Source organism: uncultured Prevotella sp., from assembly GCF_946407605.1.
Taxonomy (GTDB): domain Bacteria; phylum Bacteroidota; class Bacteroidia; order Bacteroidales; family Bacteroidaceae; genus Prevotella.
In genome coordinates this window covers 1-57,276 of the sequence record NZ_CAMJOS010000023.1, presented here as the reverse complement: position 1 = coordinate 57,276, position 57,276 = coordinate 1, and the positions used below count along the sequence as shown (strand labels likewise).

Genomic DNA, 57,276 nt, shown 5'->3' with positions numbered 1-57,276 from the left:
CAACTTGATCTAGTCGAAAGACAGAAAACTGACAACCAAAATCAGCGAACTACAAGTTAGGGAATTATTTTTTCCCAGTTAGGGAATTATTTTTTCCCAGTTAGGGAATTATTTTTTCCCAGTTAGGGAATTATTTTTTTCTAGTTAGGGAGCAAATCGTGTTAAAGCACCTTATTTAATAACTTGTATCTTCCTCTCTTTCCCATCACTTGCACGAACAATGACAATCTGTCCCTTCGGCATGTTTGCAAGGCTGGTAATCCTGCGGCCTGTCAAGTCATCTATTTCCTGGATATTCATTTGAAATCACTCGGCAAAGATAATAATAATTAAGTAATTGTGTACGATAATTCCAAAATAATTTGTAACTTTGCCACACAAAACCTAAAAAGGAAGATGAAACGACTTTTACTAATCTCTATGATACTGGCGTCGACTTGTGGCTTTGCGCTGGAGGTGAAAGACTTCACCTTCTCGCATATCGGCAAGGCTGAAGGGCTGAGCAGTCAACGCATCTTTTCCATCTGTCAAACCAAGAGCGGCGCTATCTGGTGGGCGTCAATGACGGGCGTGGGGCGCTATAACGGCTCGACGGTGCGCAACTACCTGCTGGACGAAGGCACTTCATACAGACATCTTGGGGGACGCGTCATTCATCTGACAACAGACTCGACAAGGATTTTTGCCTACGACAATAGTGGTACTATCTATCTGTTTCGTGCCCTACAGGATAAGTTCGACCTCGTCACTAACCTGTCTGATAAAATGGGACATGAGGTGGGACTCAACGATATCTATGTCGATGGCAACAAGCTGTATCTGGCCATGCACAACGGCGTTTACCTGATGCAAGACACCACGCTGACGCAAATGGTCAAGGGGCCGTATGTGAACCATATCATTTCGATAAAAGACAAGCTGCTGTTCTGCACTCGAGAAGGGGTGTTCGACCAGCAAAGCCGACTGTTGCTGCCCTATAATATCGAGTTCGGCTACTACGACGAACTGTCGGACAAGCTGTGGCTGGGCGGTTATGAAAACGGTTTGCATATTGTGACCCTAAGCGACAACAACACCATTACATCCGATGTGTTCGTTGGTTTGACTGACGACACCAAACCCCAGAACCCCATCCGCAGCATCTGTCCATATGATGACGAGACCATGTTGATAGGCATCGACGGCGAAGGTGTATATCAGATGCGGCGTGACGGTAGAGGAAGTTGTTCGTTGCTGTTCGATGCCAACGAATCGGAGGTAGGCGTGCTGCATGGCAACGGCATCTACAGCATCTTGGTCGATACTTGGAAGAACATTGTCATTGGCTCCTACTCTGGCGGCATAGACATCGCCCGGCCCATAGGTAGCACCGCAGCCATCTACCATCATGTGAGAAACGACATACAGAGCCTGAGAAACGACCATGTGAATACGGTGACACCATTGTCAGACCATCTGCTACTGATGGGTACCGACAATGGTATCAGCATCCTGAACACCGAGACAGGACTATGGCAGCATTGCTGTCAGGGCACGGTAGTGCTGAACGCCACCCAGCAACCTGACGGCGGACTGCTGGTATCGACCTATGGCAAAGGCATCTACGAGATAGACAGGAACGCCCAGATACGTCATATCTATACCACTGCCAACAGTCCCCTGACCGATGATCACGTCTATGCCGCCCTGTATGACAAGGACGGCAACCTCTGGGTGGGCAGTCTGAATGGCAACCTATTGGAAAAAACCACCGATGGTCACACCTATTATTATGATATACACGACGTGCAGGCCATCACCCAGTTGGCTTCCGGACAGATTGCTGTAGGAACGGCGTTTGGCCTGAAGCTGCTGACACCTGGCAGCGAGATTATCAAAGACCTGAATTATGCCCCTTCGGGCGTTACCGATATCAACCCCTTCGTCACCCACTTGCTGGCGTCGGGTCTGGAGCTCTGGATAGGCACAGACGGCGGTGGCGTCTATGTCTATCATCAGGCCAAGCACGAGAGCCATCAGCTGACCACAGCCAACGGACTGCCCTCAAACTATGTCAGAAGTCTGGTGAAAGGTAACGACGGACGCATCTGGATTGCAACGGAGGAAGGCCTCTCGTTCGTGTCGCCCGATGCTCCCAAGACCGTTGTGAATGCGAACTACTGCTATGGTCTGAACCGCGAATACTCACGTGGTGCTGCCGAGAACCTGCCCAACGGCAATATCATCTTTGGTACCACCACTGGTGCTCTCGTCATTCATCCAGAGCAGGTGCAGTCTATCAACTATAAGGCCCAGCTGGTCATCATGGGTGTCGTCTGCTCTACTGACCAAGAGTCGCTGCAGACCGAAGAGGTGAGCAGACAAATGGAAAACGGCAAACTGGAACTGTCGTACGACCAGCGTACCTTCGACATCCTGTTCGAAAGCGTCAATATGCGTAATCACTTCGATATTGCTTACCGCTATCAGGTGGGCGACGGAGAATGGAGTCAGCCTTCTGACCAGCAGTATATCCGTTTTGTCAACATGGAACCTGGTGAGCATCAACTCACATTACAATGCATTAGCCGTACCAATGGCACCGTCATTGATACGAAAACGCTCATCATCATCATTGGTCAGCCTTGGTGGAACACCTGGTGGATGTGGTGTATCTATATCGCCCTGGTCATCCTGACCTTCTATGGCGCCTGGCTCATGTACCAACTTCACGAGAAGTACATGCGACTGACCATCGACCATCTGCAGACCGTAGAGCCAGCAGCGGCTGTCAGCATCCCCCATCAGTCGGCACCAGAAAAGGATGGCGGCAAAGAGTTTGTTGACAAAGCCACGGAACTGATATTAGAGCATATGAGCGACTCAGAGTTCACTATCGATCATCTGTGTCGTGAGATGGCCATGAGCCGCACCTTGTTCTATGTAAAACTGAAGTCTTATACGGGTAAGTCGCCTCAGGACTTTATGCGAATTATCCGCTTGGAGCGTGCTGCCTCTATGCTGCGTTCGGGCAGTAACGTTACCGATGCCGCAGCGCTGACAGGATTCGACAATCCCAAGTATTTCAGCACGGTCTTCAAGAAGTATTTTGGTGTTTCGCCCTCGAAATACGTATAGTCAGAGGGTATAAAAACTATCAGAAAAGGTTTTAAAACTATCACTTTTTAGTTTTGAAACCTTTTTTGTATGGTATATAACCCCCGTAGACTCATATTACTTTACTTTTGCAACCGAAAACTTAAAATTATATGACAATGAAACGATTTCTTTCAACATTTCTGTTCTCAGCTATGGCAACCTGCTGTATGCTGGCTTGCGGTAGTGACGCTACTGAAAGTGTCAACGAGCCTGAGAAGATCAACGACCCGAGTCATCCCACCGCTAAAGAGTGGAATGCTGGTGTAGTGGGCTGGAACCTGGGCAACCAGTTTGAGTGCTCAGCACCAGGACAGGACGGCGAGTCGATGGCCATCGGCAACCCTGACGGCAGCATCAAAGCCGAGACGGCTTGGGGCAATCCCGTCGTGACGAAAAAGATGATTAAGGCCGTGAAGGATGCCGGCTTCAACGCGATACGTATTCCCATCCGCTGGCAATGTCATATCACCAACCCACAGGCCATGAGCATCGACAAGGCATGGATCGCACGTATTAAAGAGGTGGTGGACTGGTGTCTGGCCAACGACTTGAAGGTGATTATCAACACCCACCACGACAAGTGGCTCGAAGGTCGTCCTACCAATATGTATAAGGAGGAGAACAACCAGAAGCTGGCGCTGCTGTGGATGAACATTGCCAGCGAGTTTGCACAGTATGACTATCGCGTGGCTTTTGCTGGCACCAACGAGGTGCATATCAAGGACAACTGGGGCAAACCTACTGCCGAGAACCTGGCTGTGCAGAACTCATACAACCAGACGTTTATCGATATGGTGCGTGCTACTGGCGGCAACAACGAGAAGCGTCATCTCATCGTGCAGACTTATGTTTGTAATCCCGACTTTGGTATCAATAACGGCGATTTCATCGTGCCTACCGACATGGAAGGTAATGGCAACGACTATATGAGTGTGGAGTTCCACTACTACACTCCTTGGGATTATGCCGGCGAGTGCAAGTATAACTTCTGGGGCGAGCCATACAAGAGCAAGGGCGAGGCTTCATCGAGCGACGAGAAGACCATGAGCGACTTCTTTGACAAGGTGGTGAGCACCTGGGCCAATCAGGGTCTGGGCATCGTGATGGGTGAATGGGGTGTTACCGACCGTCAGAAGGCAGGACAGACCGACCTTATTCATGAGAACATGACTTACTACTGCCGCTTCCTGGTCAGCGAGGCTAAGAAGCGTGGCTTCTCTACCTTTGTATGGGACAACAACAGCTTTGGCAGCGGTCCTGAGCATTTTGGCATCTTCGACCGCAGAGCCAGTATGAAGGTGAAGGCCGACTGGGTGCTGAATGGCATCATGGAAGGAAAAGCGAAATAACGAGATATCGAGACGACGACAAAACGTAATAACGAAAGATGAAAAGAATTGTTTACAGTCTTGCTGTGTTGATGATGCTGGTTCTGACTGCCTGCACGACAAAGAGTGAGCAGAACCAAGAAGTGAATGACTTCAGCATCCATCGCGGTACGAACCTCAGCCATTGGCTGTCGCAGAGTGAAGAACGAGGCGAGGCCCGTCAGATGCATATCCAGGAGGACGACTTTGCCCGTTTGGATTCGCTGGGCTTCGACTTTGTACGTATCCCCATTGACGAGGTGCAGTTCTGGGATGAGGAAGGCAACAAACTGCCTGAGGCATGGAACCTGCTGACTTTCGCCCTCGACCAGTGTGCCAAGCATCACCTGCGTGCTATCGTTGACCTGCATATCATCCGTTCTCATTACTTCAATGCTGTGAACGAGGGTGCCGGCAACGCCAACACGTTGTTCACCTCGGAGGAGTCACAGCAGCAGCTCATCAACATGTGGTACGAGTTGTCGGATGCGCTGAAGGGCTATAGCAACGACTCTGTAGCCTACGAGTTTATGAACGAGCCCGTAGCCGAGGACCATGAGCAGTGGAACCAGCTGATAGTCAAGGTGCACAAGGCCCTGCGTGAACGTGAGCCTCAGCGTACGCTGGTCATCGGCTCTAACCTGTGGCAGGGCTACGAGACCATGAAATATCTGAAGGTACCCGAAGGCGATAAGAATATCGTACTCTCTTTCCACTATTATAACCCCATGATTCTGACTCACTATGGTGCCTGGTGGACGCCCATCGGCCGTTATACTGGCCAGGTGAACTATCCTGGTGTGCTGGTGTCAAAAGAAGACTACGAGGCAGCGCCCGACACGCTGAAGCCGCTGTTGGAGCCTTATCTCACTCAGGTGTGGGACGTGAACAAAATCCGTGAGGATTTCAAGGATGCTATCAAGGTGGCCAAGAAGTACGATCTGCAACTGTTCTGCGGCGAGTGGGGTGTCTATGAGCCTGTGGACCGTGAGCTGGCCTATAAGTGGACCAAGGACATGCTGAGCGTCTTTAATGAGTTCAACATTGCATGGACCACTTGGTGCTATGATGCCGACTTCGGTTTCTGGGATCAGCAGAAGAATGATTTCAAGGACAAGCCTCTCGTTGACCTGCTGACGGGAAAATAACACAAAATACGTAATAACGACATAACGAAAAAACATGAAGACATTTGGATATTTCGACGATAAGAATCGAGAGTATGTGATTAACGATCCGGCCACACCATTCCCATGGATTAACTATCTGGGCAACGAGGACTTCTTTGGTCTGATTTCGAATACCGCTGGTGGCTATGACTTCTATAAGGATGCCAAGTTCCGCCGCATCACCCGCTACCGCTATAATGGTGTGCCCATGGATGCAGGAGGCCGTTATTTCTATATCAACGACGGCAAGGACATCTGGTCGCCAGGTTGGAAGCCTTGTAAGACCCCGCTCGACAGCTATGAGTGTCGCCACGGCATGAACTACACCCGCATCACAGGCAGTAAGAATGGTGTCGAGGCCTCTGTGCTCTTTTTCGTACCCCTGAAGACCTGGGCCGAGGTACAGAAGCTGACACTCAGCAACACCAGCAACGAGGTGAAGCACCTGAAGCTTTTCTCTTTCACAGAGTGGTGCCTTTGGAATGCCGCTACTGATATGGAGAACTTCCAGCGCAACTGGTCGACAGGTGAGGTGGAGATAGAGAACGGTGGTGCCACCATCTATCACAAGACAGAATATAAAGAGCGTCGCAACCACTATGCCTACTATGCGCTGACCAACACTCTGGTGAATGGTTACGACACCGACCGAGAGTCGTTCATCGGACTTTATAATGACTTCTCTAACCCACAGTGCGTCATGGCAGGCAAGCCATCTAACTCGCTGGCTCACGGCTGGAGCCCCATCGCCTCACAATATATAGAGGTGGAGTTACAGCCAGGCCAGTCGAAGCACTTTATCTTCCTGCTGGGCTATGTGGAGAATGAACAAAACGAGAAGTTCTCGGCTGAAGATATCGAGCGTAAACGCAAAGGTGAGCTCATCAGTTCACAAGACTCGGATGTGACGCTGGTCAACAAGTGCAAGGCTCACGCCACCATTGCCCGCTTCTCTACCGTAGAAGCCGTTGATGCAGCCTTTGAGGAACTGCGCCAGATGTGGAACGAACTGCTTTCGAAGTTTACCGTTGAGAGTGGCGACGAGCGTCTGGACCGTATGGTGAACATCTGGAACCAGTATCAGTGTATGATAACCTTCTGCTTCTCACGCTCAGCTTCGTTCTTCGAGAGTGGTGTGGGCCGTGGCATGGGGTTCCGCGACAGCAACCAGGACCTTGTGGGTTTCGTACATCAGATTCCCAGCCGTGCCCGTCAGCGTATCATCGACATCGCATCGACACAGTTCCCCGACGGAGGCTGTTATCATCAGTACCAGCCTCTCACCAAGCGTGGCAACAACGACATTGGCGGTGGTTTCAACGACGACCCCTGCTGGCTCATATTTGGTACGGTGGCATATATCAAAGAAACGGGCGACTTCTCTATTCTCGACGAAATGGTGCCTTTCAACAATGAGCCAGGCTCTGAGGCAACGCTCTTTCAGCACCTGCGCATCTCGTTCAACCACGTGGTGGAGAATCTTGGTCCCCACATGTTGCCCCTCATCGGTCGTGCTGACTGGAACGACTGCCTGAACCTGAACTGCTTCTCGTGGAATCCTAACGAGAGTTTCCAAACCACCGAGAACAACAGCAAGGGTTCTAAAGCCGAATCATTGATGATTGCCGGTCTGTTTGTATTCACTGGCAAGGAGTATGTGGCGCTTTGCCTCAAAACCGCAAACCACAGTGAGGCAGAGCGGGCCCAGAAGTGCATCGACGCCATGGTCGAAGCTGTGAAGAAACATGGCTGGGACGGTGACTGGTATTTGCGTGCTTATGATTTCTATGGTAATAAGATTGGTAGTAAGGACAACGAAGAAGGTAAGATCTTCATCGAGAGCCAGGGCTTCTGCACCATGGCCGGCATCGGACTCGAGGACGGCATGGTGGAGAAAGCCCTCGACTCTTGTAAAAAGTACCTTGACTGCGAGCACGGCATGGTGCTCAACCATCCTGCCTTCACCCGTTACTATGTGGAGATGGGCGAGATCAGCAGCTATCCTGCTGGCTATAAGGAGAATGCCGGCATCTTCTGTCACAACAACCCCTGGGTGATTATCGGCGAGACAGTAGCCCGTCGTGGCAATGATGCCTGGGAGCACTACACCAAGATTTGTCCTGCATGGATCAAAGACCAGCAGTTGCACAAGGTGGAGCCCTATGTCTATTGTCAGATGGTGGCAGGAAAAGACGCCGCCAAACCTGGCGAGGGCAAGAACTCATGGCTAACAGGTACGGCCGCCTGGAACTGGCTCACCATTACCCAGTATATCCTGGGTATCAAACCTACTTATGAAGGATTGGAGATTGATCCTTGCATTCCCTCAACGATGAAAGAATATAAGGTTCGTCGTGTGCTTCGCGACGCTACTTTCGATATTATTGTTCGTAACCCACAAGGTAAACAATGCGGCGTGACATCCATCACCGTTGATGGACAGGCTTGGAGTGGTAATATTATCAAAGCCACTTCTGGCCACCACGTCGTTGAAGTTACTATGTAAAATCATATAAAAAGGTAAAAGCAAATGGCAACATTAAAAGAAAAAATTGGTTATGCGCTGGGTGATGCTGCAGCAGGTGGTATTACCTGGAAAGTGATGTCCATCGCCTTCCCCGTATTCTTTACCAGTATCTTCGGACTCACAGTAGCCGACACAGCAGCTTTGATGCTGATAGCCAGAATGTTCGACGTTGTCACTGACCCCCTAATGGGTTCGCTGGCCGACCGCACACAGTCGCGTTGGGGCACCTACCGCCCCTGGCTGATCTTCGGAGCCATACCCTTCGGCCTCATCTTCGCCCTGTTGCTCTACACCCCCGACTTCGGTCCTGTGGGCAAGCGCATCTGGGCCTACACCTTCTATCTGCTGATGATGGCCATTTATACGGCAGTCAATGTGCCCTACGGCTCGCTGCTGGGTGTGATGACCAAAGATGACAACGAGAAGAACCAGTTCTCATCGTTCCGTATGGTGGGAGCCTACGCCATGGGATTCATCACCCTGTTCTCTTTCCCCTACCTACAGAAAATGGTGGGAGGTACAGAGCAGCACCAATATGCCGTGCTGGGCATCTTCTTCGGTGTTTTTGCCGCCATTGGTACGCTGGCCTGCGGACTGATGACAAAGGAGCGCTTGAAGCCTGTCCGTGCAGAGAAGTTCTCGTTCAAACCCTTCGCTGACCTCTTTAAGAACAAGCCCTGGATATTCCTGACCCTTATCGGCATCTGCACCAATTTCTTTAATGGTTTCCGTTATGCCGTAGCTGCCTATATGTTCGACTACATCCTGGGTAAGGAGATAACGATGGGCGGACTCATCATCAACTACACCGTATTTATGATGTTTGGTGAGGCCACCTGTATGGTCTTTGGCGGCCTGTCGCCAAAGTTCACTAAATGGGTAGGCTCCAAGCACAAGGCATTCATGATAGCCGCAGCCATCTGTGCCGCCTTCTCTGTGCTTTATTTCTTTATGCCACGCGATCCGTCGGCCATCTGGCTGCTCATCGCCATCGTTATCCTCACCAGCGTAGGCATAGGCCTCTACTCGCCCCTGCTCTGGTCTATGTATGCCGATGTGGCCGACTATGCTACTGAGAAGAACGGCACCTCCTCAACGGGCCTTATCTTCAGCAGCGGCACGATGGCCCAGAAGTTTGGAACAGCCATCAGCGGTTCCTTAGTAGCCATGTTGCTGGGATTCTCCGGCTTTGTTTCTGGCACAGATCCCGTCACAGGCGACACCGTGATTACCATCACCGATATGGAGTCGGTGAAGCAGATGATCTGGTGTCTGTTCTCCATCTTCCCTGCCATTATAGCAGGTGTGATGATAGGGTTGCTATACATCTATCCTATTAAAAAGTAAACCAAAACATATAACTTAAAAAAAACAAAACTAACATGAAGAAAAACAAAATGCTTCTTTGTCTGCTTTGTGCAGGCATGACATGGATGCCATTAATGGCCCATGCTGCAGAAGGAAGCCGTATGGAAACGGTTGCCGCTCCCGATGACCAAGAAATCGTCGGTACGGTAGAAGACGCCGACGGCCCACTGATTGGAGCCACCGTGAAAGTGTCTGGTACATCTAACGGTGTTGTGACGGACCTTAATGGACGTTTTAAACTGAAGTGTAAGCCTGGTGCTACGCTTGAGGTAAGCTATGTTGGCTATACCACACAGACGGTAAAAGCACAGGCCGGTATGAAAATCATGATGTCTGAGGACAAGACCGAACTGAGTGAAGTTGTAGTAACAGCCCTCGGCATCAAACGTGACCGCAAAGCCCTGGGTTATGGTGTGGCTGAGATTAAGGGTGCCGACCTGACAAAGGCGAAGGAAACCAATGTGATGAACTCACTAGCTGGTAAGGTGGCTGGTCTGGTGGTTCAGAACACCGCTGGCGGCAATGCTGGTTCTACCCGTGTGCTGCTGCGTGGTAATACGGAACTAACAGGTGATAACCAGCCTCTCTATGTGATTGACGGTGTACCCTTGGACAACACCAATTTCGGTAGTGCTGGAACATATGGTGGTTACGATCTCGGTGACGGTATCTCTGCCATCAATCCCGATGATATCGAGAACATGACCGTGCTGAAAGGTCCTGCCGCTTCTGCCCTTTATGGTAGCCGTGCTTCCCATGGTGTGATTCTTATCACTACCAAGAAGGCCGAGAAAGACAAGATTGGCGTAGAGTATAATGGTTCACTGACCTTCGATGTACAGAACGCTCAGTGGGACAACATCCAGCAAGTCTACGGCCAGGGTTGGAAGGGCCAGCAGTTAGTATCAGCCTCTTCTGGTACCAACAGCAGCTGGGGTACCAAGGCCGACGACCGTCTGGTGCGCTATTTTGATGGCGAAGAGCGCCCGTTCCTGATGTATCCCGACAACACTTCGAACTTCTTCCGCACAGGTCTCACGGCCCAAAACACAGCCATTCTGTCGGTAAACTCCGGTAAGACAGGTATCCGTTTCTCCGTGACTGACATGCGCAACAAAGATATTCTGCCTAACTCACACATGAGCCGTGATAACTTCAACCTGCGAGTCAACACGTCGGCAGGTCCTGTTGATCTCGACTTCACCGCCAACTACACCCGTGAGGATGTGAAGAACCGTCCCGCACAGAGCGACTCTCAGAGTAATATCGGTAAGAACCTGATGACGCTGACAGGTACCTACAACCAGGAGTGGCTGAAGCACTACGAGAACGAAGACGGTACATACGCCAACTGGAACGGTAACGACATGTACAACAAGAACCCCTACTGGGACCTCTACAAGAATGATAACAATTCGGCAAAGGACGTCTTCCGTTTGACCGCCAAAGCAATCTGGAACATCTCAGACCACTTGAAGTTGCAGGGAACCATAGGTACGGATATTACCTATATGGATTTCCAGAACTATATTGCTATGACAGACCCCAGTAACGCCGCAGGTCAGTTGCAAAAGACAAATTTCAACAACCGCACGCTGAACGCTGAAATCCTGGCGCTGTATAACAACCAATGGGGTGACTTCGACTTCAATGCTACTCTGGGTGGAAACATCTTCAAGGTAGATAACAAGTCATCCATTCTTACTGGTTCTGAACAGCTGATGGACGACGTCGTGGCTATCTTGAACTATACCGAGCAGAGTGTTCAGGAAAACAGCTATAAGAAGCAGATCAATTCTATCTACGGCAGTGCCAACGTAGGCTACCTGCATACCTACTATCTGGAAGGTACCCTGCGTGGTGACAAATCGTCAACCCTGCCTATCAAGAACAATGTCTATGTGTATCCCTCTGTATCTGCCAGCGTAGTGTTCTCTGAGTTCCTGAAGAACAAGAACATCATCAACTATGGTAAGATTCGTGCATCATTCGCTCAGGTAGGTAGCGATACCGATCCTTTCCTGCTGGCACAGACCTACACAACCACGAAGTTCAGCTATCCAGGTTACACTATTGGTATGATCAACAATAGCGTACAGCCGAATCCTGATTTGAAGCCCACCCGTACCAACTCCTTCGAGTTAGGTTTGGAGATGAAGTTCTTCCAGGGCCGCCTCGGCTTAGATCTGACCTACTACAACCAGTTGTCAAAAGACCAGATTGTAACGCTGCCTTCTACTTCAGCCGTCGGATACGACTATCGCTTGGTTAACGCTGGTGAGATTGAGAATAAGGGTATCGAGATTGCCCTGAATGGCCGTGTGCTCGACTACAAGGGTTTTGCCTGGGATGCAGGTCTGAACTTCTCAAAGAACATCAACAAGGTGAATAAACTCGTTGAAGGTATGGACTATTTGGAAATCGAAAAGGCCAGATGGTGTAATGTCACTGTAGGTGCCGAGGTCGGTGAGAACTATGGTGCCATCAAGGGATCAGACTTCAAGCGTACTGCTGACGGTCAGGTTATCATCAATGCAGAAACAGGACTTCCCGAGGTGGACGACAAGCTCCATGTTCTTGGAAATGCCTCTTGGGACTGGACAGGTGGTTTCTATTCTACCTTTACCTATAAGAACTTCAAGCTCTCCGCAGGTTTCGACGTGAAGGTTGGTGCTGACCTCTTCTCCATGTCTATGCGTTCAGCCTTCGAAACCGGTAAGGCTATGGAGACGCTGGAAGGACGTGAGGAATGGTATCGTTCTGAGGAAATGCGCAATGCAGCAGGTATGACACAGGATCAGTGGCGTGCCGCCGGCAAGATGGAAGGTTTCATTGCCCCAGGTGTGATTGACAATGGCGATGGCACCTACCGTCCTAACGACATTGTCATTAATCCGGAAGACTATTGGAGTCATGCTGCCAGTTATGCTCCCAGCATGTTCATTTACGACAACTCTTACGTGAAGTGTCGTGAGATTACCTTCGGCTACACCTTCCCTGAGAAGATGCTTAGCAATCTGAAGATTGTGAAGAGCCTGAGCCTGAGCTTCGTGGCCCGCAACCCGTTCATCATCTGGAAGAACATTCCTAACATTGATCCTGACTCTGGTTACAACACTTCTGGTATGGGTCTTGAGTATGGTTCGCTGCCTTCACGCCGCAGCTATGGTTTCAATGTTAACATCAAATTCTAATCGCATTTACACATTATGAAAAAGATATATTTATTGCTGACCGTCGCAGCACTGACCTTTACCGCTTGCAGCGACAGCTACATGGAGGATGTAAACACCGATGAGACCAAGTCGGGAAGCATCAATCCCAACGCGCAGCTGACCACAGCCCTGCTACAGACCTACGGTGACTTCCAAGTGATGGACACCTACCGTAACTACATTACGGGTTACACCCAGCATTTTGCCGGTGGTTGGAACGTGACAAACTTTGCTGGTTGCAACAACTTCGACGACACCATGGCTTCGCTGTTCGACCGTTACTATAATGTAGGTATCAAGAACCTCGTGGATGCCATCCATCATACGGAAGACCAGCCAAACCTTAATGCTGCACTCCGTATTCAGAGAGTATATATGATTTCTATCCTCACCGATGCTTATGGAGACGTGCCTTGTTCAGAAGCAGGCCTCGGCTTTATTACTGGTAATGCAACACCAAAGTATGACAAGCAAGAGGACATCTATAACTGGTTCTTTGAGGAGTTGGCAGCTTGTGTTGACCAGTTGGGTACTGGCACCGACCGCATCAGCGGAGACGTGACGAACTACAATGGCAATATCGCAGCATGGAAGAAGTATGCCAACAGCCTGCGTATGCGTTTTGCCATGCGTATCTCTGGCATATGTGCCCAAAATGGTTCCCAGAAGGCCAAGGAGGAGTTTGAGAAAGCTGTCAATGCTGACGGTGGTTACATCGACACTCCAGACCTCGATGCCTATGTCAACCACATTGATGTGCCCTTTACGCTGTATGACGGAGCAAAGGAACTGGACTTCCGTGCCAATGCTTTGAGTGAGACTCACTACGGACAGGACTACAGCTCTCCAGCTATGATTTGCGCTACCTTCTTCGAGCTGATGAAGAATATGAACGACCCTCGTCTCTATCGCATCTGCCGTCATTATGACAACTTGAAGCGTAAGAACACCAAGCCCGACGAGTGGAGTATAGACCTTACTGACGAGTTCCTGACATGGCTGAACAGTAAGGGTCAAGAGGAACATGCTGCCCGTGTCGGTGAATCGTGGTACGCCCCCTGGCTCACAAGTCTTAGTCTCTCGATTCCTTCGGTATCTGATATCCCCACCCTGGCACAGATTGCCGCAGACTATCCTAACGATCCTTTCGGACAGGAAGGCATTAACGACAATGTTCGTCTGGTGTTCCCATGGCTGTCTATCGAGTTTGAGAGACCCGACCGTCCCGGTTTCCTGATTTCTTCTGCAGAGGTTCACTTCCTGCTGGCAGAGGCCAAGAGTCTGGGTTGGAATGTTCCTGGAGATATGAAAGACCACTTCGAGAATGGTATCAAAGATGCCATGCGCATGCTGAACCTTCATTACCTGCCTGCCGCTCAGAGAATTAGTGATGCAGAAATCAACGCCTATATTACCAGCATAGCCAACAGCAATGCTCTGAACAATAATGCTTGCCAAGCCATCAATACTCAGGCATACATCCTGCATCTGATGAATCCCTCTGAGGCATGGGCAAACCTGCGCCGTTCTGACTATCCTGTACTGGTTGACCGTGCTAAATTGCCGAAACAGACTGGTTTTACCTATCCTGACAAAGACCTTTCCACCCCTGACCGTCTGCACTATCCACTCCTGGAAGCAGAGTATAACAAAGCTAACAACCAAGAGGCTATTGACCGCCTAGGCGGTTCAGACGACTGGCACAAGCAAGTATGGTGGGATGTCAAGCATGGTAATTTTGAGTAATTTACATTAAACGTTTTATTATTATGAATAAATCTATGATTCTACATATTAAGAGCCTTGTACTCATGGCAGTGCTTGCTCTTCCCGTGGGTGTCATGCTCAGCAGTTGTTCTTCTGACAACGACCCCTTCTTCACTGCCAACGAAGATGACTATCCTGTCATCCTGAATTCTGACTTGGTAACCAACGAAGAATGGAAAAATGGTGAGCCCCCTGTGCTGACAACGATTACCCGTAAGGAGAACTTTGTCTATGAGGCCATTGTTACACCTGCTCACTATACTACCGTTACATGGTTTATTGATGATGTACAGGTGGCTGAGGGAAAGACCATCAACTATGGACCTCTTCCTGTTGGTGAACACCTCTTGAAAATCGTTGCTACAACGACCAAGGGAAAGGAAACCTCTCGTACCCGCAAGATTTCCGTCACGCTTTGCAACGATGACCCTGTAGCAGGCAAGGACATCCACGACCGTCTGGTCAAGCAAGGCTCTGTGGCTCAGCTGCATGGTAAGAACATCTCCAAGGTGACCAAGGTTATTATTGGTACTCAAACCGTAGATGCTACCTATAACGAAGGAGAGGACTGTGTGGAATATACCGTTCCCGATCTGTCAGACGGAGTCTATACGCTGCAACTGGTTGATGCCGAAGGCTATGTCTTTGATGCTGGCGAGATTGAGCTGAACACCAATCCTCAGTATTCTGGTGAAAAGGTAATCTATACAGGTCCTTCTGAGAAACTCGCATGGAATGCCATCACCTGGGGAAAAGAAGATATTCCTAGTCTGGGCATCAAGCCTGGTATGATAATTACCGTATATGTGACTGCAGACGAAGGTGCAGAAGGTGCTATCGCTACTTCATGGTGGAATGACATCAATTCTGGTGTTAAATGGGATGCAGAAGGCGGCTGTAAGCAGAGTTTGCCCCAGGGAGAGAGTGTCATGACCTATACCGTCACTACTACTCAATATTTGGAAGAGCAAGGACTTGGAGTGGTTGGTAACAACTTCGTGGTTGAGAAGATTACCATAGAAGAGCCTGCAGAGACTGTTATCTATGAGGGACCATCGGAGAAACTCGCATGGAATGCCATCACCTGGGAAAAAGAAGATATTCCCAGTCTGGGCATCAAGGTCGGCACAGTTATCACCGTGTATTACGTAGCTGATGCTGGCGCAGCAGGTGCTATTGCCACTTCATGGTGGAATGACATCAATTCTGGTGTTAAATGGGATGCAGAAGGTGGCTGTCGCCAAGATTTGCCTGAAGGCGAGGGCAAGATGGAATACGAAGTTACCAATCTCGACTATCTCAACGAACAAGGACTTGGAGTCGTTGGTAACGCCTATGTCATAGAGAAAGTCACAATCAAGTAAATTGGAGTGTTTGACGCTATAAAGTGGGGGATGCATCTTCTTGGTGCATCCCCTACTTATTTATCACGACATCGCTTTGACGCTATTCATTCCCAGTTAGGGAATTTTATTTTCCCAGGCAGGGAGCAAAAAAATCCCAGGCAGGGAAAAATCGCTCGCTATCCCTATTCAGGTTGACAATAGTCAGACATGACGAAAAAAAGCTCCACTGCCCCATAGCCGTTCCAATAGCCGATGCCGCCTGAAATATTCGAAGGGATATCGGCAACTGTTGACAGGAACATGTTTGTGGAGAGCGACTGGGTCTTGGTGTACTGATCCCAGAACAAGTATCCCTCCCTATTGACTTGGGCCAATTTTACGGCTACCGTATCGTTGGCAGCAAAATAAGGCGAATAGTTCTTGGTGTCGAGGCGATGTCCGTTATAAACCATCACCTCCGTGTGCTCGCCGATGACCTCATCGTTGATACTGCCCAGATAGGATGCTGTGTACTGAATATGCTTAGTGCCCACCCTGGTAAAGAGCTGATAGTAGTTCTTCTCATTGGGATTGTCAGTAAAGTAGACCTTGATTCTATAGAGCGAATCCACATCAGGCACACGTTCCACTTTGAAAGAATCAAGCTGAGGAGTGGGAGGAATCGTTGTAACGGCTGAGGCATGAAAGTCTTTATAGTCCACCATCAGCTTATAGCTCTTACCCGTCTCGCCCCTCATTCTGCCAGTAGTATATATATAAGGTGGGAAATAGTCCTCATCGTACTTGCCTGTCAGCACAACGGTGTCTGTGCCGTCAGTTATAGAGACTTTCGCCCAATTCACGATATAGTCTTCCAGATTGTCCATTTCCTGAAACTCTGAGGTGACAGGTAGTGTTCTGGTCAGGATAACCACAGGAAACTGGTTGTTCTGAATCCAGCCCTCAACAACAAGGTCGGACGACTGGCTCTTGATGCCGAATTCATCATCGCAGGCTACGAAAACGAAGGCAAACAGCAGGAGAATGTAGAAGACTTTTCTCATGATTCAGAATTTACAGAAATAACTGATAGAAGGCATGATCCTAAGCATAAACGTTACAGGACGATAGGCAAAGGAGCCGTCTTTACGACTTTTGATATAATAGAACAACTCGTTGCTCTGGGCAATGGCGTTATAGACAGAGAGGTTGATGCCGTTTTCACGAAACATTCGGCTCTTCCACTTGTAATTGGCAGAGAGGTCGAGACGCTTATAAGGCTTCAGTCGGCTGCTGTTATAGGGCCCATATTTCATCATCAGGTTATTGTCGATAAAGCTGATGCTGACAGGCGCCGTGAAAGGCGTGCCAGAAGCATAGACGAAGGTGGCGCCAAAGCTCCAATGGCTGTTCAGCGCATAGGTGGCAACAGCATTGAACTCATGGGGTCGCTCATGGCTGGCAGGATAGTCGCCAGGCTGTACTGCGCTGAATGATCGCTTGGCATTGGTATAGGTATAGCTAACCCAGCCTGTCAGCGGGCCACTGCATTTGTTAAGCATCAAACAAAAGCCATAGTTTCGTCCATCACCATGCAGCAGCTGTCGCTCTATGTTATAGGTAGAGTTTATGAAGTCGAGCACAGAGCCGCTATATTCCAATTGATGATAAAGTTTTTTATAGAAAATATCGGCTGACAGCCTGTATTGGCGATTAAAGAGGTAGGATGCTGCTGACAAAGACCATTCGTGAGCATACTGAGGAACCATTTTCTCGCTGGCCGACATCCAGAATTCTGAAGGCAGACCTATATTGGAAAAGCCCGTCTGGAACAGATACTGATGGCGCAAGGCATAGTCGAGTATCAATTGAAAGTTGAGAGTTGAAAGTTGAAGGTTGACTTGTGGGTCGAGGGCCTTGAAATGATAATCATCCTGCTGATAGAGGCTTGCCCTCAAACCGCCAAACAGCGAGAGATTAGAGAGTAGAGGCTGTGTGTAGCCAAGATGGACTGCTGCCTCGAAAGAATGAGTACGAGACATTCGGCCTGATGTGACGTTGAAAGTACCACTTGACTCCAGTTCCTGAGGCTGGATGTTGTGCCACAGCGTCTGAAGGCCTGCCTCCCAACGCTTCCACTCGAAACGCGACTGATAACCATAGTCAGTTATGCTGGAAGGCAACTGGAAGTGCGCATCCTGAAGGTCCATCTTAAACTCGTTGGCATAGGAGGTAACATAGAGAGAATGCTTCATGCGAAAGCCCTGTGGCTGTTGGTGCACCCAATGGAGAGCGCCCATCGTGTTGCCCCAGAAATCCTTCATCTTCGCGTAATAATTACTCTCACTAAACGATATGTCATCATGACCCATGTAGAAATCGGCAAAGAGCATGTTTTGGCTGTCTATCCTATGGGTCAGCGTAGCGTTGACATCGTAGAACGAATACTTGATTTGCTGGTCGTCGGCTTGCAGCCATTTGCTATAAAGCATGTTGATATAGGAGCCGCGAAGAGATGCTGTGAGTGAGGTGTTTTTGCTGATAGGCAGTCGCAGGGTGCCTTGCGATGAAATCAATCCCACAGAAACCTCTCCACTCATTGTGTCGACCACCTGTTCGTTTAAGTCCATATTCAGCTGGCCGCCTATTCTGCCAATGCTAAGCGGCGCATTCTGGTGGAGGGTGAAAGTAGGATAATGCGAAGGGTTGAAGGTTGAGAAGAATCCCAGCAGATGGCTTACATTATAAATAGGTACGCCACCTATGGACAGCATGTTATGGGAATTGTCGCAACCCTGAATGTTGATGCCACTTTTCATCTCGTTATTGGTCTGGATGCCTGGCAGCATTTGGGCATAATGCAAAGGGTCGGCATTGCCTAGAATCTTTGGCAAATAATCCATCATCTGCATATCCCATACAAAAGAGCCGTCAGCACGATTCCTGACAGCACGAGAGTAGGTGTTGCCTCTGACGACAACAGTATCAAGTGACAAATTCCACACTTTCCCCGATTCCTGGGCAAACAAGGAAACGGGGAAAGCGCAGAATAGTATTAATATGTATCTAATTATCAAACTATATTATTCAACCAAGTCCTTATACTTTTCAATCAGCTTGTTGAAATCGTCGATGACTGCCTTGAAGTCGCTTTCGTTGAAGAAGGCGCTGAAGGTGCTGTAAGAAGAACCATCGTAGAATACCATCACAGGCTCTGAAGTCCACTTTACGCGACCATCGTACTTGGTCTTCTGGAAAGGCTCCAACTTAATAGTAGCCTGTTTTACGGCGTTGTTGTCATAGAACACATTGAGATCCATCAGACCGTTTGCCTGGTTAATATACGACTTGAAATTGCTCTCCTCGTATTCAGCGTCATCAGCCTTCTTGATATATTCAGCAAACTTCTTGACATCGCTGCAAGTGCCCTGAACCTGAACCTTACCCAAAATATCGACCTTGACCACAGCATTCTTGGCATTTGCGTCATCAGTATAGTAATTGTCCTTATCGAATTCCTTCTCGCTGAATGCACCAAGATTGACAGAAGGAATACCACTCACGTCAGAAGCAGCTGACAAAGAAACGAGCGATTTGCCGTTCTTAGACAGCTCAAATACGACAGCTACCTTTGAATTGCCCTGATAGGTAACATTGGAGAGGTTTGCCTTATAGCCATTGTTGAGCTCAACCACTGTGCTGACATTCAGGTTGTCCTTGCTGAAGTCGAACTCCTCATTGGTTATAGAGCCGAGATCTATCTTCACAGCAATCTTCAATACCTGAGCACCTGCCTGAGTCAAAGTCACATTGATATTCTCTGGCACACGAATGATGCACTTCGTTCTGTCGTAATATCTGATGTATGTGTAGGAACCATTATTATAGTCGTAGTCTTCCTTTGTCCTATCATAGACATTAAATGCATAGAGGTCTTTCGAGTTGCCACTGGTCTCAACCTTCAATACACATTGCTTACCGTTCTGGTCTTTGAAGATGAACTGAAGGTCGCTGGCATCAGAACGCACCCAACTGCCATTACTTGCTGTAAAGTGAGAATAGAAGTTAGAGGCAATCAGGATAGCCTTATAGTTCTCATAGACATTTGTTCTATAGTCACTGATATTGACTCTGTCTGTTGTTCCTAAAGCATTCCTTGATGCATTAACGATATCCTCTGCCCATTTGCCAACATTGTCCCAGTCATAGTTTTTTCCACCGTAAGTCTCTTTGATATGCTTACCCAGGTTTACCAACTCCCTGAAGTCGGAAGCAGGTGTCAAATCCATAAACTCACGGGCCACTTGCTGCAGATATTCCTTCTGCTCTGCCTGCGTCATAGCATCACCCTTGTCAGGTGTCACAGGATCAACAGGGTTATCTGGCTTACTTGGATCAACTTTCTCTGAGGCAGGGTCATCATCGTCACCACAAGCCACAAAGCCAACACTTACCATCGACAGCGCCAGCGCTGCGAGGCTTAATCTGAAATACTTAATCATAGTCTAAATCGTTTTAAGTCGCTAATTATTTTCTATATTTGTTTGCAAAAGTAAGAAAAAATATATGAACCTTTACGATTTAATTGTTAATTTATATTAAATGCTATTCATCGTCCTATACTCTTACGATGGATTGTGGAGATAGTTTGCTAATTTTGCCAACAAATAAACAAAAAATTACCAACCCTTATGAAACAATTACTACTTTCTGTTCTTATGTTAACAATGTGTCATGTTGTCAATGCCAAAGATGTGTTTGTGAATACTCCCAAAACCACGCTGATGCTTGCCGTGAATGAGGGACAGACGCCTCGTATTCATTATTATGGTTCGCGCTTGAAGGCTGAACAGGCCCACGAAGTATATGATGCTATGAGCATCAACTACGACGCCTATCCTGCCTTTGGCCGCGACAGTTTCGACGAAACGGCTTTGAGTGTGACCCATGCTGATGGTAACATGTCGACAGAGCTGGTGGTGACAGGTAGCAGACAGGAGGGAGACCAGACCATCATCACCTTGAAAGATAAGAAATACGACTTCTTCGTAGACCTTTATTATAAAGCCAATGATAAGAGTGATGTGATTGAGACTTGGACGGTGATTCGTAATGGTGAGAAAAAGCCTATCAAGTTGGAGCAGTATGCCAGCGGTGTGATGACCCTTCGTCAGGAAGGTGCTTGGCTTACTCACTTTCATGGTGCTTGGGGTCAGGAGGCTGGTATGACTGAAGAGCCTCTTACTGCAGGTCTGAAGGTAATTGTGAACCATGATGGTGTACGCACGGCTATGGATGACAGAGCCGAGGTGATGATATCGCTTGACGGTAAGCCTCAAGAGAACAGCGGACGAGTGATTGGTGCTGCCCTCTGTTGGACAGGCAACTACAAGCTGCGCATCGAGACTCGTGGAAAGTATCGTCACACACTCCTTGCTGGTATCGACGACCTGCATACTGCCTATACTTTGAAACCTGGTGAGACATTTACTACTCCTGTGTTGGCACTTGCTTATAGCGAAGAGGGTAAGGGTGGCGTGAGTCGCGCTTTCCATCGCTGGGGTCGCAACGGACAGTTGCATAATGGCAAAGCACTTCGTGAGATTCTGCTGAACTCATGGGAAGGTGTTTATATGGATGTCAATCAAGAGGTGTGCGAGCAGATGATGGACGGCATAAAAGACCTGGGTGGCGAACTCTTTGTGGTCGATGATGGCTGGTTTGGTCGTAAGTATCGTCGTACTAACGATTCAAAGGCCTTAGGCGACTGGATGACTGACACCCAGAAACTGCCCAATGGTGTGCCTGCCTTGCTGAAGGCTGCTGAGGATCGCGGATTGAAGTTCGGCATCTGGATTGAGCCTGAGATGACCAACAGTCAGAGTGAGCTCTTTGAGGCACATCCCGACTGGGTGGTGGCTCATCCCACTCGTGAGCTGTCGATGGGTCGTGGTGGCACCCAATTGGTACTCGACCTCTCTAATCCTAAGGTGCAAGACTTCGTCGTCAGCATCGTAGACAATCTGATGAAGGAGAATCCCACCTTACATTATATTAAATGGGACTGCAACATGTCGATGCAGAACTTTGGCAGCAGCTATCTCACTGCCGACAAGCAGAGCCACCTCTTTGTGGACTATCACCTAGGACTGCGGAAGGCTCTGGAGCGCATCCGTCAGGCTTATCCTAACCTCGTTATCCAACTCTGCTCTAGCGGTGGTGGACGTGTGAACTGGGGTGCCCTACCCTACTTCGACGAGTTCTGGGTTTCTGACGATACTGATGCCCAACAGCGCCTCTTCATCCAATGGGGCACCAGTCATTTCTTCCCCACCCTGGCTATGGCTCAGCATGTGAGTGCCTCGCCTAACCATCAGACGGGTCGCATCATTCCCTTGAAGTTCCGCTTCGACGTAGCTATGACTGGACGCTTAGGTATGGAGATGAAACCCAGCGACCTGAATGAACGTGAACGCGAATATGCCAAGAAAGCAGTGGCATTCTATAAGGAGATTCGTCCCATCATCCAGCTGGGCGACCAGTATCGACTGCTCTCACCTTATGATAATAAGGGTTTCTGCAGTGAAATGTTCGTCACAGAAGATAAGAGCGAAGCTGTGTTCTTCTGCTATAAGTTCGAGAACTACATCGGCTTGGAGACACCGCGTTGGCATATGGCCGGCCTGGATCCAAACGCTACCTATCGCCTCAACGAGTTTGAGTGCGCTGAACGCAGTCACTATTTTGAGGGCAAGACCTTTAGTGGTAAATTCCTGATGGAGACAGGTATCGATGCTACATTAGGACGGCAGTTTGCCAGTCGCGTCATTCGACTAAAGAAGGAATAAAATCAATAAAATAACAAAATTTGCAGTAAAAACGTTGGTTAATTCAGAAAGTCTGTGTAAATTTGCAGATTGAAAAGAAAATACAGATCACAATATTATATGACTTTTACACAAGAAGCTACAAAAATTTTCCAACAGGCTATTCGTGACTATCACCTGACTGACCATGTAGATACTCCAGTAAATAATCCCTACGACAGGGATAGTATTGAGTATAAACTCTATATGAAATGTTGGATTGATACTGTACAATGGCATTTGGAGGATTTGATTCGTGACCCTCACATTGACTTGGCTGAGGCATTACAACTGAAACGTCGCATTGACCATTCTAATCAGGACCGTACCGACTTGGTTGAGGAAATTGATAGTTATTTCCGTCAGCAGTTCAGTGAGGTGAAGGTTCAGGCTGATGCACGTCTGAATACAGAAAGTCCTGCATGGGCCGTGGACCGTTTGTCTATCCTGGAACTGAAAATATGGCACATGAAAGAACAGGCAGAACGTAAAGATGCCTCTGAAGAGCATCTTACTCGCTGCAAACTGAAGCTCGATGTGCTGTTAGAACAGCGTGTAGACCTCTCTACTGCTATCGACCAGCTCCTCGATGACTATCAGACTGGTCGTAAGGTGATGAAGGTATACAGACAGATGAAGATGTATAACGACCCAAGCACGAATCCAGTACTTTATAAAAAGTAAAAAGGTAAAAAAGGGGTGAAGCATCAGCATATCTTAGTCATACGATTCTCTGCCTTGGGTGACGTTGCAATGACGGTACCCATTGTCTGGGCTGTGGCTCGTCAATATCCTGATGTAAGGATTACTGTGTTGAGTCGCGCTTTTGCACGTTCCTTCTTTGAGAATCTAGCACCTAACGTGAACTTCATGGAAGCCGACCTGAAGGGCGAATATCATGGCATCAAGGGTCTGAATACGCTCTACCGTCGTTTGGCTGCTAAGCAGTTCACTCATGTGGCCGACCTTCATTCGGTGCTTCGTTCTAAGTATTTGCGAATGCGTTTCAATATGAGCCACTTCAAAGTGTCACATATCGACAAACATCGCAAGATGCGTCGCCAGTTGGTTAGCAAGAATAAAAAGGTACGACAACAGTTGCCTACATCCTTTGAAAACTATATAGAGGTCTTTGCCAAATTAGGATTTCCTATTGATCATATTGATTTCAAGTCCATATTCCCATCAGGAGGCGGCAATTTGCATGAGTTACCAGAACAGATAGGAATGAAAGGCGAAGGAGAGAAATGGATTGGTGTAGCACCATTTGCAGCTCATAAAGGCAAAATCTATCCAAAGGAACAGATGCAGGAAGTGATTAGTGAGTTGACTAAACGCTATCCCAAAGCCCGTATCTTCCTGTTTGGTAGAGGAAAAGAAGAGGAAGAAGTATTTCCGAAATGGGAACAGCTGATGCCTCAATGCACTTGTGTGAGTTGGCATCTGGATACGATGGAACAGGAACTGATACTGATGAGTCATCTGGATGTGATGGTGTCTATGGATTCTGCCAATATGCACTTAGCATCGCTGACAGCTACACCTGTTGTATCAATATGGGGTGCTACTCATCCTATGGCAGGATTCTTAGGCTGGAACCAGAATAGAGAGAATGTTGTGCAGTTGAATATGGACTGCCGTCCATGTAGCATCTATGGTCAGAAACCTTGTATTCATGGCGACTTCCGTTGTATGACAGATATTAAGCCAGAGATGATATTAGAGAAAATTACCAAAATTATTAACCCCTAAAACAACTTGTATTATGAAGAAGTATGTATGTGATGTTTGCGGCTATGTATATGACCCCGCAGCAGGTGATCCTGACAGTGGTATTGCCCCAGGAACAGCATTTGAAGATATTCCCGATGATTGGGTGTGCCCCATCTGTGGAGTAGGTAAAAGCGACTTCTCAGTCGAAGAGTGAATGAAGGACGAAGTGATAGATGACGATGCCTGCAGTGACTGACACATTCATAGAGTGCTTGGTACCAAACTGCGGAATCTCTAAACAACCATCTGAGGCATCGATAACCTCTTGATGGACACCCTTCACTTCGTTACCCATAATAATAGCGTACGACTTCCCTGGTTCTGGTTGGAACTGGGGAAGTTTTGTTGAATCCACAGCCTGCTCAACGCTTAATACCGTTACTCCCCTACCCTTCAGTTCTTCAACAGCCTCTAAAGCCGTTTTAAAGTAACGCCATTCCACACTATCCTCGGCTCCAAGAGCTGTCTTATGAATCTCGTTATGAGGTGGACAGCCTGTGATGCCACACAGATAGACAGCCTCCAAACGAAAAGCATCAGCAGTACGAAATACACTTCCTACGTTATGCATGGAACGTACATCATCTAATACCACTATTAATGGAGTCTTCTCAGCCTGGTGAAACTCTTCCACCGATAGGCGGTTCATCTCTATAGTACGTAATTTTCTCATTTTGTCTGCAAAGGTACAAATAATTATTAAACCTCAAACCTCAAACCTTAAAAATATTGTGGATAAGTATGTGGATAACCTTGTTAATAACTCAAGAATAACCATGTAATTATAACACCCTTCCATCATCATAGTGGATATTAACATGTTTATTAACGCCTTTTTTTGAAGTTTTCCACTGTTTTTTGCTGAAAAAAGATATAAACTTAGTAATTTTGCACCAGAAATAGAAATTGTGGATAAAGTACAAACTCGTCTCATTATCAACAAGAAAGAATAAACAGTCAGTGTGGACAAACTATATTCACATAGGTATAACGGAATGAGCAAGAAAAATTGATGTAAGTTTTGCAATTATCAACGGCATATCATCCTACTTATCTTCTATTTTTAAAGAAAAAGAAAAAATAAAAAAATAAAAATGTGATGTTGAAAACTGAATGGACAAAACAAGGTTATATCGATGAACCGGTAGCTGAAGGTATTGACTTGAAGGCTGAGATTCGTAGATTATGTAAAGAGAAAGGTGCTATTATCTTAGCACACTACTATACCATTGGTGATATTCAGGACGTAGCCGATTTTGTAGGCGACTCATTAGCTCTGGCTCGTAAGGCAGCAGAGACGGATGCAAAGATAATGGTGATGTGTGGTGTACATTTCATGGCAGAGACCTGTAAGTTGCTTTCACCAGAAAAGATGGTGCTTTGTCCTGACTTGAATGCTGGCTGTTCCTTGGCTGACAGTTGTAAGGCTGAGGATTTGAAGAAATATAAGGAAGAGCATCCTGGCTATCAGGTCATCTCTTATGTTAATACAACAGCTGCTGTGAAAGCATTAACTGATGTGGTAGTAACCAGTGGTAATGCGAAGAAAGTAGTGGATCAGTTACCAAAAGACGGTAAATTTATCTTTGGTCCTGACTATAATCTTGGTAATTATATCAATGAGGTAACAGGCAGAAACATGCTGCTGTGGAATGGTGGTTGTCATGTTCATGAACGTTTTTCAGTCAATAAGATATTGGAATTGAAGAAGCAATATCCTGATGCTGTGGTAATGGCTCATTTAGAGTGTAAAGGTCCTGTTCTTGCAATAGCTGAAGTAAAGGGATCAACTGCAACGATGTTGCAATATACACAGAAAAGTGATAAAAAACGCTATATAGTGGCTACAGAGGCCGGAATACTGCATGAGATGCAACGTACCTGTCCTGATAAAGAATTCATCCCTGTGCCGCCAGAAATAAGCGAGAGCGGCTTAGAATGTTCGTGCAATGAGTGTCAATATATGAAGATGAACACACTTCTGAAGATTTACAATACATTGAAGTACGAATGGCCTCAGGTAGAAGTTGATCCTAAGATAGCAAAAGAAGCTGTAAAACCAATAGAAAGAATGCTGGAGTTGAGTTAAGCTCCAGCATTTTTATTTCTTTTTGAAAGCAAAGAATCTTTGTCCTAAATAATTAAATACCACGAAAAGACACATACCTAACGCCATTGATACGTTTTCTTGTATGGTTTTATTGAAGTCAGAAAGTATCCATTGCATTAATGGTTTTGCTATGCCATAAGCCAGCAGATAACAAGTTAATATGTTTATGGTAAATCGAAGTAGCGACGACCAGCCCTTTTCATGATACTGGAATGTGAAGTGTTTATTGAGAAAATAACTGCAGATGCTGCCAAAGAAATAATTAGAAGCAGATGAGACCCAGTAATTCAAGTGAAAGACATTATAGAATACAAACATGATAGTTGTGCCAACAATGGTGTTGACAATACCTACCATCACGAATTTCATGAAGGTCTTATCAGTGAACAGCGTTATTTTATTCTTTATCGACATCTCAATTATCTGATAATTATTTTTTGTCCGTTTTTAATGTAAATACCCTTTTTGGGCTTTGTTACAATATGACCTTCTAAGTTATAGAGTTGATTGTTATGATGATTTGAATAAGTATGGTTTTCAATAATAGAATAATCATTGATAGTTTCTATATTATCATCTATCCATTGTTTTCTAGCAGTAAACCATTCTATGGCTTCACTTATGTTTTGTTGAACAGAATCAGGTGGATAATTCCATTTTTCTCCATCAAACTTTCTTGATTGCTGCAAATGATAAGCTAATTGTGAATGCCCAAAATCATCAATATAATCAATGAGAGATTGTATGATACTATCTCCTTTTTCTCTCCATAGCTGTTTGTAGAAAAGAACAAATGTATTGTCAGGACTATTGAAAAGCGATGGATAATAGAAGAATGATTTATTATTGTGAATCTGAGACCATTCATTTGATGTTCTGAATGATGAATCAAAATCCCAAAGCGTACTCATTGTGACTTTTGAGTCAGAGTCCATATTGTATTTAGTCATAAAGATATTGGTTCCACCACCATCTTTATTACCTAATATATCTTGAGCCAATAACCATTTGGCAAACGATGGAATATCAATGTATTCATTATAATGACCTGTTTCTATAGACGTTTCAACATCGTTTATAATACTGCAAATAGTATCGATTCGTCCTGTTGTAGGCTCATCAGGATATTTAAAAGTATATCCTTTGTCTGTTGTAGATTTAAAGTATATTGGTTCATTCCACCAATAGGCATCTCGTTCAATAATGAAACCAGAATTCTTTTCTACGTTAATACGACAGTCAGCATTCCTTTTTACTGATTCTACAAGCATATAGATGCCATGATAATCTCCATTGAAGAAGAGATTAACATACATATAGTTGGGTGTCCAGCCACCAAGATTTAAGATATCGTTAAGCTTGAATCCAATAGTCCATTTTAGGTTGTCACCTCCTTGATCCAATAGTAACCAGTTCTTGTCGTTATACCTTTGATCATGACGACAAAGAAGATCAGCTTTCTTTTCTAACTTGATTTTATATGGCTTTTTAGAACTGTAATAGGCGCTGGTGTTTCCACGTATTCTTATAGTCATTCCTGCTGTGTCTTTTTGATAATTGCCACTATCAAATAGAATACTGTCATGTAAGGATAAAATGATACGTCCTGGAACTTTTGTTTTGTTTGTAGTACTAATGCCATACTCTCCTTCTGGTGCCCAGATATAGTCACATGTTGGTATAGCATTGTCAATAGTATGAATAGAAAGAATGGGTAATCCTAATTGTTCTATAAAGGCAGAATCAACAGGTTCAGCCATTAATGGATAAAAATTGAATATAAGACATAGGTATAATAAGAATCCATGTTTCATTTTTTCCTTATTATTGATTTATCTTATAACAGCAATTTTTCCTACTATTCCATCTGAGCCATTGCTGGTGGCTGTAGCTATCATATAGATGCCACTAGCCACTCGTTTACCTTGTTGGTCACATCCGTCCCAAGTGAATGTGCCGCCATTAGAACGTCTCTGAGCCACTAAACGACCACTGCTGGTAAGAATCTTCACGTCTGCATCAAACGACAGTCCTACGACGGTTATAAGGCCTGTGTATCCAGGTTCTACAGGATTAGGATAAGCATAGACGTCGTCTTTTGTCATTTCAGTAGCGCTATTCGTAGCATCACTCATATATGAACAAAGTCCATTCTTTGTTCCGAAAAACACCTCTCCTGTATTGTCATTAATGGCAATAGATTCAATAATATCTGACAGGAGAGGACTATTATTAATAGTAAAATGATGAATCTGTTCCATGTTATCAGCGCTGATAAGATACACACCATTACCATCAGTACCAACCCATTTGCGATTACCACCATCAATGGCAATACAGGTAATATTGACGCCTGTCATGAGATAGTCAGCGTAATCAGTACCATCATTACGTGGTACTTTTACTTGTGTAAAGCCTAAGGTGTTGTTTTCTTGTTGTTGACTATCGTAAAGAAACAATCCCTGTTCGGAACCTATCCAAATGTTTTTGTCCAAATCCTGTGCAATACAATGTACATAGTTCAGACCATATGAAATGCCGTCTTGATTAGTAAAGTTCTCGTATCGTGTAAATGCTTCTGTTTCTGGATTTAGTCTTATTACACAGGGATGATTATGGTGATCGTTTACCATCCAGGCATTTCCATTATTATCAAAAATAGCACCACGAATGATACGTAAAGGTGAGTTCTGATAGAAAAGCTCTGAGTTATCGTAACCTTCCCATTCATTAGAAGTGGGATTATATTTTAATAGAGGTGTTTTAGCTTTAGAACTACTGTTTGACATCCAAACATTGTTTAGATGATCAAAGAACAGACCATCAAGACGAACGTAGTTTGCAGCATTTGCATCTTTTTCGTCTAAAGCGGAGACGATAGGACTATTTGTGGAGGTAAAGTTTTGGACCATCTTTCCATTCAGAAATTCGTAAAGGCCCGTTCCACAAGTAGTTACAAAATAATGATTGGGATTAGAGGGATCAACAGCTATAGAAGTGGCATCAGTCAGTCTGGTACCAGTAAGGGGAGTAATATCATTCTTATCTAATGATGTCCACTTATTGCCGTCTTTGAGGATTTGCGCACAGAAAGGACGCAAAAACTCGCTTCCGTCTTTCCATCCACCACCAACAGTATATAATATGCCATTATCAAAGCTCATAAAACCAAAGTAATTGTATTTTGGTCCATCTGGTTTGAGCGTTGCAACAACAGGCTGATAGGTATCCCAATCAGTATTATCGGTAGTGAATTCAGGATAAGTTGTTGTTGTTTGCCAATTTGTTTTATCAATGAGATTGTCAGTCAAAGTAGCCTTATAAACCACTCCTTGCTTATTTCGTGCATAGATGGTCTTATTGTCTATGACTATTGCATTAATATTCTGATCTAAGATGTACGACTCACTAATTTCTGCCCTATCCATATTGATTTTCACGATACCGAAACCTGTGCAAAGATAGGCAAATTCGTTATAGATATAGATGTTATTGACAGTCTTGTCCTTCGTCATCGACTTGGAATAGTAAGAACTGATGTTGGTGACGTCGCCATCCAAGTCAAGTAAGTCGATATTTGTACTCTCATAGACCACCATCAACCGTTTTACTTTCTGGTTCCAGGCAATCTGTGAGATATAGGTATCACTAAGTGTATTTACGTTGTCGAAGGTAGTGATAGAATGGTCGTTGAGATTATAACTATAGAGGCTGTTTGAGGCTCGCACAAAAAGCGTATTAGCACCAGCCTTTACAATCTGTTGCGGCTCATAATATGACATATAAGCACGCCAAGTGCCTATCTGCGCAATTGACAATTGAGAATTGAAAATTGATAATTGCGCAATAAGAAGTAATATCAGGGCCAGTCTCTTCATACCATATACTTATTTAAGGAGATATTCTGCGAGTTTTGCTGTGGCTCGTCCGCGATGACTAATGCTGTTCTTCTGTTCAGCATTCATCTCAGCAAAGGTTTGGTCATAGCCTTCTGGACGGAAAATAGGGTCATAGCCGAAGCCCTCTACCCCACTCCGCTCTGTTGTTATCTCGCCTTTGACAATGCCATCGAAGAGATGTTCCTGTTTGATGCTGGTACAGCCACAGGGACAGACATCCTTTTTCTGAATGAGGGCGATGACAGTACGGAAACGGGCCTTGCGATTGTCTTTATCTGACAACTCACGTAGCAGACGCGCCATATTGGCTTCGCTATCGTGACTTTTGGGACTATCAGTAGACCCAGTAGGCTCCATTGCGGCATAGCGGGCACTATAGACGCCAGGCGCCCCATTCAGGGCCTCTACTTCCAGACCAGTATCATCGGCAAAGCAGTCAATGTGATAGTTGTCGTAGACGTAACGAGCCTTCTGCAGGGCATTCTCCTCAAGCGTCTGTCCTGTTTCAGGGATGTCTACATCGCAGCCAATATCCTTCAGCGACAGCACTTCAAAGCTATCGCCCAGAATCTGGCGTACTTCCTGTAGTTTGTGCAGATTGTTGGTTGCGAATACTATCTTCATATCTTCTACTTTCCTTTATCTTCCTCTATCTCCTTTACTTCTTCTTTCTTCTTATTCTCCTTGATCTTGACTTTCATCTCGTCGAAGCCTTCTCCATAGACACCAATAACGGCACTCTGCGATACGAAGGCCTGAGGGTCGATCATCTTGATAAGTCGGAAGATAATGATGCTCTCGTTCTTCTTGGCCAGGATACACAGCACCTTGATTTCCTGTCCTGTATACCATCCGTGACCATCGAGGATGGTGACGCCATGATGCATCTGAGTGCCGATGGCATTGGCTATCTCCTGCCATTTTCGCGTGAAGATAAGGAACTGTACGGACTCGCGACGTGCATTCATTACATAGTCGAGCACGAAGTTCTCAAGGGCCATCACGCAGAAACCGAACATCACCTTATGGGCTCTCTCGATGTAATCGCCAAACTGTGGGAAGAACATACAGGAGCCGATGATGCAGAAGTCAGCAGTAATCAGTACGGAGCCCAGCGACACGTTGTGGTATTTGTTTACTGATGCAGCAATGATATCAGTACCACCCGTAGAGCCGTTGTGCAGAAAGACGGTGGCCAGGGCGATACCTGTGATAACACAGCCTATAATCATCGACATGAAGTCCTGCCCTTCGCCCAGCAACTTGATAGGCAGTCCGTTGTCCTGCTTGGGAATAATCTCCTGGGCAAACATCAACATGAAGTAGAGGGCGAAGATGGCAAAGATGGTCTTCAGCATGAACTTGAAGCCCAGAATCTTCAGCGCCACCAACAGCAGAATGCCGTTGATGATGATGTAGGTGTTCTCCAGATGGAATCCTGTGGCATAGTAGATGATAGCCGACAGACCCGTTACGCCTCCTGCCACAATCTGATAAGGCATCAGAAAGACGGTGAAGGCGATGGTGTAGAGCACCAGTCCGAGGGTGATGAAGAAATAATCTTCAACCTCGTTCATGATGAGTTTATGATTAATGTTCATCATTTGTTATTTGATGACGATGTTCACCATACGTTTCGGGACGATGATAACCTTTACTATCTGCTTGTCTTCCAAGTACTTAGCAGTACGCTCATCGCTGCGAACCAGCTGTTCGATGGCAGCATTGTCGGCATCGGCAGCCAACTCTATTTCAAAGCGAGTCTTACCATTGAAGGCCACACCCATCTTCACGCTGCTCTCTACCAGGTATTCTTCATTCCATGTGGGCCACTGTGAGTCGCAGACACTACCCTGCTCGCCCATCATCTCCCAGAGTTCCTCAGCGATATGAGGAGCAAAAGGAGCAATAAGGATGACGAGGGTCTTCAGCATCTCCTTGTTCTTGCACTTCTGCTGCGAGAGCTCGTTAACGCAGATCATAAATGCAGAAATAGAGGTATTATAGCTGAAGGTCTCGATGTCCTGCGATACCTTCTTGATAAGCTTGTGTACGCTCTTCAGGTTCTCTGGCGTTGCTGTCGAGTCTGTTGCTGTGCCACAGCAATAAGCAGAACAGAGGTTCCAGAACTTCTTCAGGAAGCGGTGGCAGCCGTCGATGCCGTTGGTATCCCAAGGCTTACTCTGCTCAACAGGACCCAGGAACATCTCGTAGAGACGCAGTGTGTCAGCACCATACTTCTCTACAATCATATCTGGATTCACCACATTGAACATCGACTTCGACATCTTCTCGATGGCCCAGCCGCACTTGTACTGACCATTCTCAAGGATAAACTCGGCGTTGTTGTACTCAGGACGCCAAGCCTTGAAGGCCTCGATGTCGAGAACGTCAGCACTGACGATGTTGACATCCACGTGGATTGGTGTGGTGGTGTACTTATCCTTCAGGCCGAAGCTGACGAACTTACCCTTGTCGGCACCCTCGTCTTCGATACGATAGACGAAGTTAGAGCGACCCTGAATCATACCCTGGTTCACCAGCTTCTTGAAGGGCTCATCCTCGCAGCTGTAACCAGAATCATAGAGGAACTTGTTCCAGAAACGGCTGTAGATGAGGTGACCAGTAGCGTGCTCAGTACCACCAACATAGAGGTCCACGTTGCGCCAGTACTCATCAACATCCTTGTCAACCAGAGCCTTCTCGTTCTTGGGGTCCATATAGCGCAGATAGTAAGCACTTGAACCAGCGAAACCAGGCATTGTGTTGAGCTCCAAGGGGAAGACGGTCTTGTTGTCAATCAGCGACTTATCGACTACGCTATCTGTCTTGGTGTCCCAAGCCCATTTCTTAGCACGACCCAATGGGGGTTCGCCAGTCTCTGTGGGCTTGTACTCGTCAATCTCAGGCAACTCCAGAGGCAGACACTCCTTTGGAATCATATAAGGCATATCGTCCTTGTAGTAAACAGGGAACGGCTCACCCCAGTAGCGCTGGCGAGAGAAGATGGCGTCGCGCAGACGGTAGTTCACCTTCACACGACCCAAGCCCTGCTCAGTCACATATTTCTTGGTGGCGGCGATAGCTTCCTTGACAGTCAGACCATTCAGACTGAACTTGGCTGACGAAGAGTTACAGACGATACCCTCCTTGGCATCGTAGCTCTCTTCGCTGACGTCAGCACCCTCAATCAGAGGGATGATGGGAAGATTAAAATGCTTGGCGAAGGCGTAGTCACGAGAGTCGTGAGCAGGCACAGCCATAATAGCACCAGTACCATAGCCTGCAAGGACATATTCTGCAATCCAGATGGGGATCTTCTCGTCTGTAAATGGATTGATAGCATAGCTACCAGAGAACACACCTGTTACCTTGTGGTCCATCTGGCGATCGCGCTCTGTGCGCTTCTTCACATAGTCCAGATACTTGTCTACCTCAGCCTTCTGCTCAGGAGTAGTAAGTTCTGCTACCAGGTCGCTCTCAGGAGCCAGTACCATGAATGTTACACCAAACATAGTATCAGCACGAGTAGTGAAGATGGTGAAGTGCTTGTCTGAGTCGGCTACATTAAACTCAACCTCTGTACCTTCTGAGCGACCAATCCAGTTGCGCTGGGTTTCCTTCAGAGAGTCGGTCCAGTCGATATCCTCAAGTCCGTCGAGCAGTCTCTGTGCGTAAGCCGATACACGCAGACACCACTGGCGCATCTTCTTCTGTACTACAGGATAGCCGCCACGAACACTTACACCGTCTACTACCTCATCGTTGGCCAATACAGTTCCAAGCTTTGGACACCAGTTAACCATTGTGTCGGCCAGATAGGCTATACGATAGTTCATCAGCACCTCCTGCTTCTTCTTCTCAGAGAATGCGTTCCATTCAGCAGCAGTAAAGTGCAGTTCCTCAGTACCCAGAGCGTGACAATCCTCAGTACCCATCAGTTCGAAGTGCTCAATCAGCTTGATAGTTGGCTGAGCCTTGTGCGATGCGGTAGAGAAGTAGCTCTTAAACATACGCTGGAATGCCCACTGAGTCCACTTGTAGTAGATAGGATCGCAAGTACGAACCTCGCGCTCCCAGTCGAAGCAGAAACCAATCTTATCCAGCTGACTGCGATAACGGTTGATGTTTTCTACTGTTGTCTTCTCAGGATGCTGACCCGTCTGGATGGCATACTGCTCTGCGGGCAGTCCGTAAGCATCATATCCCATGGGATTCAGCACGTTATAGCCCTGCTGACGCTTGTAGCGGGCATAGATATCGCTGGCAATATAGCCCAACGGATGGCCCACATGCAGGCCTGCACCACTGGGATAAGGGAACATATTTAGCACGTAGAACTTCTTCTTCGATGCGTCTTCCTTCACTCGATAGGTCTGCATTTCCACCCATCGCTTTTGCCATTTCTGTTCGATGTCTCTGAAATTGTAATCCATTGTATCTTGTTTTTTATTCGTGTTCCTATTAATTTAGGCTGCAAAGTTACGAATAAAAAATGAAAATAAAATCTTTTAGACGTTTTTTCTTTGTCGTATCATTTTTATTCATTAATTTTGCGGTCGAAATTATACATTAACAACAAATACAAAAATGCTTATGAAGAAAGTTTTTACTTTACTATTTGTCGCGATGATGAGCATCTGCGGCTGGGCTGAGGAAGTTACCTTCGATTTTGATAACAATTATCAAGAGCTCTTCCCCACCCTTCCTGGTGTTTCGTCTAACGATTCTCATGATGGTGACTTTTTAAATGACACTACCACAGTCTTGAATGGTGTGTCGCTGACAGTTTCTGCTGCCGCTGAGGGAAACAAGAATGCCAATCGTATTTGGAACAATTCACCTCGTTTGCGTATGTATAGCGGTACGTTGACTATTACTGCTCCCGCAGGACAGGCCATTACTAAAATGGTTTTTAATCAGGGTAAGTGGAATACTAACAACACAGCCAATGAAGGTTCGCTGAGTGGTGATGGTTGGGAAGGTAATACCGCTTCGGTGGTGATTACGATAGCAGGAAATACTCAGTTTAAGAGCATCGTAGTAACTGTTAGCGATGGTTCTGACAACCGTACTGCTTCTACCATTGAGTTTGCTGAGGGTTACGAGGATCGCGCTACCTGTGGCAAGGACGAGAAAATCAGTCTGCCCACCGCTATTGTGAAGGCTGGCGATGACGTTATTGCTGGCGCAGCAGTTACATGGACGCTGAGCAGCGATTCGCTGGCAAAGATTTCTGGCAACGATATTGTGATTCAGAATGGTGTTCAGGGTCAGGTTACTGTAAGAGCCGACTTCGAAGGCGATGCTACCTACAAGCCCAGCACCAAGAGCTATACGCTGACCATCTACAAAGGCTATCTGTTACTGTCTTCTCTCGTAGAGGATTGCACCAGCAGTAATCCCAAGTGGGACAATGGTGGCGAGTACGCTTCTTACTGGTTTGTTAGCGAGAGCCTCGTGCCTGTAAATAACACCGTTACCTTTGCAAGCGGCAAATACATCTACCTGACTGACGGTACCAACAACATGCTGTTCTATGGTACCAACAAGCAGAACCTGGCTCAGGGTCACGTCATCAACGGTGATCTGGGCGAAGGTAAGCTGGGTGCTTTCTGGGGCAAGCTCTATCGCTACAACAACCTGCCTGAGTTCTCATTCACCGATATGGAAGTGAAGGTTCAGGATAGCGTAGCAGTAGCTCCTAAGACCATTACTGTCAGTCAGTTAGCCGACAATGTCAATGCCTACATCCAGATTAACAACGCCGAATTCGTTAGCATCGACAACAAGAACCTGAAGTTCGTTGTGGGTAGCGATTCTATGGCTGTTTACAACCAGTTTGGTGTCAACACAGACGCTCTGGAGGTTGGCGAGATTTATACCCTTACGGGTATGGGCTCTGTCTACAAGGAGACCATCCAGATGAACCTGATTGACTTCACCACAGGTGCAAACAACATCAGCAGCATGAAGGCAGACGCCTTGAAGAGCGATGCTATCTACAACCTGCAGGGCCAGCGCGTGATGGCAACCAAGAAGGGTCTGTACATCATCAATGGCAAGAAAGTTGTGAAGTGATTTCATATAAATAGCCATTTAGAATAGCGGGTCCAGCAGGGCCCGCTTTTCTTTTTCCAAAAAGGGCGCCTCAAGCGCCTCAAACGTCTTTTCTGTTTTTTGCCGCTTAACTAGAGAATTTTATTTCCCTAGTTGGGAAAAAATTTTTTCTAGTTAGGGCGCAAATTTTTTAGGCAAACGAACACTTGTGTTTTCAAAAGTGGATGTCCGCTTTTCCAATGAGCAAGTTTAGTACTCGAAAAAAGAAGAAAAAACAAGTTTTCCTTTTGTTTTTCTCTCGTTTTTTTTGTAACTTTGCGGTCAGTTTTTAAATATTATGAAGTTATGGCGAAGAAAGATGGGGAACTGACCCCGATGATGAAGCAGTTTTTCGATTTGAAGGCGAAACACCCGGATGCAGTCATGCTGTTCAGGTGTGGCGACTTCTATGAGACCTACTGCGAAGATGCCATAACGGCCTCTCGCATCCTGGGTATCACGCTAACGCATCGAAATAATGGCGCTGGCGGCCTGGGCGATGAGATGGCGGGCTTTCCTCATCATGCGCTGGATACCTATCTGCCAAAGTTGATCAGAGCAGGTAAGCGTGTGGCTATCTGCGACCAGCTGGAGGACCCAAAACTGACGAAGAAACTGGTGAAGCGAGGCATCACGGAGTTGGTGACGCCAGGTGTGGCAATGTCGGATAACGTGCTGAATTACAAGGAGAACAACTTCCTAGCCAGCGTGCATTTCGGCAAATCTGCCTTTGGTGTGGCCTTCCTCGATATCTCTACTGGCGAGTTCCTGACAGGCGAGGGTACAGCTGACTATGTGGAGAAGCTTTTGGGGAACTTTCAACCCAAGGAAGTGCTCTTCGAACGGGGTCGTAAGCAGGACTTCGAACAGAAGTTTGGCAACCGCTTCTTTACCTTCCAGCTCGACGACTGGGTATATACTGACCAGACAGCGCGTCAGAAGTTGCTGAAGCACTTCCGCGTAAAGAACCTGAAGGGCTTTGGCGTAGATCATCTGCAGAGCGGCGTGATTGCTGCTGGGGCCATCCTGCAGTATCTTGAGCAGACGCAGCACACACAGATAGGGCATATCACATCTATCTCTCGCATCGAAGAGGATAAGTATGTGCGTCTGGATAAGTTTACTATCCGTTCGCTGGAATTGGTTTATCCCATGCAGGAAGACGGCAAATCGCTGCTCGACGTCATCGATAAAACGGTGTCGCCTATGGGTGGTCGCTTGCTGCGCCGCTGGGTGGTCTTTCCTCTCAAGGACGAGAAGCCCATCAACGAACGTCTGGATATCGTGGAGTATTACTACCGCGAGCCTGATTTCCGCCAATGCATAGACGAGCAGATTCATCGTATTGGCGACTTGGAGCGTATCATCTCGAAGGTGGCTGTGGGACGTGTATCGCCACGAGAAGTGGTGCAGCTGAAGACGGCCCTGCAGGCCATTCAGCCCATCAAGACGGCTTGTCTCTATGCCAACAACGAGGCGCTGAAAAGGGTAGGGGAACAGCTGAATCTCTGTGAGTCGCTGAGAGACCGCATAGAAAAGGAAATACAGAACGATCCACCACAGTTGGTGCAGAAGGGTGGGGTAATTCGCAACGGCGTGAATGACGAGCTCGACGAGTTGCGACAGATTGCCTATAGCGGAAAAGACTACCTGCTGAAGATTCAGGAACGTGAGGCAGAACAGACAGGAATCTCGTCGCTGAAGATAGGCTATAACAACGTGTTTGGCTATTATCTGGAGGTCAGAAACACTTACAAGGACCAAGTGCCTGCCGAGTGGGTTCGAAAGCAGACGCTGGCACAGGCAGAGCGCTATATCACACAGGAGTTGAAGGAATACGAAGAGAAGATTCTGGGTGCGGAAGACCGTATCCTGTCTCTTGAAGCCAAGCTCTTCAACGACCTGATACTGGGCATGCAGGAGTTTATTCCGCAGATTCAGATCAACGCCAATATCATTGCTCATCTGGACTGTCTGCTGTCGTTTGCCAAAGCGGCAGAGGAGAACCATTATATCCGTCCTGTCATCGATACCTCTGAGGTCATCGACATCAAGCAGGGCCGCCATCCTGTCATCGAAAAGGAACTGCCTATCGAGGAGCATTATGTGCCCAACGATATAGTCCTTGATAATGAACGACAGCAAATCATCATTATCACAGGTCCGAATATGGCTGGTAAATCGGCGCTGTTGCGTCAAACGGCGTTGATAGTACTACTCGCCCAGATAGGCTGTTTCGTGCCCGCAGAAGCCGCGAGAATCGGTCTGGTGGACAAAATATTCACTCGCGTGGGAGCCAGCGATAACATTTCATTGGGTGAATCAACGTTTATGGTGGAGATGACAGAGGCTTCGAACATCCTGAATAATGTGTCTTCTCGTTCTTTAGTGCTCTTCGATGAGTTAGGTCGAGGCACCTCTACTTATGATGGTATTTCTATCGCCTGGGCGATTGTGGAGTATCTCCACGAGAATGCGAAGGGCCATCCTCGTACACTCTTTGCTACGCACTATCATGAGTTGAACGAGATGGAGAAGAACTTCTCTCGCATCAAGAACTATAACGTCAGCGTAAAAGAGGTTGACGGAAAGGTGATATTCCTGCGTAAACTGGAGCGTGGTGGCTCTGAGCACTCCTTTGGTATCCATGTGGCAGAGATTGCAGGTATGCCTCGCTCTATCGTAAAGCGTGCTAACGTGATTCTGAAGCAGTTGGAGAGCGAGAACGCCCAGGTGGGTGGAGTAGGGAAGCCCACAGCAGAGATCGCCGCTTCTCGCGAGGGTATGCAACTCTCTTTCTTCCAGCTCGACGACCCCGTACTTTGTCAGGTTCGCGATGAAATCCTTGGCCTTGACGTCAACAACCTCACGCCCCTCGAAGCCCTCAACAAGCTTAATGACATCAAGAAGATAGTCTCAGGTAAATAAATGCTGGGTATTAAAAAATAAGCGCCACTTCCTAAATGAGAAGAGGCGCATATTTTTTATTGCTTGTCACTTATTATTTATGGGGATTGACGAAGTTGATGGGGAGGTTATATTTCGTCCGCACGACTTTTCCATTAAGTTTGCCAGGAGTCCATTTCGGCATCTTTTTGATCAAGCGATAGCCCTCCTTGGCGAAGAGTTTGGCGAATTGCTCCTTCAACTCTTTCTGCTTGGATTCCGTTTCCTGCGAGAATCTGGTCGTATTGAAACGGTTAATCTTGCAGTCGTGGGCGGAAATGTCTGATAATGAGCCGTCTTCGTTGACGAAGAACGTCATGATAACCTGTCCCTCTACGTCATAGTCCTGAGCTGCTTCAGGATACCGCACGTTCTTCTCGAAAAATTGCTTCAGCGCTTTTTGCCCTCCAGGGAACTGAGGAAGAGTCTTAGCGATCTCACCAACAGTCTTCTTCGTCCCTGTAGTGTCGTTTTTAACGCGAACGCTGTCTGCGCTTTGTGCTGTTGCGCCCATCGTCAGGGCAGCAAGCATAACGGATAAGATCGTTCTTTTCATATTTTCGTTTAAGCTACTTTTTTGGCTCTTATCATACAATAAACACCAATAATGATGAACGGAATACTGAGGATTTGTCCCATATCGAAGGGAAGCCCCTCTTCAAAGGCTTCCTGCACCTCCTTGAAGTACTCAATGAAGAAGCGGAAGGTGAAGATATAAGCTAAGCAGAGGCCAAAGTAAAAACCTGTGCCTACCTTCTGCGGCATCTTCTTGTAGAGGATGATCATCAGCAGGAAGAGTAGGGCATAGGCGATAGCTTCGTAGAGCTGTCCAGGATGACGCAACACCAAGTTATGATCATTTTGTACGAACCAGAAGGCCCAGGGCAGACTCTCATCTGTTACCTTTCCTACGATCTCTGAGTTCATCAGGTTGCCTATGCGGATGCAGCAGGCTGTGATGCCTGTGGCAATAGCGATATTGTCGAGCACAGTCCATACGGGCACCTTGAAGTGGCGTACATAGAGCAGCAGGGCTAGGATGAGTCCCAGGGTACCACCATGTGATGCAAGTCCCTGATAACCAGTCATGTGCCAGCCATCTGCAGTAATCTTGATGGGTAGTAGCATCTCCACGAAACCCTTCCACGAAGTAAGGAAATAATCAGGCTGGTAGAAGATGCAATGTCCCAAGCGAGCACCCACCAAGATGCCCAGGAAGCAGTAGATAAAGAGGGGCTCGAACTTCTCGTTGGGGATGTTTTGCTTCTTATACAGCCAGCGCACCATCAGATAGGCCATCGCCAGTCCGATGAGCCACATCAGCGAGTACCAGCGAATGCTGAAAGCACCAATGCTGAAGACCTCGAGCGAGGGGTTCCAAGTGATATATGAGAGAATATTCATATCGTTTGTTTTATCTAGTTATTCTAGATCATCTAGATGTTCTAGTCTTTCTAGACGTTGAAGCGGAAGTGCATGATATCGCCATCCTGCACCACGTAGTCCTTTCCCTCGACGGCGAGCTTTCCTGCCTCACGGACAGCAGCTTCGGAGCCGTATTTCAGGTAGTCCTCGTACTTGATGACCTCAGCGCGGATAAAGCCCTTTTCGAAGTCGGTGTGGATAACGCCAGCACACTGAGGAGCCTTCCAACCCTTCTTATAGGTCCACGCCTTCACCTCCATCTCACCAGCGGTGATAAAGGTCTCGAGATTCAGCAGGGCGTAAGCCTTCTTAATCAGACGGTTAACGCCGCTCTCCTCCAAACCTAATTCCTCCAGGAACATCTGCTTGTCCTCATAGCTCTCAAGTTCGGCGATATCCTCTTCTGTCTTAGCTGCGATAATCATCGTTTCGGCACCTTCTTCCTTGGCCAGCGCCTCTACTTTTTTGGTGAAGTCATTACCGTCTTTGGCATCGGCTTCGCCCACATTGCAGACGTAGAGAACGGGCTTTGAAGTAAGGAGGAAGAGGTTGCGGGCACAGTCTTGCTCGTCTTTGCTTTCAAACTCCACCACGCGGGCATTTTTTCCTTGGTCGAGGGCCTCCTTATAGGCCTTTAACACAGTTACTTCCACCTTAGCATCCTTGTTACCTGCTGCTGCTGCCTTCTCCGTCTTAGCCAGACGACCCTCGATAGTCTCAAGGTCCTTCAGCTGCAGCTCGGTATCGATGATTTCCTTGTCGCGGATGGGGTCGATAGTGCCGTCAACATGCGTGATGTTATCGTCCTCGAAACAACGTAGCACATGGATGATTGCATCCGTCTCGCGGATATTTCCAAGGAACTTATTTCCAAGACCTTCACCCTTCGAGGCACCCTTCACCAAACCTGCGATATCTACGATTTCACAGGTGGCAGGCACGATACGTCCTGGGTGTACAATCTCTGCAAGTTTTGTGAGGCGCTCATCAGGAACGGTGATAACGCCAACGTTGGGTTCTATTGTACAAAAAGGGAAATTTGCTGCCTGTGCCTTTGCACTAGACAGACAGTTGAAAAGTGTGGACTTACCCACGTTTGGGAGTCCCACAATACCACATTTTAATGCCATTTTCTTCTATAAACGTTTATAATCTGGGTGCAAAGGTACGAATTAATTCATAATTCATTATTCTTTTTTTAAAAAAGCGACAAAGTCGAGCGCATAATTCATAATTTTTAAGCAAATTAATGCGCTTCGAGCCAGTTTTTGCCGAATCCGCTATCTGCAACAAGGGGAACTTTCATGTCAAAGGCCGACTGCATCTCCTCTAACACGATGCGCTCTACTTGCTCTTTTTCTTCTGGATAGACAGAGAAGTTGAGTTCGTCGTGCACCTGAAGAATCATCTTACTCTTGATGCCCTCTTTTTTGAAGCGTTCGAAGATATGAATCATTGCCACCTTGATGATATCGGCAGCGGTGCCCTGAATGGGGGCGTTGATGGCGTTGCGCTCTGCAAAACCACGCACAGTGGCGTTCTGCGAGTTGATGTCTGGCAGATAGCGGCGACGTCCGAATAGGGTAGTGACGTAGCCTTGTTTGCGGGCTATCTCCTTGGATTGCTCCATGTAGTCGTGCACCTGTGGGAAAGTCTCAAAGTAGCCGTCAATCAGCATCTTAGCTTCATCGCGGGATATCTCAAGACGCTCTGCGAGACCAAAGACGGTGATGCCGTAAATGATACCGAAATTAGCTCGTTTTGACTTAGTGCGCTCATCGCGTGTCACCTCTTCAATGGGCTTTTTGTAGATGTTGGCGGCTGTGGCAGCATGCAGGTCTTTTCCTTCTTGGAACACACGAATCATATTCTCGTCTTGTGACAAATGGGCCATCACGCGCAACTCAATCTGACTATAGTCAGCCGAGAAGAACAGGCAGCCAGGCTCTGGGATGAAGGCCTTGCGAATCTCCTTTCCGTCCTCGCCGCGAATAGGAATATTCTGCAGGTTAGGGTCACTTGACGAGAGGCGTCCAGTAGCTGTGATGGTCTGATTGAACGAGGTGTGGATATGTCCTGTACGTGGGTTTATCAGCTTGGGAAGGGCCTCGATATATGTGCCAATGAGTTTCTTTAACCCTCTGTGTTCCAGAATGTCAGCAACGATTTCGTGTTTGCTGCGCAACTGCTGTAGCACTTCCTCGCTGGTCACATATTGTCCCGTCTTGGTCTTCTTGGCTTTCTCTACTATCTTCAGTTTTTCAAAGAGGATCTCACCCACCTGTTTTGGCGATGCAATATTAAAAGTCTGCCCAGCCAACTCGTAGATGCGTTTCTCTATCTCGTTCATACGGTCAGTCAGAATTTTGGAGGTCTCGGCAAGCGAGTCAGTATCCAGACACACACCGTTCATCTCCATCTCGGCCAGAACAGGCATCAGGGGCATCTCTATATTATAAAAGAGGTCTTCGCACTCGTTTTTCTTCAGTTCAGGTTCCAACTTGTTTTTCAGTTGCAGGGTGATGTCGGCATCCTCACAGGCATATTCGTAGACCTGAGAGGGTGGGAGGTCGCGCATCGATTTCTGACTCTTACCTTTCGGACCTATCAGTTCATCGATGTGGATGGTCTGGTAATTCAGATAGATCTCGGCCATGTAGTCCATGTTATGACGCAGTTCGGGTTGGATGAGATAGTGAGCAATCATGGTGTCCCACATCAGACCATCAAGATGGATATCATAATTTCGGAGCACCTCAAGGTCGTATTTCAAGTTTTGTCCGATTTTGAGAATCTTGGGGTTCTCATAGAGTGGTTTAAAGATATTAACAATTCGCAACGCTTCTTCACGATTGGTAGGAATGGGCACATAAAAAGCTTTGTGTTCCTCCACCGAGAAGCTCAAACCCACCAATTCTGCATCGATTGACGAGGTTGAAGTGGTTTCCGTATCTAGAACGAGAAAATCTTTTGTTAAGAAAAAGTCACAAAGTTTGACCAAATCCGCCTCATTTTCAACGAGTTTGTATTCATGAGGGGTCGTTTTAAGGGTCTCAAAACTCGAAAATTCTGAGCCGCCTGTACCCTCGGGCGCAAATTCTGCAAACAAATCGAGTTGCGCGTTAACAGGTTTTGCCACTTTTTCAGGCTTTTTAAGAACTCGGTTAGTCAGCGTCTTAAACTCAAGTTCGGTGAAGAGTGCCGACAATTTTTCCTCGTCAGGTGACTGCAACCTCAAATCGTCAAGATTGAGGTCTATGGGTACCTCAGTGCAGATGGTGGCCAAGAAATATGACATGCGGATATCTTCAACATGATCTTCCACCTTCGTCTTTAGTGCCCCCTTTAATTCATTGGTGCGCTGTAAGAGTTCATCTACGGAGTTGAAGTCGTTGATGAGTTTCGTGGCTGTTTTTTCACCCACACCAGGACAACCAGGAAAATTATCGGCAGAATCGCCCATTAACGCCAAAAGGTCGATGACTTGGAGTGGGGTAGTGATGCCGTATTTATCGCAAACCTCCTTCGGTCCCATCACTTCATAGCCGCCTCCGTGTCTTGGGCGGAAGATCTTGACTTTATCAGTAACCAATTGTCCGTAATCCTTGTCGGGCGTCAGCATATATGTCTCTATGCCTTCGATGGAATCGCTCTTTTTAGCTAACGTGCCAATCACATCGTCTGCCTCGTAACCATCGACTTGCAACACAGGGATTCGATAAGCAGTCAACAGGTCTTTGATGATAGGTACTGCTTTGCGAATATCTTCAGGTGTGGCCTCACGCTGGGCTTTATATGCAGGAAACTGTTCGCTGCGGAAGGTTGGCCCGTGGGGGTCGAAAGCCACACCTATGTACTTTGGTTGTTCCTTTTCGATAACCTCTTGCAAGGTGTTGACGAAGCCAATGATGGCTGACGTGTTGAGACCCTTGGAGTTGATGCGAGGGTTCTTGATAAATGCATAATACGACCTGTAAATGAGGGCGTAGGCGTCGAGTAAAAAGAGCTTATCCATACGATATTCAGAATTTTCGTGTAAAATTACTAAAAAAATAATCAATATCGAGATATTTTCTGTAATTTTGTGGCAAAATTATGAAAATGGACCCATTATCGCTCATAAAACAACCCATTGAACAAGAATTCAGCGAATTTACTGAACTCTTTAGTCAAACGCTGACACATGGTGATCATCTTCTTGCAGAAGTGCTGAGTCATATCAGACAGCGTGGTGGTAAACGTATGCGCCCCATCCTGACGTTGCTTATTGCTAAGAACTATGGCGGCGTAACGATGGCTACACAACATGCTGCTATCGGCTTGGAGTTGCTGCATACGGCATCGCTGGTACACGATGATGTGGTAGACGAGAGTGAAGAACGTCGTGGACAGGCCTCGGTGAATGCTACGTATAATAATAAGGTAGCGGTGCTAACAGGTGATTTCATCCTCTCTACTGCCTTGTTGAATGTCTCGTACACGAATAACCAGCGTATCATAGAGAACCTGGCACAGTTGGGTCGTACGTTGGCCAGCGGTGAACTGCTACAGCTGTGGAACATTAGCAATAAAGACATTTCTGAGGATATATACTATGATGTAATCAAGCAGAAGACGGCTGTGTTGTTCGAGTCGTGCGCTGCTATCGGAGCTCTTTCTGCAGGTGCAACAGATGATGATGTAGCACAGGCAGCACGTTTTGGTCAGAATCTGGGTATCATGTTCCAAATTCGTGACGATATTTTTGACTATTACGATTCAAAGGAAATAGGTAAACCTACGGGTAATGATATGGCAGAAGGCAAGCTGACACTACCCGTGATTTATGCGCTGAACCAGAACCCGCAGTATGAATCGATGATGAATCTGGCCAGAAAGGTGAAGGCGGGCACCATCAACACCGATGAAATCGCTGTTTTGGTGGAGTTTACCAAACAACATGGTGGAATTGACTACGCAGAGAAACGTATGGAAGACTTCCATCGTGAGGCATTGAAATATTTGGAAGAGTCGGTAAAAGATGATGCTATCCGCGTTTCTCTGAGTGCCTATCTGGACTATGTGATTCAGCGTAAGAAATAGTAAAAATCGGCATTTTTACACTTTTTATCCTCCTTTTTGATGGACATTTGGGAAAAAATGTCTAACTTTGCCGTGTTTTCTTGTAACGATGAACCCAAAACGAAAAAGAACAGGACTAAAAATAGGCACCATCGGCATTGCCTTCATGTGTGTTTTCTTGTGTGGAATGATGTATATTTCGTTCCGCCCAGATACGCTTAAGATGTTCCATTGGTTTAAAGTCTTCGGACTGCTTGACTATCTGGAAGAGCTTCAACATAATCCGGCGCGTGTTCCTTCTTGGATGCTCTACAACTTACCTGATGGTATCTGGCTCTTCGCCTATAGTATCCTTATAGGTTGCTTTTGGAACTTCAAGATCAAAGACTGTTGGATGTTTATTCTCGTGATGCCTTTCATCTGCATTCCTCACGAATTTCTACAGGGTTTAGGCATCATGCACGGCACTTATGATGCTTCGGATGTGCTGGCTTATATGCTGGCCATCATAGCCGGTTTTACCTATATTTCTATCGTACACCGATTGGCTTTTAGTGATGTCGATAGGGTAGAGCGACGACGAACAAGTACAGGTAAACTCGCACTGACCCTGTGCTGCTTTGTACTCTTTGTACTTCTGGCTATTGGAAGTGACGATACAGTAGGACGTATCAGTGCAGGAACAGGAGAGGTAAATGCCATTAATGAGCTTTGGTAAAAGCATAAAAAACGAGGAATGACACCATTCCTCGTTTCTTTTATAATGAGAATATCTTAGAAGAACTTAACTTCTTTGCCTATTACTTCGCTGAGCAAAAGGTTTGCAAGACGACTTGTACCCATGCGGAACCATTTGTTGGTAAGCCATTTCTCGCCCAGGACCTCTTTTACTATCGTGTAGTATATCAGTGCATCCATAACGCTGTTAAGGCCTCCAGCGGGCTTAAAACCTATTTGTATGCCTGTCTGGTCGTAGTATTCCTTAATGGCCTGACACATGACGTAGGCAGCCTCGGGTGTAGCAGCAGGCTCCAGTTTTCCTGTTGATGTCTTAATGTAATCGCCACCAGCATACATTGACAGGATAGAAGCAATCTTGATATTCTTAGCGGTTTTCAGACAGCCTGTTTCCAGAATCACCTTCATATCTTTCTCGCCACAGGCCTCTTTCTGCTGCTGAATCTCATCGACAACAGTCTCAAAATCGCCATCCAGGAAAGCCCCAACATTCATAACGATATCAATCTCGGTGGCACCATCTTTCACAGCAAGAGAGGTCTCAACGGTCTTTACCTCAATGAGGCTCTGACTGCTGGGGAAACTGCCTGATACACAGGCCACTTCTACTCCTTCTACCTCCAATGTTTCACTCACCACTTTGGCGAATTTAGGATACACGCAGATGGTGGCCACATGGGGAAGGTCGGGGTAGGCTTCTTCAAACTGGTTCACTTTCTCTGTGAAAGCCATTACTGATGTCTCACTATCTGTCGTTTTCAATGTGGTCAATTCCACGCTACCCATCAGGAATTTCTTCACTTCGGGGGTATCGTTGAGGGGAACTTTCTCGGCTATGATTTTCTTCACAGCGTCTTTCACTTCCTCGTCGCTGATGTCGAGGTTGTACTTGTTGAGCACCTGCTCAATTTTACTCATTTCTGCCATAGTAATTATGTTTAAAGTTTGAATTTATTATGCTTTGAGCTTAGGGTTTTCTATATGTCGCAAAGCGTCTCTTTTTGTCTTCTTTTCAATAGACTTCTGAAGCTCCTCAGTAAGGTCGACACCAGTCTGATTAGCCAGGCAAATCAGTACCCACAGCACGTCAGCCATCTCTTCTCCGAGATTCTCCTTTTCACCAGCTTTGAAGCTTTGGTCTCCGTATTTACGTGCCATTACTCGTGCCAGTTCGCCAACTTCCTCGGTTAGTACTGCCATATTTGTCAATTCTGAGAAATACCGTACACCGTATTCCTTAATCCATTGGTCTACAATCTGTTGTGCTTCCTTTATAGTCATTATTTCTGTTGTTGTTATTCTCCCCTTCCCTTTGGAGCGGGTAGGGGGGAGGCTTTTATTCTTTATTCTTCGTATCCATACAGATGGTTACGGGGCCATCGTTTAACAGCTCTACCTTCATGTCAGCGCCAAACTCTCCTGTTCCTACTGGTTTGCCAATAGCTTCAGAAAGCTTAGTGCAGAACGCTTCGTAGAGTGGGATAGAGTGTTCGTGGCTACCTGCTCTAAACCAAGAGGGGCGGTTGCCTTTCTTGTAGCTGGCAAATAGAGTAAACTGGCTGATTACCAAACAGTTACCGTCTGCATCAAGTATCGAACGATTCATGACGTCGTTCTCATCACCAAATACTCGTAGGTTAGCTATTTTTTTCACCAGCCACTCTACATCCTCTGTAGTATCTTCGTCACATACTCCTAACAGAATCAAATAACCCTGCTGGATCTGGCTTTTCACTACGCCTTCTATGGTGACGCTTGCATGACTGACGCGTTGTATGACTGCTCTCATGTTGCAAAGATAAATATTATTTTTGAAACCGCCAAACTTTTCACTTTACTTTATGCCTATTTCCTACTATGGAAGTGGTCGTATACAATCTTTGCTTTTGCTTCTCCCACAATAGAAGTTAATTCTGCTAATGGTGCCTCTTGAATTTTACGAACTGTTTTCAGGGCATTTAGAAGCGCCTCGCAGCTCTTTGGACCTATGCCCTTGATGGTGTCAAGCTCTGACGTCAAAGCACGCTTAGAACGCTTATTTCTATGAAATTCTATGGCAAACCTATGCACCTCGTCTTGTAATTGTGAGAGCACGTAAAATAACTCTGAGTCTGTTTTAAGTTGAACACTCATCGGTGGAAAACCAAAGAGCAGTTCGTTGGTGCGGTGACGATCGTTCTTTGCAAGTCCTGCAATGGGTATATCGAGGTTTAACTCATCCTGAATGACCTGTCGTATAACTTCCATTTGACCTTTGCCACCATCGGCTACAATAAGGTCGGGTAGTGGCTGTTCTTCTTCAATCAGACGGGAGTAACGACGATGAACAACCTCTTTCATAGATGCATAATCGTCAGGTCCAGAGACTGTTTTAATGTTATAGTGTTTGTAGTCTTTCTTGCTGGGTTTCATGGATTTAAACACCACACAGGCGGCCACAGCATCTGTTCCAGAGATGTTAGAATTATCGAAACATTCTATTTGATAAGGCATCTTAGGCAACCCGAGTTTTTCCTGTAGTTCTTTCATCAGTCGAACCTGTTTTTGTTCAGGATTTAACTTTTCTGCCTGCTTCAAACGGTCGAATTTGTACTGCTTACAGTTCATGATAGAGAGGTCGAGTAGGGTCTTTTTGTCTCCAAGTTTAGGTGTGGTGAATCTTACGTTCTCCAAAATACTCTCCATCTCCATAGGTATTATGATCTCTTTGGCATCGCTTTTAAATCGTTCACGTAATTCAATAATACCTAACTGCAACAGCTCTTCATCACTCTCGTTCAGTTTCTTCTTGTATTCTATGGTAAAACTCTGATTGATACAGCCGTTAGATACGTGTATATAGTTGATATAGGCTATTTTTTCGTCACTGGTTATTGAAAATACATCCACATTATTGATAGTGTGACTCACTACCTCGCTTTTACTCACAAAACCATCAAGTGCGAGGTATTTCCTTTTCACTTCTTCTGCCTCTTCAAAACGTAATTCCTCGCTTAGTTTCAGCATTTCGTCCTTCAAATCTCGTAATACTTGTCGCGTATTTCCTTTTAGTATTTCTCGTGCCTGAAGAATGTTCTTTTGGTAGTTCTCGTACGACTGCCTTGCTACGCAGGGACCTAAGCATTTTTTGATATGAAAGTCCAGACAAACCTTATATTTTTTATTTTCAATTCCTTCTTTTGTAATGGGCTGTCGACAAGTGCGAGGATGGTATAGTTCTTTGATGATGTCGAGTACAGCATACATTGTTCCTATGTGAGAATACGGCCCGTAATACGACCCCCATTTCTTGTTGATAGTACGCGTTTTAAATATACGTGGGAAATACTCATTTGTAACACAAATACTAGGGTAGGTTTTTCCGTCTTTCAACAGGACATTATAGCGTGGGTTGTACTTTTTTATGAGTGAATTTTCCAGTAATAGGGCGTCTTCTTCAGTGTTAACAACCGTGTAACTGATATCATATATCTTTGAGACAAGAACGGCTGTCTTAAAACGGTCCACCTCTGAGTGAAAATAGGTGGATACGCGCGATTTCAAGTTCTTTGCTTTACCTACATAGATGATGGTGTGGGTATCGTCATAGAACTGGTAGCTGCCAGGTTTATCAGGCAACCGCCTTACAATATCTCGCAGATATTCAAGCCTTTTCTCGTTCTCTTCCTTTGTCATGTTTCACGTGAAACACTAAATTGTCAAAAGCGTTGTCAAATCGATATCTTTGAACTCATCACGACCATGCAACCCTTCGTCTGTAATCTCAATGATGAAGTTCATATATACCTTCTTTGGATGAAAGTGCTGTACCAACTTGTAAGCAGCTTTGGCTGTACCTCCTGTTGCTAAGAGGTCATCGTGAATAAGTACCACGTCATCAGGCTCGATAGAATCGATGTGCATTTCTATGGTATCAACACCATATTCTTTTGAGAACGACTCCTTAATAACTGTTGAAGGCAGCTTACCTGGTTTGCGTGCTAATACAACGCCAGCTCCAAGACGATAGGCGAGTGCTGCGGCTAAAATAAACCCACGACTCTCAATGCCTACAATTTTGGTGATGCCTTTATCTTTATAAATCTCATAAAGATCATCAACCATAATTTTCATGCACTCGGCGTTTTTGTAGAGTGTCGTCACGTCACGAAAATTAATTCCTTTCTTTGGGAAATCTGGAATGCATCTCAGATTGTCAATCAGTACTTTGTTGTTCATTTTCAGTCAGTTATATATGTTACACATTATGTCCTGTTTCACGTGAAACATTAGCGTCCCATGAGTACCAGCAGTACGTTGATGTCGCTAGGTGAGACGCCAGGAATACGACTTGCCTGTGCCAAAGTCTCGGGGTCAATGGCCTTCAATTTTTGACGGCATTCGGTGGAGAGTCCGTTCAGGTCTTCGTAATTAAAGTGACCTTTGATGCGAATATTTTCCAGACGATGCATTTTCTCTGCAACCAGTCGTTCACGCTCTATATATCCTTTATATTTGATACGAATCTCGGCAGCCTCGGCAATTTCTTCCATTCTGTTAGGCAAGCGTCCGATGAATTCGTGTAGTTCTGGAATTATTTCTGAAAGATTCTTTATGTTTAACTGTGGACGAGCTATCAAGTCCTCGAGTTTCACACCAAACTGGAGTGGGGTGGTGCCAAGCCGTTCTAAAGCAGGATTGATTTCCTTGGCTTTAATAGGGAATGTCTTGCAAAAACTTTCGATTCTTTCGATAGCATTTTTCTTTTCCATCCACCAATCATAACGATCCTTTTTGGCCAATCCTATATGATAAGAACGCTCCGTCAGTCGAGAGTCAGCGTCATCTTGGCGTAGTAAAATACGGTACTCAGCTCGAGAGGTGAACATACGATATGGCTCGTCAACACCTTTCGTCACCAGATCATCAATCAACACTCCGATGTATGATTCATCGCGATGCATCACAAATTCTTCGGTTCCATCGCACTTCAATGCGGCATTGATACCTGCTACTAATCCTTGTCCGGCAGCCTCTTCATAGCCTGTTGTTCCGTTTACCTGACCCGCAAAGAACAATCCATTAATTATCTTAGATTCCAACGAATGTTTAAGTTGCGTTGGATCAAAGAAATCGTACTCTATTGCATAGCCCGGACGATATACCTTGGCGTTTTCCAATCCAGGAATCATTCTTAGCGCATTGATTTGTACGTCCATGGGTAATGATGACGAGAAGCCATTTAAATACATCTCGTTAGTCTCTGACCCTTCTGGCTCTAAGAATAATAGATGTTTGTCTCGATCAGGGAATGTTACTAGTTTTGTTTCTATGGATGGACAATAGCGTGGTCCAATCGATTGGATTTGTCCATTATACAATGGAGAGTCCGCTAATCCTGAGCGAAGTATGTCATGTACTTCTGGATTCGTATAACATTCCCAACAAGGGAGTTGGGGAAGTGTGGGTTGGGCTTGATGATTCTCAGGGGTGCCATTGTAATAAGAGAAGCGATATGGGCGACTTTCTCCGTCTTGTTGGCGAAGCTTAGAAAAATCTATGCTGCGTTTGTCAATACGTACTGGTGTGCCTGTCTTCATACGTGCAGAGCGAATACCGTGTTGGGTGATGCTCTCTGTCAGTCGTTCTGCTGCCGGTTCCGCAATTCGCCCACCTTTTACCATCTTTCGACCTATGTGCATCAATCCATTTAGAAAGGTTCCTGCAGTTATCACCACACTTTTTGCACGAATCTCCGTTCCCCAGATGGTCTTTACGCCAACGGCAGTACCATTCTCTACCAACAGTTCGTCAACCTGGTCCTGCCAAATGTCTAAATTTTCGGTTTCATCGAGAACGCGACGCCATTCCCAGATGAACTTACCACGGTCACATTGGGCACGAGGACTCCAAACAGCAGGTCCTTTTCCCACATTCAACATTCGGAATTGTATGGCTGTAGCATCTGTTACACGTCCCATTTGCCCTCCCAGCGCATCAATCTCTCGCACAATCTGTCCCTTGGCAATACCGCCAACGGCAGGATTACACGACATTTGCGCAATCTTGTTCATATCCATGGTCACAAGCAGCGTCTTCGCACCCATATTTGCCGAGGCACATGCAGCCTCGCAACCAGCATGTCCGCCACCCACGACTACAACGTCATAATGTAATATCATCAGTATCTTTTAGAAAATTCCGTTGCAAAATTACAAAAAGTTCTGCAAAAAGACCTCATCTTTCAAAAAAATACATTAATTTTGCACGCTATAATCATTAAAAAGTAAAAACGGTATGTTGAAAAAGGCTCGAGTAGTAGGGTGGTCCTTGTTTTTGGGTGCTGTCAGCATGATGATGTCATCGTGCATGAAAGACCGTGGTGGCAGTGAAGATTTTATCACGAAGCCTTACATCAAGAATGAATATTATACAGACGGTACGCTATATTATGACTTGGACCATAAACAGGCCAGCGTTATAGGTACCGACGGCGGCGCTTCAGAAATCGTTGTTCCAAATGCCATTAGCATCAACGATGTGATTTATCCCATTACCCGTATGAAAAATCTGGGTGTCTTTACAGCAAAGGAAGATTATCTTAATAATCATGGGGTGACCAACAATCAGTCTTTGCGTTCGCTAACCGTTGGTTATAATGTCAACTCTTTTAGTTCTGACAATGGTGAGAACCCGCTGTTTGTAAGAAACCCAGAGGAACGGACAGAAGAAGAATCTATGTACATTCCTCAGACAACTCCCAGATATGTGAGACGCTATCCGTTAGAGAATATCAACGTGTGGACAGGTAATACGACGTTCGATGCCCGAGAAGGCTGTAATGCTATAGTATGGTCTAATCAAAGTAAGATTATGATTGGCGGGTTCGACAGTTCTATTCATTCCTCCATCAAGGAAATTGGCGATTTTGCCTTTGTCAACAGCCATAACTTTTTGGCATCGCCCAGTCATGATAATTTGATTAGGGTAGGTGAGTCTGCCTTTCAGGACTGTGGTTTTGTGAAGCTGCAACTGCCATCATCATTGGAATCGATAGGACGATGTGCTTTTGCCAACAACTTTCTGCGTACTCTTTCTATACCTGCATCAGTATCAGAGATTGGCGAATTTGCTTTCTTTGACAACATGCTGGAAACAATCATTGTGGAGTCAGGCAATAAGACCTTTGACTCACGCGATAATTGTAATGCTGTTATCCTAACGGAAACGAACGAACTCATTATGGGTTGTGAAAAAACGGTGATTCCCGATAATGTGGAAATAATAGGTAAGGGTGCTTTCATGGAGTGTAAGACGATGGCCGATGTCAGTTGGCCCAAGTCCCTGCACCGCATTGATGACTATTCATTTTTGAAATGTGAAGCCTTCAATAAGCTTGATTTGCCAGAAGGACTTGACAGTATTGGCGCGTCTGCTTTCTATGGCTGTTCTGGGCTTACCATAGTCAACATTCCCAGTACGGTGACATATATTGGGAAAGGTGCTTTCCGTAACTGCAGTCAGTTGGCAGAATATGGCTCTTATGTTAAACTTCATACAGCCGACCCTTCGGCGATAGATCCGTCTGTCTTTAGTTTTAGCGACGACAAGAAGGTACATCAACTGCTGGTTCCCCAAGGCTCGCTTAGCCTTTATCAGAATTCACGATGGAGCAATTATTTCCAGGAGATAGACGAGAGCGTGGAGTAGGCTTTGTGTGGAAAATATAAAAATAATGACAAACAAATGAGATTTCTAACCTAAAAAGTTTGAAATCTCATTATTTTTGATTAACTTTGCGACCTCAATACGTGTGTACGTACTAAATTATAAGTAAAGAAAAGGTGCCTGTGAGGGTGCTTAAATGCTGACAATAAATCTAAAAACTCATATTAATTCATTAATTTTCAATCATTTATGTGGTTATTTAATTCATCAATTGGTAGAAAGGTGGTGATGTCGGTAACAGGCATCTCGCTGATTCTGTTTTTGACGTTCCATTGCTGCATGAACTTGGTTGCACTGTTTTCGGGTGATGCTTACAACATGATTTGTGCATTGCTCGGTGCAAACTGGTATGCTGTAGTGGCTACGCTGGGTCTGGCAGGTTTGGCCGTGGCTCACATCGTGTATGCTTTCATCCTGACGGCTCAAAACCGTAAGGCTCGTGGCGACAACCGTTATGAGGTGGCTACGACCGTGAATGCCGGTAAGGTAGAGTGGGCATCTAAGAACATGCTTGTGCTGGGTATTATCATCTGCCTGGGTCTGCTGCTGCACTTGTTCAACTTCTGGTACAACATGATGTTTGCCGAGATTATTGGTATGCAAGTGGCTCACGATCCTGCTGACGGTTTTGCTTTCATGCAGGACACATTTAGCAATCCTGTCTTTGTAGTGCTCTACATCATCTGGTTCGTGGCCATCTGGTTCCACCTGACTCATGGTTTCTGGAGCTCTCTGCAGACTCTTGGTTTGAGTGGCAAGACATGGTTCTGCCGTTGGAAGACCATTGGCTTCATCTATGTTACCCTGCTTATTCTGGGTTTCATTGCTGTAGTACTCGCATTCTTCTTCGGTTGCGCTCCTTCACTCTGTAATGGCGCTTGCTGCAGTATCTGCTGCTAATAATCAATTATTAAATTTGAAAGAATTATGGCTAAAGTATTAGATTCAAAGATTCCCGCAGGACCAGTGCCTGAGAAATGGAAGGAATATAAGGCTCATCAGCGTCTCGTAAACCCGAAGAATAAGCTGAAGCTCGACGTCATCGTAGTTGGTACCGGTCTGGCTGGTGCTTCTGCAGCTGCTTCTCTTGGTGAGATGGGCTTCAATGTGATTAACCTGTGCATTCAGGACTCTCCCCGTCGCGCTCACTCTATCGCCGCTCAAGGTGGTATCAACGCCGCCAAGTGCTATCAGAACGATGGTGACTCTATCTACCGTCTGTTCTACGATACTGTAAAGGGTGGTGACTATCGTGCTCGCGAGGCCAACGTTTATCGTTTGGCTGAGGTATCAAACAATATTATCGACCAGTGCGTGGCTCAGGGTGTTCCCTTTGCTCGTGAGTATGGTGGCATGCTGGCCAACCGTTCGTTCGGTGGTGCTCAGGTAAGCCGTACGTTCTACGCCAAGGGTCAGACGGGTCAGCAGCTGCTGCTGGGTGCCTATAGCTCACTGAGCTGTCAGGTCAAGGCTGGTAAGGTAAAGTTGTACACTCGTTATGAGATGGAAGACGTGGTCATCGTTGATGGTCGTGCTCGTGGTATCATCGCCAAGAACCTGATCACAGGTAAGCTGGAGCGCTTCTCAGCTAACGCTGTTGTCATCGCTACTGGTGGTTATGGTAACACTTACTTCCTCTCTACCAACGCTATGGGTTGTAACTGTACTGCTGCTGTTCAGTGCTATCGTAAGGGTGCTTACTTTGCTAATCCTTCTTACGTTCAGATTCACCCCACCTGTATCCCTGTTCACGGTGACAAGCAGTCTAAGCTGACGCTGATGTCTGAGTCGCTGCGTAACGATGGTCGTATCTGGGTTCCAAAGAAGATTGAGGATGCCAAGGCTCTGCAGGCTGGTACCAAGCAGGGTTGGGAGATTCCCGAGGAGGATCGCGACTACTATCTGGAGCGCCGTTATCCTGCATTCGGTAACCTCGTTCCTCGTGACGTGGCCTCTCGTGCCGCAAAGGAGCGCTGCGACAAGGGCTTTGGCGTGAACAACACGGGTCTGGCTGTGTTCCTCGACTTCTCTGAGTCAATCAACCGTCTGGGTATCGACGTGATCATGCAGCGTTATGGCAACCTCTTCGAGATGTACGAGGAAATCACCGACGTATTCCCTGGCGATGTTGCTAACGAGATCAATGGTGTGAAGTACTACAAGCCGATGATGATCTATCCCGCTATCCACTACACGATGGGTGGTATCTGGGTTGACTATGAGTTGCAGACCTCTATTCCTGGTCTGTTCGCTATCGGTGAGTGTAACTTCTCTGACCACGGTGCTAACCGTCTGGGTGCTTCTGCTCTGATGCAGGGTCTGGCCGATGGTTACTTCGTGCTGCCTTACACCATCCAGAACTATCTGGCTGACCAGAGCATCTGGGGTAAGATCTCTACCGACCTGCCTGAGTTCGACGCTGCCGAGAAGGCTGTTGACGCAGAACTCGACCGTCTGCTGAACATCAAGGGTAAGCGTTCTGTTGATTCTATCCATAAGGAGCTGGGTCACATCATGTGGGAGTATGTTGGTATGGGTCGCACCGCTGAGGGCCTGAAGACTGGTCTGAAGAAGATGCACGAGCTCGAGAAGGAGTTCGACACCAACCTCTTCGTTCCTGGTTCTAAGGAAGGTCTGAACATCGAGCTCGACAAGGCTATCCACCTGCGTGACTTCTTCACCATGGGTCAGCTCGTAGCTTTCGACGCTCTCTCTCGTAACGAGTCTTGCGGTGGTCACTTCCGCGAGGAGTATCAGACCGAGGAAGGCGAGGCTA

General features: G+C 46.4%; 40 protein-coding genes. 20 read left to right on the top strand and 20 right to left on the bottom strand.

Features of this window, described 5'->3' with window-relative positions:
- Positions 1–396 precede the first annotated feature (396 nt).
- The 8 genes from Q0R57_RS10345 (at position 397) to Q0R57_RS10310 (ending at position 15,915) form a co-directional block, all read left to right on the top strand.
- On the top strand, positions 397–3,117 hold the full coding sequence (locus Q0R57_RS10345) for a helix-turn-helix domain-containing protein (RefSeq protein ID WP_294747064.1): 2,721 nt from the start codon (positions 397–399) through the stop codon (positions 3,115–3,117).
- A 137-nt stretch (positions 3,118–3,254) separates the two neighbouring features.
- On the top strand, positions 3,255–4,487 hold the full coding sequence (locus tag Q0R57_RS10340; RefSeq protein ID WP_294747061.1) for a glycoside hydrolase family 5 protein: 1,233 nt from the start codon (positions 3,255–3,257) through the stop codon (positions 4,485–4,487).
- A 38-nt stretch (positions 4,488–4,525) separates the two neighbouring features.
- Positions 4,526–5,653 carry a cellulase family glycosylhydrolase gene (locus Q0R57_RS10335; RefSeq protein WP_294747058.1) on the top strand — a complete coding sequence of 376 codons (1,128 nt, stop codon included), beginning with the start codon at positions 4,526–4,528 and terminating at the stop codon, positions 5,651–5,653.
- 34 nt (positions 5,654–5,687) lie between these two features.
- Positions 5,688–8,180, top strand: a complete 2,493-nt coding sequence (locus Q0R57_RS10330; protein WP_294747055.1) for a glycosyl transferase — start codon at positions 5,688–5,690, stop codon at positions 8,178–8,180.
- Positions 8,181–8,204: 24 nt separating this feature from the next.
- Positions 8,205–9,548 carry a glycoside-pentoside-hexuronide (GPH):cation symporter gene (locus Q0R57_RS10325; RefSeq protein WP_294747052.1) on the top strand — a complete coding sequence of 448 codons (1,344 nt, stop codon included), beginning with the start codon at positions 8,205–8,207 and terminating at the stop codon, positions 9,546–9,548.
- Positions 9,549–9,643: 95 nt separating this feature from the next.
- Entirely contained in the window at positions 9,644–12,763 is a 3,120-nt protein-coding gene (locus Q0R57_RS10320) for a SusC/RagA family TonB-linked outer membrane protein (protein ID WP_294747072.1), read from the top strand.
- Between the two features lie 15 nt (positions 12,764–12,778).
- Positions 12,779–14,530: a SusD/RagB family nutrient-binding outer membrane lipoprotein gene (locus Q0R57_RS10315; RefSeq protein WP_294747049.1), complete on the top strand. Its 1,752-nt coding sequence runs from the start codon at positions 12,779–12,781 to the stop codon at positions 14,528–14,530.
- A gap of 23 nt (positions 14,531–14,553) precedes the next feature.
- Complete coding sequence (locus tag Q0R57_RS10310; RefSeq protein ID WP_294747046.1) at positions 14,554–15,915, top strand: hypothetical protein; 1,362 nt, start codon at positions 14,554–14,556, stop codon at positions 15,913–15,915.
- Positions 15,916–16,079: 164 nt separating this feature from the next.
- Here the strand turns inward: Q0R57_RS10310 and Q0R57_RS10305 are convergent, their stop codons facing one another.
- From Q0R57_RS10305 to Q0R57_RS10295, 3 genes are all read right to left on the bottom strand, one after another.
- A complete protein-coding gene (locus tag Q0R57_RS10305) occupies positions 16,080–16,940 on the bottom strand; it encodes a DUF4249 domain-containing protein (protein ID WP_294747043.1) in 861 nt (286 codons plus the stop codon).
- 3 nt (positions 16,941–16,943) lie between these two features.
- Positions 16,944–18,881 carry a TonB-dependent receptor gene (locus tag Q0R57_RS10300; RefSeq protein WP_294747040.1) on the bottom strand — a complete coding sequence of 646 codons (1,938 nt, stop codon included), beginning with the start codon at positions 18,879–18,881 and terminating at the stop codon, positions 16,944–16,946.
- Positions 18,882–18,959: 78 nt separating this feature from the next.
- On the bottom strand, positions 18,960–20,378 hold the full coding sequence (locus tag Q0R57_RS10295) for a hypothetical protein (RefSeq protein ID WP_294747037.1): 1,419 nt from the start codon (positions 20,376–20,378) through the stop codon (positions 18,960–18,962).
- Positions 20,379–20,567: 189 nt separating this feature from the next.
- Between Q0R57_RS10295 and Q0R57_RS10290 the strand changes: the two genes are divergently transcribed.
- From Q0R57_RS10290 to rd, 4 genes are all read left to right on the top strand, one after another.
- Positions 20,568–22,724, top strand: a complete 2,157-nt coding sequence (locus Q0R57_RS10290; RefSeq protein ID WP_294747034.1) for an alpha-galactosidase — start codon at positions 20,568–20,570, stop codon at positions 22,722–22,724.
- Positions 22,725–22,823: 99 nt separating this feature from the next.
- On the top strand, positions 22,824–23,426 hold the full coding sequence (locus Q0R57_RS10285) for a DUF4254 domain-containing protein (protein WP_294747032.1): 603 nt from the start codon (positions 22,824–22,826) through the stop codon (positions 23,424–23,426).
- Between the two features lie 15 nt (positions 23,427–23,441).
- Positions 23,442–24,494: a glycosyltransferase family 9 protein gene (locus tag Q0R57_RS10280; protein ID WP_294747029.1), complete on the top strand. Its 1,053-nt coding sequence runs from the start codon at positions 23,442–23,444 to the stop codon at positions 24,492–24,494.
- Positions 24,495–24,507: 13 nt separating this feature from the next.
- Positions 24,508–24,669 carry a rubredoxin gene (rd, locus tag Q0R57_RS10275; protein ID WP_294747026.1) on the top strand — a complete coding sequence of 54 codons (162 nt, stop codon included), beginning with the start codon at positions 24,508–24,510 and terminating at the stop codon, positions 24,667–24,669.
- Here the strand turns inward: rd and Q0R57_RS10270 are convergent.
- The gene (locus Q0R57_RS10270) at positions 24,655–25,188 is read right to left on the bottom strand and encodes an RNA methyltransferase (RefSeq protein ID WP_294747024.1); all 534 of its coding nucleotides are present in this window, start codon (positions 25,186–25,188) and stop codon (positions 24,655–24,657) included. The genes rd and Q0R57_RS10270 overlap by 15 nt on opposite strands.
- A gap of 426 nt (positions 25,189–25,614) precedes the next feature.
- Here Q0R57_RS10270 and nadA point away from each other — a divergent pair, with 426 nt between their 5' ends.
- Positions 25,615–26,604 carry a quinolinate synthase NadA gene (gene nadA / locus Q0R57_RS10265; RefSeq protein WP_294747069.1) on the top strand — a complete coding sequence of 330 codons (990 nt, stop codon included), beginning with the start codon at positions 25,615–25,617 and terminating at the stop codon, positions 26,602–26,604.
- Between the two features lie 12 nt (positions 26,605–26,616).
- On the opposite strand, the gene Q0R57_RS14760 is transcribed toward nadA, so the two are convergent.
- The 6 genes from Q0R57_RS14760 to leuS form a co-directional block, all read right to left on the bottom strand.
- Complete coding sequence (locus Q0R57_RS14760; RefSeq protein WP_366516849.1) at positions 26,617–26,982, bottom strand: GtrA family protein; 366 nt, start codon at positions 26,980–26,982, stop codon at positions 26,617–26,619.
- 62 nt (positions 26,983–27,044) lie between these two features.
- The gene (locus Q0R57_RS10260; RefSeq protein ID WP_294747021.1) at positions 27,045–28,439 is read right to left on the bottom strand and encodes a CotH kinase family protein; all 1,395 of its coding nucleotides are present in this window, start codon (positions 28,437–28,439) and stop codon (positions 27,045–27,047) included.
- Between the two features lie 18 nt (positions 28,440–28,457).
- Positions 28,458–30,503, bottom strand: a complete 2,046-nt coding sequence (locus Q0R57_RS10255) for a Por secretion system protein (protein ID WP_294747018.1) — start codon at positions 30,501–30,503, stop codon at positions 28,458–28,460.
- A 9-nt stretch (positions 30,504–30,512) separates the two neighbouring features.
- Positions 30,513–31,148, bottom strand: coding sequence for a non-canonical purine NTP diphosphatase (locus Q0R57_RS10250; protein ID WP_294747017.1), 636 nt, complete (start codon positions 31,146–31,148; stop codon positions 30,513–30,515).
- A gap of 5 nt (positions 31,149–31,153) precedes the next feature.
- Complete coding sequence (locus Q0R57_RS10245) at positions 31,154–32,125, bottom strand: YitT family protein (protein WP_294747067.1); 972 nt, start codon at positions 32,123–32,125, stop codon at positions 31,154–31,156.
- Positions 32,126–32,131: 6 nt separating this feature from the next.
- Complete coding sequence (gene leuS / locus Q0R57_RS10240) at positions 32,132–34,960, bottom strand: leucine--tRNA ligase (protein WP_294747013.1); 2,829 nt, start codon at positions 34,958–34,960, stop codon at positions 32,132–32,134.
- A gap of 160 nt (positions 34,961–35,120) precedes the next feature.
- Here leuS and Q0R57_RS10235 point away from each other — a divergent pair, with 160 nt between their 5' ends.
- Positions 35,121–36,605: a hypothetical protein gene (locus Q0R57_RS10235; protein WP_294747010.1), complete on the top strand. Its 1,485-nt coding sequence runs from the start codon at positions 35,121–35,123 to the stop codon at positions 36,603–36,605.
- Between the two features lie 324 nt (positions 36,606–36,929).
- On the top strand, positions 36,930–39,551 hold the full coding sequence (gene mutS, locus Q0R57_RS10230; protein WP_294747007.1) for a DNA mismatch repair protein MutS: 2,622 nt from the start codon (positions 36,930–36,932) through the stop codon (positions 39,549–39,551).
- Between the two features lie 73 nt (positions 39,552–39,624).
- On the opposite strand, the gene Q0R57_RS10225 is transcribed toward mutS, so the two are convergent.
- From Q0R57_RS10225 to polA, 4 genes are all read right to left on the bottom strand, one after another.
- Entirely contained in the window at positions 39,625–40,125 is a 501-nt protein-coding gene (locus Q0R57_RS10225; RefSeq protein WP_294747005.1) for a TonB-dependent receptor, read from the bottom strand.
- A gap of 8 nt (positions 40,126–40,133) precedes the next feature.
- Entirely contained in the window at positions 40,134–40,973 is an 840-nt protein-coding gene (gene lgt / locus Q0R57_RS10220) for a prolipoprotein diacylglyceryl transferase (RefSeq protein WP_294747004.1), read from the bottom strand.
- Between the two features lie 50 nt (positions 40,974–41,023).
- Entirely contained in the window at positions 41,024–42,124 is a 1,101-nt protein-coding gene (gene ychF, locus Q0R57_RS10215) for a redox-regulated ATPase YchF (RefSeq protein WP_294747002.1), read from the bottom strand.
- Between the two features lie 116 nt (positions 42,125–42,240).
- Positions 42,241–45,009 (bottom strand): DNA polymerase I, encoded by a 2,769-nt coding sequence (gene polA / locus Q0R57_RS10210; RefSeq protein WP_294747001.1) that lies wholly within the window; start codon positions 45,007–45,009, stop codon positions 42,241–42,243.
- Positions 45,010–45,095: 86 nt separating this feature from the next.
- Here polA and Q0R57_RS10205 point away from each other — a divergent pair, with 86 nt between their 5' ends.
- A complete protein-coding gene (locus Q0R57_RS10205) occupies positions 45,096–46,076 on the top strand; it encodes a polyprenyl synthetase family protein (protein WP_294746999.1) in 981 nt (326 codons plus the stop codon).
- A 166-nt stretch (positions 46,077–46,242) separates the two neighbouring features.
- Complete coding sequence (locus Q0R57_RS10200; RefSeq protein WP_294746996.1) at positions 46,243–46,773, top strand: hypothetical protein; 531 nt, start codon at positions 46,243–46,245, stop codon at positions 46,771–46,773.
- A gap of 56 nt (positions 46,774–46,829) precedes the next feature.
- On the opposite strand, the gene deoC is transcribed toward Q0R57_RS10200, so the two are convergent.
- Genes deoC through mnmG form a run of 6 tightly spaced genes read right to left on the bottom strand, consistent with a single transcriptional unit; the run spans position 46,830 to position 52,954 of the window.
- Complete coding sequence (gene deoC / locus Q0R57_RS10195; protein WP_294746993.1) at positions 46,830–47,720, bottom strand: deoxyribose-phosphate aldolase; 891 nt, start codon at positions 47,718–47,720, stop codon at positions 46,830–46,832.
- Positions 47,721–47,747: 27 nt separating this feature from the next.
- On the bottom strand, positions 47,748–48,074 hold the full coding sequence (locus tag Q0R57_RS10190) for a nucleotide pyrophosphohydrolase (protein ID WP_294746991.1): 327 nt from the start codon (positions 48,072–48,074) through the stop codon (positions 47,748–47,750).
- Positions 48,075–48,129: 55 nt separating this feature from the next.
- Positions 48,130–48,582 (bottom strand): D-aminoacyl-tRNA deacylase, encoded by a 453-nt coding sequence (dtd, locus tag Q0R57_RS10185; protein ID WP_294746989.1) that lies wholly within the window; start codon positions 48,580–48,582, stop codon positions 48,130–48,132.
- Positions 48,583–48,638: 56 nt separating this feature from the next.
- Positions 48,639–50,468, bottom strand: a complete 1,830-nt coding sequence (gene uvrC / locus Q0R57_RS10180; protein ID WP_294746986.1) for an excinuclease ABC subunit UvrC — start codon at positions 50,466–50,468, stop codon at positions 48,639–48,641.
- A gap of 15 nt (positions 50,469–50,483) precedes the next feature.
- Entirely contained in the window at positions 50,484–51,011 is a 528-nt protein-coding gene (locus Q0R57_RS10175; RefSeq protein ID WP_294746983.1) for an adenine phosphoribosyltransferase, read from the bottom strand.
- A 50-nt stretch (positions 51,012–51,061) separates the two neighbouring features.
- Complete coding sequence (mnmG, locus tag Q0R57_RS10170; protein WP_294746980.1) at positions 51,062–52,954, bottom strand: tRNA uridine-5-carboxymethylaminomethyl(34) synthesis enzyme MnmG; 1,893 nt, start codon at positions 52,952–52,954, stop codon at positions 51,062–51,064.
- Between the two features lie 115 nt (positions 52,955–53,069).
- Here mnmG and Q0R57_RS10165 point away from each other — a divergent pair, with 115 nt between their 5' ends.
- From Q0R57_RS10165 to Q0R57_RS10155, 3 genes are all read left to right on the top strand, one after another.
- The gene (locus Q0R57_RS10165) at positions 53,070–54,482 is read left to right on the top strand and encodes a leucine-rich repeat domain-containing protein (protein WP_294746977.1); all 1,413 of its coding nucleotides are present in this window, start codon (positions 53,070–53,072) and stop codon (positions 54,480–54,482) included.
- Positions 54,483–54,689: 207 nt separating this feature from the next.
- A complete protein-coding gene (locus Q0R57_RS10160; RefSeq protein ID WP_294746974.1) occupies positions 54,690–55,400 on the top strand; it encodes a succinate dehydrogenase/fumarate reductase cytochrome b subunit in 711 nt (236 codons plus the stop codon).
- A gap of 27 nt (positions 55,401–55,427) precedes the next feature.
- Positions 55,428–57,276 (top strand): fumarate reductase/succinate dehydrogenase flavoprotein subunit (locus Q0R57_RS10155; RefSeq protein WP_294746971.1); only part of this gene is annotated, 1,849 nt, incomplete at its 3' end.

What these genes read in the sequence shown, in the direction of transcription:
- Q0R57_RS10345 (WP_294747064.1), top strand. Translation starts at nt 397, where the DNA reads ATGAAACGACTTTTACTAATCTCTATGATACTGGCGTCGACTTGTGGC.
- Q0R57_RS10340 (WP_294747061.1), top strand. Translation starts at nt 3,255, where the DNA reads ATGAAACGATTTCTTTCAACATTTCTGTTCTCAGCTATGGCAACCTGC.
- Q0R57_RS10335 (WP_294747058.1), top strand. Translation starts at nt 4,526, where the DNA reads ATGAAAAGAATTGTTTACAGTCTTGCTGTGTTGATGATGCTGGTTCTG.
- Q0R57_RS10330 (WP_294747055.1), top strand. Translation starts at nt 5,688, where the DNA reads ATGAAGACATTTGGATATTTCGACGATAAGAATCGAGAGTATGTGATT.
- Q0R57_RS10325 (WP_294747052.1), top strand. Translation starts at nt 8,205, where the DNA reads ATGGCAACATTAAAAGAAAAAATTGGTTATGCGCTGGGTGATGCTGCA.
- Q0R57_RS10320 (WP_294747072.1), top strand. Translation starts at nt 9,644, where the DNA reads ATGGCCCATGCTGCAGAAGGAAGCCGTATGGAAACGGTTGCCGCTCCC.
- Q0R57_RS10315 (WP_294747049.1), top strand. Translation starts at nt 12,779, where the DNA reads ATGAAAAAGATATATTTATTGCTGACCGTCGCAGCACTGACCTTTACC.
- Q0R57_RS10310 (WP_294747046.1), top strand. Translation starts at nt 14,554, where the DNA reads ATGAATAAATCTATGATTCTACATATTAAGAGCCTTGTACTCATGGCA.
- Q0R57_RS10305 (WP_294747043.1), bottom strand. Translation starts at nt 16,940, where the DNA reads ATGAGAAAAGTCTTCTACATTCTCCTGCTGTTTGCCTTCGTTTTCGTA.
- Q0R57_RS10295 (WP_294747037.1), bottom strand. Translation starts at nt 20,378, where the DNA reads ATGATTAAGTATTTCAGATTAAGCCTCGCAGCGCTGGCGCTGTCGATG.
- Q0R57_RS10290 (WP_294747034.1), top strand. Translation starts at nt 20,568, where the DNA reads ATGAAACAATTACTACTTTCTGTTCTTATGTTAACAATGTGTCATGTT.
- Q0R57_RS10285 (WP_294747032.1), top strand. Translation starts at nt 22,824, where the DNA reads ATGACTTTTACACAAGAAGCTACAAAAATTTTCCAACAGGCTATTCGT.
- rd (WP_294747026.1), top strand. Translation starts at nt 24,508, where the DNA reads ATGAAGAAGTATGTATGTGATGTTTGCGGCTATGTATATGACCCCGCA.
- Q0R57_RS10270 (WP_294747024.1), bottom strand. Translation starts at nt 25,188, where the DNA reads ATGAGAAAATTACGTACTATAGAGATGAACCGCCTATCGGTGGAAGAG.
- nadA (WP_294747069.1), top strand. Translation starts at nt 25,615, where the DNA reads ATGTTGAAAACTGAATGGACAAAACAAGGTTATATCGATGAACCGGTA.
- Q0R57_RS14760 (WP_366516849.1), bottom strand. Translation starts at nt 26,982, where the DNA reads ATGGTAGGTATTGTCAACACCATTGTTGGCACAACTATCATGTTTGTA.
- Q0R57_RS10260 (WP_294747021.1), bottom strand. Translation starts at nt 28,439, where the DNA reads ATGAAACATGGATTCTTATTATACCTATGTCTTATATTCAATTTTTAT.
- Q0R57_RS10255 (WP_294747018.1), bottom strand. Translation starts at nt 30,503, where the DNA reads ATGAAGAGACTGGCCCTGATATTACTTCTTATTGCGCAATTATCAATT.
- Q0R57_RS10250 (WP_294747017.1), bottom strand. Translation starts at nt 31,148, where the DNA reads ATGAAGATAGTATTCGCAACCAACAATCTGCACAAACTACAGGAAGTA.
- Q0R57_RS10245 (WP_294747067.1), bottom strand. Translation starts at nt 32,125, where the DNA reads ATGAACATTAATCATAAACTCATCATGAACGAGGTTGAAGATTATTTC.
- leuS (WP_294747013.1), bottom strand. Translation starts at nt 34,960, where the DNA reads ATGGATTACAATTTCAGAGACATCGAACAGAAATGGCAAAAGCGATGG.
- Q0R57_RS10235 (WP_294747010.1), top strand. Translation starts at nt 35,121, where the DNA reads ATGAAGAAAGTTTTTACTTTACTATTTGTCGCGATGATGAGCATCTGC.
- mutS (WP_294747007.1), top strand. Translation starts at nt 36,930, where the DNA reads ATGGCGAAGAAAGATGGGGAACTGACCCCGATGATGAAGCAGTTTTTC.
- Q0R57_RS10225 (WP_294747005.1), bottom strand. Translation starts at nt 40,125, where the DNA reads ATGAAAAGAACGATCTTATCCGTTATGCTTGCTGCCCTGACGATGGGC.
- lgt (WP_294747004.1), bottom strand. Translation starts at nt 40,973, where the DNA reads ATGAATATTCTCTCATATATCACTTGGAACCCCTCGCTCGAGGTCTTC.
- ychF (WP_294747002.1), bottom strand. Translation starts at nt 42,124, where the DNA reads ATGGCATTAAAATGTGGTATTGTGGGACTCCCAAACGTGGGTAAGTCC.
- polA (WP_294747001.1), bottom strand. Translation starts at nt 45,009, where the DNA reads ATGGATAAGCTCTTTTTACTCGACGCCTACGCCCTCATTTACAGGTCG.
- Q0R57_RS10205 (WP_294746999.1), top strand. Translation starts at nt 45,096, where the DNA reads ATGGACCCATTATCGCTCATAAAACAACCCATTGAACAAGAATTCAGC.
- Q0R57_RS10200 (WP_294746996.1), top strand. Translation starts at nt 46,243, where the DNA reads ATGATGTATATTTCGTTCCGCCCAGATACGCTTAAGATGTTCCATTGG.
- deoC (WP_294746993.1), bottom strand. Translation starts at nt 47,720, where the DNA reads ATGGCAGAAATGAGTAAAATTGAGCAGGTGCTCAACAAGTACAACCTC.
- Q0R57_RS10190 (WP_294746991.1), bottom strand. Translation starts at nt 48,074, where the DNA reads ATGACTATAAAGGAAGCACAACAGATTGTAGACCAATGGATTAAGGAA.
- dtd (WP_294746989.1), bottom strand. Translation starts at nt 48,582, where the DNA reads ATGAGAGCAGTCATACAACGCGTCAGTCATGCAAGCGTCACCATAGAA.
- uvrC (WP_294746986.1), bottom strand. Translation starts at nt 50,468, where the DNA reads ATGACAAAGGAAGAGAACGAGAAAAGGCTTGAATATCTGCGAGATATT.
- Q0R57_RS10175 (WP_294746983.1), bottom strand. Translation starts at nt 51,011, where the DNA reads ATGAACAACAAAGTACTGATTGACAATCTGAGATGCATTCCAGATTTC.
- mnmG (WP_294746980.1), bottom strand. Translation starts at nt 52,954, where the DNA reads ATGATATTACATTATGACGTTGTAGTCGTGGGTGGCGGACATGCTGGT.
- Q0R57_RS10165 (WP_294746977.1), top strand. Translation starts at nt 53,070, where the DNA reads ATGTTGAAAAAGGCTCGAGTAGTAGGGTGGTCCTTGTTTTTGGGTGCT.
- Q0R57_RS10160 (WP_294746974.1), top strand. Translation starts at nt 54,690, where the DNA reads ATGTGGTTATTTAATTCATCAATTGGTAGAAAGGTGGTGATGTCGGTA.